Genomic DNA, 57,671 nt, shown 5'->3' with positions numbered 1-57,671 from the left:
ATTTTTAGCAAGATCCACTCAAAAAACATTAAAATCACGCTAGAAAGATGGAATTAGAAAAATATTTTCACTCTATTAGTGAAAATCAATCAAAAACAGAAATATTCGATTGACAGCTTTCACCCGCAAATGTTTTTATATAGCCACTGAAACAAACAAGATGAATTTTTAATGACACAGTTTATTACTTTCCAAAACATTAATTGGTGGTGGCACTTCCCAAATTAGCGGGTAGTGTGGAACTGTGTGCTCAGAAAACTGAGTCAAGATTCAACAAGAAAGCCCGCATACACTGCGGGCTTTCTTGTATCTGAGCGATAATAAAATAAGCAAGAAGAGAGAAAACCCGAAGCGGCAGGCTAGAAAAGTGAGATAAAACAATGAACAATGCAGTACCCTACAAGGCAGGAGCATAAGCATGGAACACACTATCGCTAAGGTTATCACCCAAAAAGAGGCGCTGGCGTATCATGACGATCCACTTTGTCTATACCAGCATGTGACTCAAGATGCCCCTCACACCATGCTGCTAGAGTCGGCTGAAATTGATAGCAAAGATCACCTAAAGAGCATCGTGTTGACCCACGCAGCAATGATGATCCGCTGCAGTGGCTACCAACTTGAATTTAGCGCGTTAACAGACAACGGTAAGACACTACTCGCGCCAATCAAGTTCTTCTTCAAACAAGGCTTTCCAGCAACAGAAATTAAGCATCATAGTGGCTCAAGATTAAGCCTAACGCTTCAAAAAGAATCTAACCAGCTAGATGAAGACGCTCGCCTAAAGTCAACCTCGCCTCTCGATGGTCTGCGCGCGCTGGTTAAGTACATTCGCTGCGATGAAAGCCCCGAGTTTGAAGATCTGTTTTTAGGTGGCGTACTCTCCTACGACTTAATCGATACTGTCGAGCCACTGCCAAGCGTGCCAGAAGGTGATAACACCTGCCCTGACTATCTATTTTATCTCGCCGAAACCCTGATTCTTGTGGATCATCAGCAGCAAAGCGCTGAGATTGTGACTCATCAATTTATCGAGCCGACACAAACAGCCTCAAATCAGGTTAAACATCAGCTCACCGAGCGCATGGCCGAATTACAACAAGCCTGCCACTCATTAGCGCCCATTGCAGAGCTGGTCGGTGTTGATGCCGAGACTCAGGTGAATATTTCAGACCATGACTTTAAAGATACGGTCAATAACCTAAAAGAGCACATCATCGCTGGCGATATTTTCCAAGTGGTTCCATCGCGCAGTTTCAGCCTACCTTGCCCCAATACATTAGGAGCCTATCGCGCACTGAGACTGACAAACCCAAGTCCTTACATGTTTTACTTTCGTGGCGATGACTTCACACTGTTTGGCGCGTCACCTGAAAGCGCCCTTAAATATGAGGCAAAGAGCAACCAAGTAGAGATCTACCCGATTGCTGGGACACGTAAACGCGGCAAGAATGCTAGTGGCGAAATCGATTTTGATCTCGATAGCCGTAACGAGCTTGAATTGCGCCTTGATAAAAAAGAGTTGTCAGAGCACATCATGCTTGTGGACTTAGCTCGTAACGATATCGCTCGTATCAGCCAAAGTGGTACTCGTAAAGTGCCAGAGCTATTAAAAGTGGACCGATACTCCCATGTGATGCACCTCGTTAGCCGTGTTACCGGGCAACTTCGATTCGATTTAGATGCACTGCATGCCTATCAGGCTTGTATGAATATGGGCACCTTAACCGGAGCACCTAAAGTCAGTGCGGCTCAACTTATTCGCAGTGCAGAGAAAACACGTCGCGGTAGCTATGGCGGCGCGGTAGGCTACCTCAATGGCCTTGGCGATATGGATACCTGCATTGTTATTCGCTCAGCCTTTGTAAAAGATGGCATAGCCTTTATTCAAGCGGGCGCAGGCGTAGTATTTGATTCAGACCCTCAGGCGGAGGCCGATGAAACTCGGCAAAAGGCCCAAGCGGTTATTTCAGCCATTAAGATGGGAGGTGGGCTATGAAAATCTATCTGTTAGATAACTTTGACTCCTTCACTTACAACTTAGTGGACCAATTTAGAAGCCTAGGTTACGAAGTAGTGATCTACCGCAACGATGTCGATGCAAACTTTATCGCTAACAAATTACTCAATGAAACCGTACCCGCGGCGTTAGTGCTGTCACCAGGTCCCGGCGCGCCCCATGAAGCGGGCTCGTTAATGGCTTTGATTGAATGTGTAGCTGGCAAGGTGCCCATGCTGGGAATTTGCCTTGGACATCAGGCGTTGGTTGAGCATTATGGCGGCAAAGTGGAGCGCGCAAAACAAGTGGTTCATGGTAAAGCAAGCCCGACTTTTCATAATGGTACAGATATCTTTGCAGATCTCCCCACACCACTTCCGGTTGCCCGTTACCACAGCTTAGTCGCGACCCAAGTACCCGATTGCCTAGAGGTCATTGCGACCACTGAAGAGATGCCAATGGCAATCATCCACAGACAAGATAAAGCGGTGGGATTTCAGTTTCATCCGGAGTCAATTTTAACCACTCTAGGTAGCCAGCTTTTAGTCCAAAGCTTAGATTATCTTTCTCGCGCATTAGCGAATAACTGCCACGATAACGAAAAAGGATAAGATGATGAGCCAAACACAAATCAAGCCTACACAAGCCCTTATCGAATCTCTTTATTGCGGAGAGAGCCTATCTCGAGCAGAAGCCAAATCATTATTTAGCCAGATTATTCAAGGTGAAATGAATGAAGTGACTATGGCGGGTATGCTGGTTGCAATGAAGATGCGCGGCGAAACGATCGACGAAATATCTGGTGCAGCCGATGCACTTAGAGCGGCAGCGAAAGAGTTTCCAGCACTAAATAGCGCTACAGCGAACCAAGGCATCGTCGATATCGTTGGTACAGGCGGTGATGGCCACAACACTATTAATATCTCTACCACCGCCGCGTTCGTTGCTGCAGCGGCTGGCGCCAATGTCGCTAAACACGGTAATCGCAGTGTATCGAGCAAATCAGGTTCGTCAGACTTATTGGCTCAATTTGGCATCGATTTAACCATGGCGCCAGAAACCGCCCGCGATTGCTTAGACGAGTTAGGCTTGTGCTTCCTGTTTGCACCTCACTATCACGGCGGTGTTGCCCATGCAGTGCCAGTACGCCAAGCGCTTAAAACCCGTACCCTATTTAATGTGCTTGGTCCACTAATCAACCCATCACACCCTGACTTTATGCTGCTAGGCGTCTATAGTCCTGAGCTAGTCGCACCAATTGCACAAGTGGTGAAAGCCCTTGGTATTAAGCGTGCGATGGTGGTTCATGGTAGCGGCCTAGATGAAGTCGCGCTGCACGGTGATACCTTAGTACACGAGTTAAAAGAGGGTGAGATCAGCGAGTACCGTATCACCCCCGCGATGCTTGGCGTCCCAATGGCAGAGCTTGCTGATTTAGAAGGTGGTGCACCAGAAGAGAACGCAGAGTACACCCGCGCCATACTTAAAGGCACAGGAAAAAACGCCCATATGAATGCTGTCGCCATTAATGCAGGCTGCGCCCTGTATGTTGCTGGCATTTGTGATGACATAAAGTCAGGCACAGCCTTAGCATTAGAGACAATAAAGAGCGGTAAAGCTTACGAATTATTAACCCAACTTGCTAACGCTAGCCAAGCTGGCAAAGGAGCTTAATGTGAGCACAGATCTACGAGAAACTACGGTGGCCAAAGAAAGCAACGTATTAACCAAAATTGTTGATACTAAAGCGGCTCATATCGCCTCTCTGAAGCAACGTTTTCCTGAAGCAAACCTTACCCCTAAAGTGTCTGACAGAAGTTTATTTGATGCCCTTAAAGCCCCCAATGCTGGGTTTATTTTAGAGTGCAAAAAAGCCAGTCCATCTAAAGGCTTAATTCGAGATGTGTTTGATGTCGATGCTATCGCCGATGTCTATAACCGCTATGCAGCGGGCATCTCGGTATTAACCGATGAGCAGTTCTTCCAAGGAGACATGGACTATATTCCACGAGTGCGCGCTCGCGTGACTCAGCCTATCTTGTGCAAAGACTTTTTCGTCGATGAGTATCAGGTCAAGCTTGCCGCTCACCAAGGTGCAGATGCGATTCTATTGATGCTATCGGTACTGGATGATGCAAGATATCAAGCTCTCGCGGCACAAGCGACTAACTATCAGCTGGATATCTTGACCGAAGTGAGTAATGAAGCAGAGCTGAGCCGCGCCATTGCGCTTAATGCCGCCATTATCGGCATCAATAACCGCAACCTTCGCGATCTCTCGACTGATCTTGCTACCACAGAAACGCTTGCCCCCCACATCCCGGCCGACAGAGTGGTGATCAGTGAATCGGGTATTTATAACCAAGCCCAAGTTCGCCGCTTAGCGCCATTAGTCGATGGTTTCTTAGTGGGCAGCTCATTAATGGCCGAAGACGATCTCGACCTTGCGTGCCGAACTCTGACTTTTGGTCACAATAAAGTGTGTGGCCTGACCCGTATCGAAGACATGCTCGCTGTTGCCAAAGCTGGCGCCGTCTATGGCGGACTCATTTTTGCAAAAAAGTCACCACGAGCCGTGACAACCGAGCAAGCACAAGAGTTAGTCAAACAGCTAAAACAGAGTGGCACTAAGCTCAATCTGGTTGGGGTATTTGTCAATGAAGCGGTCGACGTTATTGCAAGGCTCGCCGTTGATTTAGATCTGTTTGCAGTGCAGTTACACGGTAAAGAAACGGCCCTTGAAATTCAGCAGTTAAAGGCCATTTTTGCAGAACTAAACTGCCAGACTCAAATTTGGAAAGCGGTTGCAGTAAGTATCGATGCTGAGGGCAATAGCGGCGATGAGCTTGTTATCCCACAAGGCATTGATCGCATCGTATTTGACAGCAAATCAGACGGTCAATTTGGCGGTACAGGCCAAACCTTTGATTGGCAAAAAGTACTGCCAAACCGAGATGCTGCGCTACTTGCTGGCGGCTTAAGCCCAGCAAATACAGTACAAGCAGCAGCCCAAGGCTTTTACGGCTTAGACTTTAACTCTGGCCTTGAGCAAAGCCCAGGGATAAAAGATGTAAACAAGATTACAGAAGCATTTAAGTTACTACGCCAATACTGATTATGACGCCTTGTTTAACCTAAGACTAGGCAAGTAAAGATAATAGAATATCGCCACAAACTAAGAACAGATGTGGCAACAAATCGAAGATAAAGGATAATACAATGAGCAAGTTAAATCCCTACTTTGGGGAATACGGTGGTATGTACGTACCACAAATTTTAATGCCAGCCCTTAAGCAGTTAGAAACCGCCTTTATCGAAGCGCAAGAAGATGAAAGCTTTCAGACGGAGTTCACCGAGCTATTAAAGAATTACGCAGGTCGCCCAACGGCTTTGACGCTAACCCGTAACTTAAGCCCTAACCCGTTAGCCAAAATCTACCTAAAGCGTGAAGATCTACTTCACGGCGGCGCCCACAAGACCAACCAAGTATTAGGCCAGGCGCTACTGGCTAAACGCATGGGCAAAAAAGAGATCATCGCCGAAACAGGCGCAGGACAACACGGCGTTGCCACGGCACTTGCCTGTGCTCTTCTCGGCCTTAAGTGTAAAGTATATATGGGCGCTAAAGATGTTGAGCGTCAATCGCCAAACGTCTTTAGAATGAAGCTGATGGGCGCGGAAGTGATCCCTGTTACCTCAGGCTCAGCCACCCTAAAAGATTCTTGCAACGAAGCGATGCGCGACTGGTCTGGCAGCTACGATAAGGCTCACTACTTGCTTGGCACTGCAGCGGGGCCGCATCCATTTCCAACGATTGTGCGAGAGTTCCAACGCATGATTGGCGCAGAAACTAAGAGCCAAATTCTAGAACGTGAAGGTCGTCTGCCTGATGCGGTTATCGCCTGTGTGGGCGGAGGCTCAAATGCCATCGGTATGTTCGCCGATTTTATCGATGAGGAAGAGGTTGCCCTCATTGGTGTGGAACCAGCAGGAAAAGGCATCGACACGCCAATGCACGGTGCGCCGCTTAAGCACGGCAAAACCGGTATTTTCTTCGGTATGAAAGCGCCACTGATGCAAGACAGCGAAGGTCAGATAGAGGAGTCATACTCAGTATCTGCAGGTCTTGATTTCCCATCGGTAGGCCCACAGCATGCTCACCTTGCTGCTATTGGCCGTGCTACTTACGAGTCGGCAACCGATGATGAAGCACTCGAAGCCTTCCAGCTGCTCGCACGTTCTGAGGGGATTATTCCAGCGCTTGAGTCTGCTCACGCCTTAGCATACGCAGTCAAGCTTGCCAAAGAAGCAACCAAAGAGACCCTGTTAGTGGTTAACCTATCGGGTCGCGGTGATAAGGATATCTTCACCGTTGCAGACATCCTTGAAAATCAAGAAACTGAAAACCAGAACAGCTAGGAGAGTGGCAATGACTCAACGTTATCAGGCAGCCTTTGCCGCCCTAAATGAGAAAAACCAAGGTGCATTTGTGCCATTCGTGACCTTAGGCGACCCGTCACCTGAGCTATCGCTCAAGATCATCGATACCTTAGTGGAGAACGGCGCCGATGCCCTAGAGCTTGGCTTTCCATTTTCCGATCCTTTAGCCGATGGTCCGGTGATCCAAGGGGCTAACCTACGCGCCCTAGCCGCCGGTACTACGCCATCTCAGTGCTTTGAGATGCTAGGCACTATTCGCGCTAAGTACCCAGAGCTGCCTATCGGCCTGCTTTTATATGCAAACCTCGTGTTTGCCAACGGCATCGATACGTTTTACGCCAAATGCCAAGCCGCTGGCGTCGACTCGGTATTGATTGCCGATGTGCCAGTCGAGGAAGCCGCGCCCTTTATCGAGTCAGCCAAAGCTCACGGCGTATGCCCAATCTTTATCGCGCCGCCAAATGCCGACAGCGAGACCTTAAAGCAAGTGAGTGAAAAAGGCGAAGGCTACACTTACCTGTTATCACGGGCAGGAGTTACCGGTACTGAATCTAAGGCGGGTATGCCAATTGGTGACATTCTCAATCGACTAAAAGAGTTTAATGGCGCGCCGCCATTACTCGGTTTTGGTATTGCTGAACCGTCTCAGGTCAAAGCCGCTATCGCTGCTGGCGCTGCTGGTGCGATCTCAGGTTCTGCCGTGGTTAAAATTATCGAAGCCAATAAAGACAATGAACAGGCCTTATTAAGCGCTCTCGGTGAATTTACCCGTAATATGAAAGCGTCGACGGCTCGCTAAGTAGTTCGAACTACAGATAAAAAAATAGCGCCTTAGGGCGCTATTTTTATTTTTAAGCTTGATTCATTAACCGATTACTTCAGCATCTCATTAGCGCGAATAACCTGAGCGCGATAACCAGTAGCAAACATATCGTGGCTATCGATATTGATGCGAACCGCAGGCTCTGTTTCGCCATATCGATGCTCAACCAGAATCGACTGCACCTTACCTGTGGTGTCATCCATCTTCAGGTTGCCGTAACCACCGCCTAAACCAAACAGACCTGCAGAGGCAAAGTAACTCATCATGCTGTCTTTATCGGCTTGGTATTTAACGATAGAGGTCACGGGTGAGTAGCCTTCATAACCAAGCTCATCTTTACCGTATTCCCACACTTGCTGCACCGTCATATTTTGCTCATCGATTTTATACTCGACTGAACGAGAGTACTTCTCAGTAGCAAACATCGGCTGGCCTAAATCGCGGCCATCACCGTTATCGAACACAGTTAGAGTGCCCTTCTCTGGCACTAAGTAGGCGGTGTGTGATGTCCAGCTAAAGTCAAAGTCTTTATCCTGACATGCGCCCTTCTCATTACACCAAATTGGGTCACCTTCTGGGGTAATAGGTTTGAGCAATTTATCTTGGAACTTCTCGCTCCAGCCCTTTCTGGCACTTAAGATCCACTTAACTTGCTTATCACGGCCAATCTTAATTACCGCCGACTGATGACGTGAACTGATGATAATGCTGTCGTCACTTGGATCGTACTCAATCGAATTAACATGGGCCCAGTTACGACCAGTTGCTACACCGTGAATATCACCGTATGGCGCGTTGGCCAAGTCTGCCTCTGTGGTTTGATGACCCGCATCGTCAAGGTTGATATTTAAGCAGACCGCGCCAGCATCGAGAGATAAAAGCGCCGCGTCACGCATAGGATCTAAGATAGTGTTCAGATCCCAATAGTCCACCAGCTTACCCGTGTTATCTACCTCGATAATTTGATCACGAATAGTGTTCACCAAGCGGCCATCAGCGGTGCGGTAATCTTTAGCGGCGGCGCGAATAAACACGTTTCCGTTGGCCCCCTCAATGCCCTCGTGTGACGCATCGATAAAGTTACCCGGTAAGTTATGTTCAGAGATCATGCGTCCCATGATCGACATCTTCTTCCAGCCTTGGCCCTGTACCCACACCATGTTGCCATCTTTTGTGACATTCATGCCCATGGCATAGCCTGCATTGTCATAGCTTTTCGCGTCATGGGTGGTGTAAGGGTTCATATACCAGCGAATATCACCCGCTGTATCAATAATGAAGAACCCTGGTTTACCATCCCAAGAAAATGCTCCCGGCGCATCGACATTGTTATGCATCAGCGGCGCGGCTTTACCGTCGGCATTAGTCCAGTTTACAAAGTACAACCTGTCTTTAAAATCTGCATCGACATGCTCAACTTCAACCAGTGGCGCTTTAGCCCACTGACTTTCAGAAAAGCCCATATCAATATCGGGGGTTAGCATTTTATAGTCGTGGGATTTACGCTCACCATTCTCCGTCCACTTAACGGTAAAGTGGTTCATAAACGCTGGATAAAGACCAAAGATGGGTACCCCACCCTCATCCATCACCCGCATATCATCGACTTGGTAAGTCAGACTCACGCCATCTTCATCATTGGCATGTACGGTGACTTCAACGGCCGAAATAGTATGACCTGCGAGAGTCACTAAGGCGGTAAGCGGCGCATTTTCATATGGGTTATGAATGAGATAACCTAACGGCGCGCCTTCAACAGGCTTTGGCTTCATGCCATCAATAGAAGCAAAAGCTTGGGTGCCACACAGACTAAGGGATAAAGCTAATGCAGGTAGCAGTAAAGAGGGTTTAGACATTTAATTGATATTCTCAGCGAGTCAAAAACTGAGGCCGATTATAATCGGCAAATTCAATTAAAATAGTAATCTGATTAACACTATAACGAGTATATTTTGAGTTTGATGTAAGGATCACGCTTTCGTCATCAGCCCCGTGCATAAAGAAACTTTTACAATGGCAGATTGTCCTTCACCCATAAAAAATGACAGTTTACTTATCATCGCTATCCATGGTGATATTATGCTTTTTGGCGTACCACATCGCCATTGGTACTTCGATAATCAGATACACAATCAAGGTGAACCAGAACCAATTAACATCCAGTAGCAACAAGCTAAACTCTTGGCCTGAGCCCCAATATTTAATCCCAACCAGAGTTAACACAAATGCAGAGATGGCGATATCACACCAAAGCAAGCGATTAATATTGCTACCCGCAACTTTGGGGTAGATAGACAGATAGCTAACCACCACAACCACGGCAATAAGTGCAACAATCGATAATTCCGCCGCTCCCATATTGACAACTCCTGTATATTCAAAGCAATAACCCTTTGGCCTAAAAGGGTTTCCAAGCTTTATTAAACCATGTTCGCGCTTGAAACACAGTAACGGCTTAAGTAAGTTGGCTAATATTAAAACAAAGAAACGCAGCTATTAGGCTGCGTTTCTTTGTTTTGCTCTATTCAGTGAACACTTGAGTTAGAACTAGTCACTAAAGTCATCGAGTAGAATGTTCTCATGCTCCACGCCTAGGATTTCTAGCATGGCGATTACCGATGAGTTCATGCATTGATGTAGGGCCACACATTGCTTTAACCCTACTTCAATTTCACCTTTCAGACCTGTTCAAAGAACACTAGCCTTAGAACTAGTCACCGAAGTCATCGAGTAAGATATTTTCAGGCTCAACACCTAGGCTTTCTAGCATAGCGATAACTGATGAATTCATGATCGGAGGTCCACACATGTAAAACTCACAATCTTCTGGTGCCTTGTGATTTTTAAGATAGTTTTCAAACAGCACGTTATGAATAAATCCTGTGTAACCCGTCCAGTTATCTTCAGGTAGTGGATCTGACAGCGCTACATGCCAAACGAAGTTATCGTTCTCAGCCGCTAGCGTATCAAAATCATCTTGATAGAAGACTTCACGGGTTGAGCGCGCACCGTACCAGAAGCTCATCTTACGCTTAGTCTTAACACTCTTAAGCTGGTTGAAGATATGTGAGCGCATCGGCGCCATACCAGCACCACCGCCGACAAAAACCATTTCGGCGTCAGTTTCTTTAACGAAGAACTCACCGAAGGGGCCAGAGATAGTCACCTTATCACCCGCTTTTAGGTTAAAGATATACGATGACATCTTACCCGGCGGTACATTGTCACTTGGCGGCGTTGCGATACGCACGTTAAGCATGATGCGCCCCTTTTCATCAGGGTAGTTCGCCATCGAGTATGCACGTAGCACGTCTTCATCGACTTTTGAGACCAACTTGAAGAGGTCGTACTTTTCCCAATCATCACGATATTCGGCAGGAATATCGAAATCAGCGTATTTTACTTCATGGGCTGGGGCTTCAATCTGAATATAGCCACCCGCTTTAAAGAGCACATCTTCTCCCTCAGGCAGTTTAAGCAGTAACTCTTTAATAAAGGTCGCTTGGTTATTATTTGAGATCACCTCACACTGCCACTTCTTAACGCCGAAGATCTCCTCGTCCACCTCAAGCTCCATATCGGTTTTCACCGACACCTGACAGGCTAGACGACAACCCTCTTTCGCCTCTTTCTTAGTGATATGGTCACGCTCGGTAGGCAAAATTTCACCACCACCTGATTTGACCTTCACTCGGCATTGCCCACAGGTACCACCGCCACCACAGGCCGATGGGATAAAGATATTTTTTCCTGCAAGTGCGCCCAGTAACTTGTCTCCGGCTTGTGTCGAGATACTTTTCTCTACGTCATCATTAATGCGAATGTTGACGTCACCAGTCGAAACCAATTTGCTCTTGGCGAATAAAATCACCATTACCAATATACTCACCACGAAGGTGAACATACCGATACCAATTGCCATTTCCATCGAATCTACCTTTTGTTTAATTCGTTTTCATTAAGGGTTTTAACACTCAAAACACCGTTAAATAGAAATTCCGGAGAAAGCCATAAAGCCTAATGCCATCAAGCCCGTCGTAATAAACACAATGCCTATGCCTTGCAAACCTTCAGGGATAGCATGAAACTTCATGCGCTCACGCAGACCGGCTAGCATCACGATCGCCATTGCCCAACCAAAACCTGAACCTAAGGCGAATACGGTTGACTCAGCTAAGGTGTAATCACGGTTCGCCATAAAGATAACGCCGGCGAAAATCGCGCAGTTCACGGTCAATAGTGGCAAGAATATACCCAGCGAGTCATACAGAGCTGGAATGTACTTATCTAAGAACATCTCCAAGATCTGCACTAAGGCTGCAATCACACCGATAAAGGTAATAAGTTGCAAATAGCTCAAATCCAGCGCAGGGTAACCCGCCCATGCAAGCGCGCCTGGGGCTAATACATTAGCGTAGATCAGCTGGTTAATCGGTACAGCAATGGTCATCACCACGATAACTGCGATACCAAGACCGAAAGAGGTTGACACCTTTTTCGATACCGCCAAGAAGGTACACATTCCCATAAAGAACGTCAGCGCCATGTTGTCGATAAACGCGGCTTGAATAAACAGATTAATATAATGTTCCATATTGACCCTTAGCCTCGCTTACGTTGAATGACGTTGATTGACCAGATCATTAGGCCAATAAGGAAGAATGCGCTCGGTGGCAACTTAAACATCTCGTTAGCAAGATACCAGCCACCATTCTCAACGGTTTGTAATATCTCATGGCCAAACAAGGTGCCACTGCCTAACAGTTCACGAACAAATGCCACCCCCAATAAAATCACGCCATAACCCATAGCATTACCTACAGCATCCACAACCGCTAAGTGAGGCGGGTTCTTCATGGCAAATGCTTCGGCGCGGCCCATGATGATACAGTTGGTGATGATCAAGCCAACGAATACCGATAGCTGACGCGATAGTTCATAGGCAACATCTTGCAGCACCATATCGACCACGATGACCAGTGATGCAATCACTGTCATCTGGGCAATAATACGCACGCTGTTTGGAATGAGTGAGCGAATGCTTGAGATAATGAGGTTTGAGAACACCAATACAAAGGTTACTGCCAGCGTCATCACTAACGCGGTCTGCATCGAGTTACTCACGGCTAGCGCCGAACAGACACCGAGCACCTGCATAGCAACAGGGTTGTTGCTAAAAATTGGCCCAGTTAATATGTCTTTAGTCGAAATAGTTTGAGCACTCATCCTTTATACCTCCGACGCTTTTAGTTTTTGGAAGAAGGTTTCAAAACCTTCATTACCGAACCAGAACTGTACAGCTCGCTGTAAGCCGCGTCCGGTCATCGTGGCGCCACTCACAGCATCAACACCGTGAACATCACCCTCTTTAGCGCCGCCTTTAACCACTTTAAAGGCCACTTTACCTTTCTCATCGAAGATCTGTTTATTATGCCACTTAGATGTCCACTCAGGATCGTTTAGGAAGTCACCAATCCCCGGCGTTTCACCATGCTCATAAACCACAATATTTTCGATGGTATTGAGGTCAGGCTTAAGTGCAACAAAACCGTAGATCATCGACCATAAACCTTTGCCATAAATTGGCACCACAATGCTGCGAAGCTTGCCGTTATCGTCAAACACCTTAAATACGCGTACTTGATCGGCGCGAGATTTAATTTTTGCGGTGTCTTTCTTCGGCTTGCTAGAAGTATCTGGGTTGATCGCTGCCATGCGAGGATCAAAGTCCATCACATTAGCATTGCTATCGACATCACCAGTATCTAATGACACCAGCAGCGGCTTAACGTCTTTTTCAAATATCACTCTGAAATCTTTATCACCGCTAAGATCAACATCTGCAGCCAGTAATACATTTCGCATCAGCTCATCGCGCTTCTTGACTAGCTTGCGCTCTTTAAGTACTTCTGCGGTGCCCGTGATCATAAATGAGCACAGTAAACATAGGGTCACGGTAAAAATCATGGTGCCCATAAAAGAATCTTTCTTTAATGCCATTACGCTTTATTCTCCGTATTGACCTGACGATTCGCACTCTTTGGCGTCCGATAAATGACATATTCAAATATCGCTTCCCAAATATTGGCAATTAACATCATTGGCATTGCCAATAATGACGCACAATCGCTTTGCATCGAATTAGCTCTATAGTCCATGACGCTTAAGTCTCCGCTTGATGTTGGCCTTAGCGACCAAATAATCGAAGATCGGTGCCCATAGGTTGGCAAACAAGATGGCCAACATGATGCCTTCAGGCATTTTGGGATTCACTACACGAATAAGCACAGTCATAAAACCAATCAATAGGCCGTAAGCAAGCTTGCCTTTAGTGGTATAAGACGTGGTCACAGGATCGGTCGCCATAAACATCATACCGATAGCAAAACCACCCGTGACAAGATGCCAAGTCCAAGGCATTGCAAACATTTCATTCTTGCTTGAGCCGATAAGGTTAAAGATGATCGCAGTGACGATCATACCCAGCATCACACCCACTACGATTCGCCAGTCAGCTAAACGCGTCAGCACAAGGAAACCGCCACCAACCAAAAGGGCTAAGGTGCTAGTCTCACCAATCGCACCCGGTGTAAAGCCAAAGAAGGCATTCCACCAGTTAGGGTCGCTAAAGGCATTAAACCAAGCGTAATCGGCAAAGCTCACCTTACCTGCCGCAGTTTGCATCAAGGTCGTTGCGCCAGAGAAACCATCGACAGCAACTAACTGACTCACAGCTGTCACTTGTGATGGGTAAGCGAAATAGATAAAGGCTAAACCCGCAAGTGCAGGATTTAAGAAGTTGTAGCCCATGCCACCGAAGACTTCTTTTGCCATGATCACGCCAAAGGTAATGCCCATTGCGACCAACCAAAGTGGCGTCGATACAGGTAAAATCAAGGTAAACAGCAATGCGGTGACAAAGAAACCTTCATGTAGCTCTTGGCCACGCACCTTAGCAAAAACCATCTCCCAAAACAGACTGACAACCAATGCTGTTAGATAGATAGGCGCATAGAAACTCAGGCCATAGAAGAATAAACCGATAAAACCGGTTTGCTCACTCATGCCACCAAAAATCAGGTTAAACGCAAAAAGCTGCCACACATCGGCTGTAGCCAAACCCGATGCAACGGCAATCTGAGCTTGAAGACCTATGTTGTACATACCAAACAAAATCGCGGGTAATAGACATAGACCCACAATAGTCATGGTACGTTTAACATCGATGGCGTCACGAATGTGTACCCGACCTTGAGTACTGCGACCATGGGCGATCAGCAGCGAGCTTAAATAGCCCTTTACCGAGTTACCCGGCGCATAATAATCCTCTTGGATATCAGGCTTTTTATCTTGCTGACTCATTACCCTTCCCTCTCAATAATCTCTAAACAAGCACGCAGCTCTTTACCAAAGTCATACTTGCCAGGGCAGACAAATGTACACAGTGCTAAATCTTCTTCATCCAACTCTAGTGCCCCAAGCGCTTGCGCCTCATCGGTATCACGTACCACAAGGTCTCTCACTAACAAGGTCGGTAAGATATCCAATGGCATGACGCGATCTAGCTGACCAAAGGCCATCATGGCGCGCGCCGAACCGCCAGTGTGAGTGGTAAAGTCGAACAGCTGCTTAGCCCCCTTAAGGCGTGATGTTACCGCGCGGGTAATGGAGAACTTAGTCGAGCCGCCACGTACCCAAGGTAATAGCTGATGCTTAGCATCTTCTTGCAGCACGCTGATTTGATTATGGAAACGGCCTAGGAAATCATGAGGTCCTTTTGCGGTATGACCCGACAATAGTGAACCAGACACCACCCGAGAGAAGCCCTCTTTAAGCTCACCACGAATGACTTCAGATAGCTGTGCGCCCGCTTGAATTCGAATAAGGCGCGGATTGATCACGTCGGGACCGGCCAATGCAACAACGCGATCGGTATAAAGCTCACCCGTTAAAAATAGCTTGCCGTAGGCGATAACGTCTTGATAGCCAAGGTGCCACACTGGACGATCAAGGCTGGCAGGCAAAACAAAATGAATATGAGTGCCGACGATGCCGGCGGGATGGACTCCGGCAAAATAGTGATTGCTGACTTTGGGTAAGTCATGACCTGGCAAAGGTTCGCCTTGCTCTTGGCATAGGTGTACCTTTCCATCCGTCAGCTGGCTCAATACCTGTAAGCCCGCAGCAAATGCTTGCTCTTGTTCACGAATAATCAGTCTAGGTTCGGCGGCCAATGGATTGCTGTCCATTGCGCTAACAAAAATACCAGCAGGAAGGCTATCTAGTTGAGGGGCTTTCGAGAAAGGTCGTGTACGTAGTGCAGTCCATAAACCACTTTCAACAAGTTTGTCTTGTACGGCTTGACGACTTAGCGAGTCTATATCTTTACTTGCTGTAAAGTTTTTTGCCTCAGTGTCATCACATTCAATAACGATTGATTGGAAAAGTCTGCGTTCACCACGATTAATGGCGATGACCTTACCACTTGCGGGTGCAGTATAGATGACACCGATATTTTTTTTATCTTCAAAAAGAGCCTGGCCCTTTTGAACGCTATCCCCAACCTCTACAAGCATAGTGGGTTTTAAGCCGACATATTCTTCACCGAGCAAGGCTACATGAGATGCCTTAGGGCCATCATGGATCACTTGCGAAGGTTCACCGGCTATGGGCACATCTAAGCCCTTTTTTATCGTTATAACTTGGTTTGAGTAACCTGCCATCACTAAAATCAACCGTTAAAAAATTGGATGCACAATAATAAATGTTTGTTAACTAATATTCCGAGCTAGACTTCACACTTTGCGTCCAAAATTGTAAGTTACCAACAAAAAATAGCACTCACCGAGAGCGTTTCGTGACAGACATTCCAAAGCGTCAGTTAAAATTACTTTTTATGTAGTTTTAATACGTAAATAACATAATAAACAACCAATTGAATTCACAACAGCGGCATTACAAACAAAAATCGATAAAAACCGTACTTTAACAACAAGATAGCTTCACATATCTTTTAAAAGACCAGTAGTGAACAATCTTCAATCTAAGGCTAGCCCTTTGGATTGACAGTAAAATTACACAATAAAAATAACACTCACGTGACTCGCTTTCAGTTACAGCTATCATCACGAATTTTTCTCATCTTTGCCCTAACCACGACACCACAACCAAGATGGCATTAAGCCTCAATTTTTTATTGCCTTGGTCTATCTCGACCTTGGTTTAGAAAAAAGTCATTTTGTCATTCATTAGCCATCAACTGCGCCAAACTTGTCAGGCTGCACTAGACTTATCCATAAGGCTGAATATTGGTTACTTATTTTGCTATCACACAGATTGTCCACCTTTATGTCACTGCTACTGGTTGCAATTTTTCTGCAACTCTCATTTTGTTGTGCCAACAGCTATGCCGACACGACACAAGAGTCGAGCATGACCCCAAGGCCACAAGTCTTGGTTCTTGAATTTGAAGGCGCCATCGGTCCGGCAACCAGTGAGTACCTCACTCAGGGTATTGAGCAAGCAAATGCGAGCGCTGCACTCGGAAATGGCGAAGTCGCGCTCGTCGTTATCGTAATGGACACACCAGGAGGCCTCGTTTCCAGCCTAAGAGATATCAACCAAACGATTCTAAACTCCTCAGTCCCTATCGCCTGCTTAGTCGCCCCTCCAGGCGCAAGAGCGGCCAGTGCTGGCACCTATATTCTTTATGCCTGCCATATTGCCGCCATGGCCGATGCCACCACCTTAGGCGCTGCAACACCTGTCAGTATTGGTCCAGGTAGCACACCAACGCCGGCACCAAAAAACGATCCACAGGATGAGGAGAAAACAGCCCCCGCGTCCCAGAGTGCAATGGAAAAGAAAGTCCTCAATGATGCCATTGCTTATATACGTGCGTTAGCGCAGCTTCGGGGCAGGAATGAGCAATGGGCCGAGCTAGCCGTAAAAGAAGCGGCGACTCTAACGGCAAAAGAAGCGCTCGAAATGAATGTTATCAACATCATCAGTCCCGATGCGCCGCGGTTAGTCGCCGAGCTTACAGGATGGCAAGTTGAGATAGATCATCGACAACTAACATTGGCTTTAGATAATGCCGAACTACATTATTTAAAACCCGACTGGCGTAACCGTATCATCTCCACAATTACCAATCCCAACGTAGCTTATATTCTGATGTTAATCGGGATCTACGGTATCTTGCTTGAATTCTATAGTCCGGGGATAGGCGTCGCTGGTGTGACAGGAGCCATTAGCCTGCTGATAGCCTTATATGCATTCCAGATGTTACCCATTAGTTATGCGGGCTTAGGCTTGTTGCTACTCGGGATCGCACTTATCACCATTGAATCTTTCGCCCCAAGCTTTGGCATATTTGGCTTGGGAGGTATTGCCGCCTTTGCCATCGGCTCCTTGTTCTTACTCGATACCGAAACCGATCACTTTGCCCTTTCACTGCCTCTCATCGCAGCGGTGTCGGTGGCGGTGACGTTAATGTCGCTTTTAGTACTGGGCACACTATGGCGTAGCCGAAAATCGCCAGCGGTCAGTGGTGATGGTCTGATTGTGGGTCAGACAGCACTGGTCGTTGATGATTTTACGCTGTCAGAGCTCGAAAGGAATATGCTCGAAAGAGAAAAGCTAGAAACAGATGTGCTTGAAGCCCGCAATGTAAGCGACACTCGACCTACATACAAAGGCTTTGTACTGCTTCAAGGTGAGGTCTGGGCGGCCAACTCTCACTCAGCACTTCTAAAAGGCCAACAAGTTACCGTTGTAGTACGTCACGATCTTTCGCTGGAGGTCGAACTGCCTCCAATTTCTAATCAAGCAGTGCTCAATAGCTAAGGAACCTAATATGGAACCTATTGTCAGTAATGGCAGCGTCTTTATCGGCGTATTAACCTTCCTGGTTGTCGCCTTGCTCGTCAGCATGTTTAAGATTTTAAGAGAGTATGAGCGCGGTGTGATCTTCCTACTGGGTCGTTTTTATCGAGTAAAGGGCCCAGGGTTGATCATAGTGATCCCCATAGTGCAGCAGATGGTACGAGTCGATCTGCGTACCGTGGTGATGGATGTACCGACTCAGGATGTGATCAGCCGCGATAACGTCTCTGTAAGGGTTAATGCGGTGATCTACTTTAGGGTGATCGATGCTCAAAAAGCGATTATCAACGTCGAAGACTATCTGCAAGCCACATCACAACTGGCACAAACCACCTTACGCTCGGTGCTCGGTCAACATGAACTCGATGAGATGTTGGCCAATCGAGAGATGCTCAATACCGATATTCAAGCCATTCTCGATACTCGTACCGATGGCTGGGGAATTAAGGTATCTAACGTCGAGATCAAACATGTCGATCTCAATGAAACCATGATTAGGGCAATTGCAAGACAGGCCGAAGCCGAACGTACTCGTCGAGCCAAGGTGATCCACGCCTCTGGTGAGATGGAAGCCTCCGCAAAATTGGTTGAAGCCGCCGAGAAACTCTCTTCAGAGCCCAACGCCATATTACTGCGTTATTTGCAAACCCTCACTGAAATAGCCGGAGAGAAGAACTCAACCATTCTGTTCCCCCTCCCCATGGATCTACTCAAGGGTGTATTTAGAGAGCAGGATAAAAAACCATAGCAGGAAAATATAGTTTCAAGGCAAGCGTTCCATCTCTCGTCTTTAAACACGAAAAAGCCCTCTTTTTAGAGGGCTTTCTGTTGTTAACTTAGCAGTTAACGGCTAAGCATTAACGACGGACGTTAGCTAAATAGGGTTAGCTATTGGCGTTAGCCTGTTCAACTGGCACAGGGATTTCAGTTTCTGGGTTAAACTTATCGATAACCACAGCACAAACTGCATCGCCAGTAATGTTTAGCGTGGTTCTGATCATGTCAAACACACGGTCAAGAGCGAACAGTAGTGGTAGGCCTTCAATTGGAATACCTGCAGCAACTAATACCGCAATCACTAGGAATGATGGACCCGGTACACCCGCTTGGCCAATTGCGCCCAATGTCGAAGTGAAGATGATAGCAACGTAAGCAGCAAGGCCTAACTCTACATTGAACATCTGAGCGAAGAATACCGCAACTAGACCGTAGTAAATCGCGTTACCACTCATGTTGATAGTTGCGCCTAAAGGCAATACAAACGCAGCAGTCGACTTAGATACGCCTAGCTCTTTCTCACACACTTCGATGTTCACAGGCAGCGCAGCCATAGATGAAGCGGTAGACATAGCCAATGCTTGCGGCTTCTTCATTGCCGATAGGAACTTACCAACCGGAACGTTAGAGAAGAACTTCACCATCAATGGGAAGAAGATAAAACCGTAGATTAAGATAGCTGCGACATAAACCACAAACAGGTTCAATACCACTGTCAATGATTGGAAGCCAAAGGTACCAACAGAGTCAGCCATCAAACCAAACACACCAATAGGAGCAATCAACATCACGATGTTAATCATCCAAATAAAGGCTTCAACGATAGTATTAAGTGCAGAAGTAATCGGCTTAGCGGCTTCTTGATTAACTTTAGTCAATGCGATACCAAAGAAGATACAGAATACTAAGATCTGTAGAATGTTACCGCCAGTTAGCGCCTCGAATACGTTAGTTGGGATCATACCGATAATCGTATCGGCCACACCAGGTAGTGCGCCCTGCTCAGCGGTGACTGCAGCCAGACCTGCTGTATGCTGTGAGAAGTCCATGCCAACACCAGGCTGGAAGAACTCTCCCATCACCAGTGCCAAGGTCACAGCTAATGCTGATGTCACCATGAAGAAACCTATGGTGCCAATACCTACTTTACCCGCCGATGGGCCAGCACCTAAGCTCGCAGCACCCGCAATAATTGAAACAGCAACTAACGGGATCACCAACATTTTAATTAAGTGAATAAAAAACGTACCCAGCGGAGCGAAGATTGAAGCATCTTCTCCCATCATCATACCCACGATCGCGCCTAGGACCATGGCTACAACCACTTGGAATCCAATGTTTTTATAAAACTTTTTCTTTTTGTTCAACACCCTAGCTCCATCACAGACATACTTTATTAAGAGGCATTGATACCCCTTTGATTATTTAATCCAAAAATAACACGCAGCATTGTCAATTAATGTGATTCACTAACGAGTTATGACCAAATAAGACAAATAACAAAATTTACCCTTACTAGACTGAATAATCCTCAAAAAACACACCAATAAAAAATCGAAAATGCATTTTTCAAAAACAAGTGTTACACACTATAGTGTCGACATAACCAATAGCTAACCCACCTCAACAACTGAACAACATAACAGCTTAAAATACCGACTACACCTGCTTTTTCTAGGCTCGGTAACATAAACCTAACACTTAGTCGACACATGCTTGTGCTTTTCCTAGATCTGAGAAGAGGAGCGTCCTCGTAGTGAGCCTGCGAACGCCCTAGGAACAATAGAGCTATTTCCAGCCACTTTCATAAGCTAGCAAGCTAAATTCTGTCTATTATTAAATAAGCACTTAAGTCGATTACAGTCCCCACGGTATTGGTGAGGATATAGTGCGTTATCAATAATGTTTCACGTTATATTTTTACAGAGGGTATTATTATGCGTACTCGCCAGATTTTGTGCCCAACTGACTTTTCAGAAACGGCATCCCACGCTTTAGGCTATGCCATTGAGATGGCAAACTTGTATCAAGTGAATATCCGTTTATTACATGTCATGAGTAAACCCTACGGAGAACACAATTACGGCATTGTGGTTGAGAGTATTGAAGAGTTAGAAACTCAACTTAAAGCCTATTCCAACGAAAAGCTCGATGCGCTGGTAAAGGAAATTGAGCCACAGCTGAATAAGACACTTCAAGTTAAACCCGCCATAAGAAGCGGTGATACCTTTGCTCAGATCCTCGAGGATAGCATTGAGAATGATGTTGGCATGATAGTTATCGCCAGCCATGGTCATACAGGCCTATCTCATATGCTCAACCCTAATGTATCTGAACAGTTAGCAAATAAAGCAAAATGTCCCGTTTTAGTGGTTAAGTGAAAAAAGAAGGTTCTAGGTTCTAGGTTCTAGGTTCTAGGTCAGGCAAGATAAATCTGAACTGATACTAGGTTTGTCTTTTCCTAGGCTCTCGAAGCGCAGCGCCCTCGTTCCTAGCGCCTTATAAGCCCATGAACTGTAAAATCCTGTAATCTCGCTGCTAACTTACTTAAATATACGTTATGCTGCACTGTATAAACCAAAAACTAGAACAAAAAACACCTATGTGCTTAACATCACGGCTTACAACTTTATCCTCTATTGCCCTAATCTGTACCCTACTCAGCGCTTGTAGCAGTAAGCCTGATATTGAAGCCGAAGAGTTTGTTGGGCAAGTTTCCGACTCCTTCAGAACTGATATAAAGAGTAATGGCTTAAAGCTTTTTACCTATCGCGCCATTCTCACCATTGAGACACCACAAAGTGAACCTTTGCCCCACGAGGTGCGCTCAAATCAGAAGAAACGCTCACGCACAAAGCAACGTTATCAAGGGCCAGACCTAAGCGGCTGGACGGCGCAAGTAGAGCATGGTTTACAGCAAACCATCAAGATGACGGGCTATTGTAAAGAGGGATATATCGAGCTCAACCGTACAATTCAGTATGATCGCGGCACTATACGAGGTGAGTGTAACGATGGCGCCGATGAAGCGGATCTCGTCAAGTTTGACTCTTAAGACTCCAATTGAGCAGGTGTTCGAACACACAGCGTTTTAAAGCACCTTTTTAAAGCTGCCTTTCAACCAGCCCTTTAAAACTGTGCTTTTAAATCAGTAAGCTGCTTGGCTATGAATATCAGCATTGCAGTAAATATGGTTATATCTATAGTTTAGCTAGAACTATGACTCTGCCGGATAACCACAATCAGTCAGGAACTGTAAAAAGCCATACTCAGTTAACCAACAAAGCTGCTCCTCTGAGCTAACCAAAAATCGACCGCTGTAACACAAGCCGTGGCCAGATACTTGGCCCACCACATTAGTGGAGCGTGGCACAATCAACATCCATCGCTGAGTCAGTAAAATATTATAAGGTAAACACTCCGCGGCGCCGTCAGTCTTGGTCGTTTTGTAGCGGCTAAACTTAAGCATTGCGGCGTGATAATGCTGCATCAATAATTCGGCATCTAAGTGTTCAAATTGAAATAGATAATGCTTAAAGGGTAATTGGCCTGAGAGTATTGAAGCTTCTAATAAGATAGGCGTCTTGACTAACTGCATATGACGATGCATTTGGCTAGCGCCAGCATCGTGCCCTGCATTAAAAAACCCCAGCGTATCGACCGAAGATACGCCCTTAACCCATGCCTGAAAATCGACTAATCTTAAAGCCGATGTTTGCGAAAGATAATCTTTAGCACAGATCAATATATGCGGAGTGATAATCGGAAATTTATTCAGTAAACAGACATGCTCTGAACCTACCTCTCCAATATAAAGAGAAGGATCATAGGGAGCAATAAAGGGATCATGTAGCGACACCTGCGGCTGATGCTTTTTCGCCATATTCTCTGTGACTATGTTGCCTAAATAGTTAATTCCATCTAGTTCAATTAATGTATCTGCGTCTGTTAACGGCAGTAATATACCGGTTTGCACACCGCTCTCTGTTAGCTTCTCCGCTATTGTCCAAAGCATTTGACTCGATCCAATTCAAAAAGTTGCCGACTGAGAATAATCTATTCATTGTGATAAAAACAGCCGTTTTCGCTACTTTACCAAAGCCTAACCGCCCTAAATCACTTTGGGATAAAAGCAGCTCACTTCGAAGGACACTGAGGCCACGAAGAAAGGCTACTGTCGGTAGTAAGCTCACATATCGCAACCTCTGTGAAACGCTGTAAAGCCCTGCTAAACGGCCAGTTCGGCATCAATGCCTCTCGTTCGAACAGTATCTCTTTGAGATACCTCACCTTGAAACCCAAGACCACACCGTTATGGTATATGACTATTTTTCTCTGAGAATTAGCCCACTCAGATGTTGGTGATCATTAAAGACCTAACACGGAATTGGACATAAACGCGTTAGAGTCAAAACTCTTAAAGTTAAGGCTCATATTAGTGAAAGTATGGCAAGTGGATATACGGTAACGCCCTGCTAAGATGTGAAGTGCTCAATACTGAAGCCACAGCATGCCGAATCACTCTTGAACAATTTGTTAAATGCCAAACTTTTCGGAATTACTTTTGCTTTTGAATTTATATTTTATACGAATTGGTATTAGTGTTAATTTGTACCAAAAGTCAGAAACGCGATCATGAAATGTTCTATTCAACTGCCTGTATTCATGCCTGATACTAAGCATAATTTGTAAATAAGGATCATCGATAGGCTCGTCAATTGGTTCACAAGCCTGTTCATTTACCCTTTTTAGAGCAAGATAGCTTCTCTTAACGGAGTCAGGTGTAATCAAACGCGCTTTCTCCCAGTTTTTGTTTATGATTGGACTGAAGTAAGAAAGGTTTTCAGTTATGTGATTCATTAAACGTTGAAAACGCTCCTTAAACTCACTGTCATCTAGATAAAAAACTGGAGACTGATAGTTTATAAACTCACCAAATGGACACTCATGCTTTTGGCGCTCGTGAGCATAATATGCTTCTGATACTCTCGAGTTAAATTCTGCTTTCTCTCTATCGGTATTAACTGTCGGAGGATATGTAATATTCATTCCGTATGTTTTTTCTAACCAATGAGCGTTGGTGAAATCATTTACTGCATTTTCTAAATACTTGTCTTCACTTTTAAATGTTTGTTCCAATTGATTTCGATAGTGATATAACAGTAAGTCACACGCATCGTGATAAACCTTGTCATATGCACGAACTTTTTCTAGCTTACGATTTAGTCTTGCTTGACGAACAGCATATACAAAACTTACTGCTGACACAGCCAAGCTACCAATTGAAACAATAATAGCAATCTGCGATTTATCCAAAAAACCTCTCCTTGACATTTAACGCCCCGCACACAGGCCAGTGAAACGAGTCCTAGTGGCACAGCCACAAATGTGATGTGGTTTGTTAGGCATATTCAACTTCAACCGCCTCAATGGCAAATAAATCCCTACATGTTTTCATTTGGTATAGTTTGGGTTTATTTTGATATCTAAGCAAAACCTCCGTTATTTTATGCTTAAGTGAATCATTAATACGAACACCCATATAGACACCAATCAAGCTATCCAAAGGAAAAGAGTTTAATAATATTGGTTGCCCCCACTCATCCTTTCCAATGCTTTCTGTGTTCTGTGGCGTATCCTGTATAAACAGCCTCTCTTCTTCCTCGTAAGCCCAATCCAATGCCTTTTCTAAGACTACGTGTTTGATGACCTCTTCGGAATTTAATCTACTGATTCTAGCGCCATTCAGATTTGCTCTATTCTTTCTATACCGAACCGCCTCCGCTTGATAAAAGTAAGGATGGTTTCTATCAAATGCCAGAAGGAAACCTTTGTGGGAATCACAGTAGTGAGACCACATTAAAAGGTTCAAATGGTTTCGTGAAAGAGAAAGAAACTTAAATCCATTGTCACCAAGCTTTGAGTCTACAAAAATCTCAGAGTCCCCCAGTTTCATTAAGTACTCATAAGGGTCATTCAATGAAACTACTGAGGTAAACCTTATCTTTCCTCCCTCTAAAACATCTAGCCTTTCCGGTGGCAAATATTTAAACAGATAATCCTTCATGACTTTTCAAATACTCCGAGATGACTAACATTTTATAGTGCACATGAACGTATATTTTGCAAAACGCGCATGGAGATTTAACAAACCTATTATTTAATCTTTGCTAAATCAAAGCTATTGATTTTTAAGAACTCTACCAGAGTGTCGTTGGATAAACGAGTACAAAAACTTGCCAAATGAGCATTGATATTGAGGTTGAATCGAAAGTAATCAATAACTGCCATTTATTGATTAGTAAAAGTAGGCCAACAGGCTCTTCACAGTTCTTTCCTGCCTATTGCCTGTAACTAATAAAGGGGCATTTCCAAGTTAGACCCAAAACCACGAGCCCTAATAAGTACGCAAATTACCCAGTGTAGATGCGGCCGTGACCGTCCATGACATGGACGTCATGGCCGAGCTTCCAAGGATGGACTTGCTGCGTGTCACGGCAGTGTCTGCACATCCCCCGCTGGAGGCGATTGATCGCCATGAAGTAACAAGTTCAAACTGGCCACTTGGTAGCACCAATTCAAAAAATAATGTAATCAAGACTTCATTCGAAGCCGAACTCATTTTGGGGCATTTCCAAGTTAGAGCTGAAACAACTCCCCCTAAATGAACGCACCAATGACCCCGTGTAGATACGGCTGAAGCCGTCGAAAACAGGGTGAGAGATAACGAAATTATCAAGCTCTCGAACGAGAGGCATGGATGCCGAACTGGCCTTTAAACACGGATGTTGTTTGTTTTCGTTGAGCCTACACGGCCAATTCAGTTCCATACTGAATTTGGCATTCCCTCCATCCATGGAGGTCAGACGTACTAGCGGCGAGCTTCAGAAGTGTCTGCACATACCCCGCTGGAGGCGATTGATAGCTATGAAGCTAAAACATAGAACACACTTCCCCGTAGCTACTGCTTAGAGAAAAATGTAATCAAGCCTTCATTCGAAGGCTAACTCACTTTTGGGCATTTCCGCGTTATACATCAAACAACGCCAACCTAAATGTGTACACCAATTATTCGGTGTAGATACGGCTGCGGGCTTCGGTTTCAGGGTGAGGTATCTCAAAGAGATACTCTTCGAACGAGAGGCAGGATGCCGAACTGGCCTTTAAACATGGATGTTGTTTGTCATCGCAGAGCGTATAGGGATATATTTACAGCGTCTCGCAGCAGTGTCTACACATACGCCCGCTGCAGGCGATTGATAACTCTAAAGTGTCAATTGAGAATTAGCAGGTGAGCTGTCACAGCTCAGAAAATGTAACCCGCCGTCATTCGAAGGCTAACCAACATTGGGGCAACCAAATAAGTTTACATAGACCCCACATATCTAACTCCACATAACCATATTATTTAGCCTGTATTACCATTTTTAGGTTCTCTCTTTAAATAAAAAGGACTAAAATATCTGCGTTTTGGGGAGTAGTCACTCTGTCGCGTCGTCGTCATTCCGTTGCTTTTGCTTCCGGCCCGCGAGAACACATTAAATAATCTGTTTTGACAAGACCAACAACACGTATTTGCTTTTTATTTTAGCTATGCGGTTGGTCAGGTGTACCCAACTTTCCCTGTACCATCCGCCTGCCGGAGGTATATATGTTCTTGCATGAACTCTTTTCAGGTTATCAAGGTCTAGTCACGCTCACTTTGTTGATGCTTGGCATCGATTTATTACTAACGAGAGGCACCATCAGTTTTCGTTCTGCCGCAGTTTGGAGCGTGTTCTGGTTTTCACTGGCATTTTTATTTGCAGGCGCTATTTACCTTTTTTGGCCAGAAATGTCACCAACAAGTCAGCTTTCTTCAAGCGAAGCCACCACGGCGTTTATTACTGGTTATCTTCTTGAAAAATCACTGAGTGTCGATAACCTGTTCGTTTTTGCTTTAATCTTTAGTCAGTTTAACGTACCAGATAAAAATATACCGCGGATCCTGATGCTAGGCATCGTGGGCGCATTATTACTGCGCGGCATCATGATATCCGTAGGCGCACCACTGATTGCAGAATTCCACGTGATACTTTATCTGTTCGGCTTCTTCTTGATTTGGACTGGTGTACAAATGTGGCGTCAGCATGATGATCAAGATGCCTCATCGTTTTCAGACAGTTTCGCCGTACGCTTGGTGAAAAGGTTTCTACGTGTCAGCCCTGATTATCATGGGAATAAACTCTTTATCCGCGATGGCTTTGGGATATTAGCTACACCAATGCTAGTGGTTGTCATTGTCATAGCGATGACAGACGTGATGTTCGCCTTGGACTCGATCCCTGCGATCTTTGCAGTAACACAAGAGGCTTACTTAGTTCTTGCGGCAAACGTATTTGCCTTATTGGGTCTACGTTCGCTGTACTTTGTACTCGGCGGAATGCTGACAAAATTTGCTTATTTGCATCATACGTTAGCATTTATGTTGTGCTTTATTGGTACCAAGATGTTGCTTATTGATACACCGTTTGCTATTGCAACACCCGTATCTCTTGGGGTTATTTTAGCTTCGCTGGTAGCAGGTATTGGTGCATCAGTTTGGAAGCAACACCAATTGGAAAAAACGATGTTATAAACCCGTATATGCCAACCTCGCATAGGTTTTGGTACGTGCGGCTAAAAAGATACAGTAATAGAGTCCATTTCAGGCTTCATGACATGGCCTATCCATGACTTCTATGTCACTGCATCATTCGTGAATCCATTCACATTCAATATCATCGCAAAGCCTACACGACCAATTCAGTTCCATACTGAATTGGTCGTTCTATCACATTTTCCCCGTAGGGTTCAGCAAAATGCCATCGCCTTCATTTAAAGGCTAATACACCTAAATGCCAATTCGAAACACCACAAAGCGAACCTTCGCCCCACGAGGTGCGCTCAAATCAGAAGAAACGCTCACGCACAAAGCAACGTTATCAAGGGCCAGACCTAAGCGGCTGGACGGCGCAAGTAGAGCATGGTTTACAGCAAACCATCAAAATGACGGGCTATTGTAAAGAGGGACATATCGAGCTCAACTGTACGGTTCTGTATGATCGCGGCACCATACGAGGAGAGTGTAACGATGGCGCCGATGAAGCAGAACTCGCCAACTTTAAATCTTACTATAGCTAAATCATTACCTTAGCTAAACATAGCTTTTGCTTACTATCGATATAGAACTCGGCCTTAGTGGCCGAGATAAATTAAAGTTGTCATAGAAACATCACCAAACTCTCCTTTAAAAAGAACAGGTTTTATATTAATCAGTATAAACAACTTATTCCGTTTCAGTTCTACGTTTAGGTTTCACGGCTAATTTCAACACGCTACAACTTACAGGTTCAGCTCTACACAAATTCCTTAACAGCAGCAAACTAAAACTCAAACCTCAGAAAAATTCCAACAAAGCGTATAACTAAAAGTTAAAATATACAATACAACACCAAACCAGCACATAAAATATAAAAATAACAATGGAAATTGCATATTAAATATAAAACAAACGATGAATTTGCATTTATAACTACCAATGTAAATAAAATAAAAATTTAAACATGAGACCTTTATTCCTTAACCATATGGTTCTACATTTTAATACGCGTATAAGAAAGTCAAATTAACACTCACAACCAATAAAGGAATATGGTCATGAAAACACTCACTTATATATCAACATCTGTTTTATTGTTCGCATCTGCATCTGCATCCGCATCTGCAAGCCCCCTTACAGAGGTTAATAAATACTCTGAATTCAAAACATTTAGCAGTGTTGTTGTTCAGTGTCCTATAGACAAAACATGGAAAACCATCGGCAATGTAAAAAACTGGTTTAAAGCTGTATTAGGTGACTCTCTAGTAAGTATTACTGTCACTGGGGAAGACAGAGAACTACAGAGTGTTTTCAGTTATGACATCAATACAGGAACACAACAGGATAGTGCAACTGGGCACAATGAAGAACGACTGATTGAACTCTCTGACTTTAACTATCAACTGGTTACTACATTTAATAGTTCGACCTTGCCTCTGATGCCTTGGACAACTAAAGTCACATTGGAAAAAGTCACTTATATAGATGTGCCTGTTGATTATACTCTTGTCAAATTCGCTCAATCTGGAGTCATAAATGTTCCTTCGAAAATGCAAGCAGCAACTATAGCGAAAATAGAACAACTTTTCGATTCTGTTTTTGCTCCTTCATTAAAAGAAAAATTTGACGACTGTCTCTAAACTAAATGTTTTTCTATAAAGTATTACTATAAATATCATTCTCAAGGGCGATAAACTAAGTTGTTTATCGCTTTTAAACAAGTTTTTTTATAAAAGGACTCGTTATCAACAAATAAACTTACCTCTCACGCCTTACTTCAAACGATTATAAGCGAATAACAGTAAATCATTTAAAATATCAGACACTTTAAGTCGAAAACCAAAAAAGCAACATTTAAAATTCGATGGCATTAAAGCAAAATATAAAACTGTTATATTTTCCCTATAAACAAAGAGCCTAAAAGCAGTAAACAGCAATAGACCTTGGTACTCCTTGCATCTGCACCAAGGTTAAAACTTAGTCGAATCCAGCCTGCCCATATTCATTAACTTATCGAGACAGCGAATATTCAAACTAAAAGCGCAGTAAATCGATTGGTTACAGCTATCCTTCCTCCTTTATCCACCTGATGGGCACGAGCAAACAACTTCCAACCCCGCGCGCACATCTGAGCGGCATACATTGCAACTACTTAGCTTCATCGCTAACTTAAAAATTAATAAAGTCTATCTATAAGGAGTTAGATATGAAGGAGTTAGATATGAGTCAATTATTAATTGATATGTTATTGGCAACCGCTGGGAGCATGTATACCTTTTCCAGTACTGTTACGCCCAAGAACAGGAGCAAATGGATGAATACCATTTTCGTCTTTGTATAATGCTAACAAGACGCCTAACTGATAATAACAATGACAAAATAAGAAATTTCAATAATGAAAGAAAGTATGCAATGAAGTTAAATGAAATTGTTCTAATCAAACTAAGAGAAAAGGAAAAATCGAACCTACTCGACTAAAAAAATTAGATGAAGAGTATGAATAAGCTAACAGCATGCATGAGCACCATCTGAGGAAGATGGATTATTATGAAGATATTATTCCTTATTTTGAACAAGACTATAAAGAAACCTGTACATATAAACAGGTACCTCCCGCTTTGCTCAAAAAGCATTATTCCAGTATATCTTTCCTACTTGGAGATTTTTGTAAGCCGCAGGTGAAATCGCCCCAACAAGATTAGGTGCATTTACAACACTAAACTCGTATGAATGACTCGTACAAGTATGGTTTGAGTGACAGAGTCTAATGCTGCATTTTACGTGCTTAAATGCCAATTCAATCCCACCAAGTTTTGACAGAAACTTGCTAAGTTCACGTTAGGTAAATATCCATACTAAGCGCGTTTACTCTTCCCTCCGATCTCACTATGATGCGCGCATCTATACTATTGGAATGCCACTAAGATGCGCACCACCCTTTTTGCTCTACTCTACTCACTCCTCTCTATCAATGCTGTTGCTGAAACGGCTGCTAGCCCTGTTACTAAAACGTGTGCAAATAGCAAAACCCAACCTATCGCTATTTTAGGTGCTATGGATGCAGAAATCGAAAAGCTGCTTCCTGAAATTAAACAGCGCCAAACTCACACTATTGCCAAGAACACCTACTACACAGGTTTTATTGAGGATAAGCCGGTAGTGGTTGCTCGCTCTGGCGTAGGTAAAGTCAATGCCGCTATCACCACCTATGTGTTGATTAACCACTTCGAAGTAAGCAGTATTATTTTTACTGGCATCGCAGGCGCGGCTGACCCTAAACTGAATGTTGCCGATGTGGTGATCTCAACCGCGCTAGTGCAGCACGATGTTGACTTAACCGCCTTTGGCGCACCAAAAGGCCAGCTCGATGGCTATGATGATCGCCTCTTCTACGCCGATGAAAAATTACAAACTCTCGCTTTAGAAGCGGCGAAAAGAGCCGTTGGCGAAGCACGCGTACACTCTGGCATTATCGCAACGGGCGATCAGTTTATTGCAGATAAAGGCGTTGTTAGCATGCTGCTTCAAGAGTTCAATGCCGTCGCTGTAGAGATGGAAGGCGCAGCAGTAGCGCAGGTCACCGATATGTTTGATATTCCACTCGTTGTCATTCGCACCATCTCTGACAAAGCCGATGGCTCGGCGCATCTGGTCTATGAAGAAGCCAAGCAGGTAACCGCCGATAACTCTGTGGCCATCACATTAAATATGATCCACAAGATGTAATGAATAACGTTTGAATTCGCATCTAGATTAAAAAGGCGCTAAACCATCAGGTTTTGCGCCTTTTTAATATGGCATCGGCTAGACTTGAAAAAACCACTATTATTTTCTGTCGCAACTTCTATACTTCTGAGTATCTACCTAACTATCAGAATCTATTATGTTTGTATATGAGCGTACTCGAGGTGTGCTTTTTTCTTTAGGTATGGCTTTACCTATCCTTTACGGAGCTTTAACGCAACATTTTTTCCAAGCCGCTTTTATGAGTTTAGGTGCATTACTCGCATTGCTACTTGACCCTCGTAGCCAAGCATTAAAGCAAATCTTAGCTATCGTTATTGGTGTATTGGCGGTGATCTGCGCCGCGGCGCTTGGGTTAACATTAATCGGTCATCCACACATGGCCATTGCGGCATTAATCGTATTTGGCTTTCTTGCTGGTCTTCCCAAGCCGGAACACGCCTACTGGGGGCTATTGGGCAAATATATTGCTACAGCACTATTATTGGCCCAGCTAGGATTTCCTGCATCAACCGCTATTGGTATAGCCTATTTCTATGGCGCACTTTTTGCCTTATTTCTTATCTTACTGCAAGGCTGGCTATATAAAATTGACGAGGTTGGCCACTCGCCTAGCGATGAGTTTTTTCAGCTTATTAAAGGTGACACCAATGGTCCTTTTTATGGCCTGACGTTGCCGCTAACCATACTTGCTGCAACGCTCAGTGCAAATTGGTTGCACGTCAACCAACCCGGCTGGGTTGGCTTAACGATATTATTCGTTATGCACATCAATGATAGGCTTTCTTGGTACCACTTATGGGACCGAATAGTTGGCACCTTACTGGGGATCATTATTGCTTACTTATCAGTTCGCTATCTTGATCAGATTGGCTTAGCACTGGTCATTGCCGCTTTTGCCTTTTGGATCCCATATAGCCTCAGAAAGAGTTATTTACTGTTTAGTCTCTCGATAACGGTTACTGTAATGGTGGCGATCAATTTTGCGCTACTACCTAATGGTGATTTAAACCTCATGAGTTGGCGTTTCTATGACACCTTAATTGGCTGTTTTTGGGTTGCAATCGCACTTATTGTCACCCACGGGGTCCATAGCTTCAAAACCAAGCAATAAGCTGACTATCGACTTAACAGATAGAGGCTTAGCCGCTTCGTTAAATTCCGACAAAAGTACTTTTAAAACATGGCGATGATTATCGAGGTACAAATCAATAATCATCGCTAGACCAAGTTTTTATGCTATCGCACATTAATTACTGAGTTTTTTAAGCGTCTGCTTTTAAATATTCCTTTAATTGACTGCACTTTTTAGCCTTATTTTCCCTATCACTTCCGCCCCAGTCGGCCTCGACTTGGTGGATAAGCATCTTAATCACTCGAGTGACGCGATCATTTTGCGACTCAACTCTAGCGGTAAACTCTTCGCTGCCTTGGGTAATTTCTGATTGGTTCACACTTTGCCACTGCTTAAATGCCTCTTGGTAAAAAAGCTCTTCATCTTGACGCTGACAAAACTTAGCTAATGGTTGATACATTACCGACTGGACAAACACCAACTCGTTAGGCGAATAGCCTTGAGCCTCTTTGCCCATAGAAAAGACGTGAAAACTGGTTAGCAAACTGCCGAGCAGAAGAAATACCGACACTAGTCTCATAACAACTCCTTGTCATTACTAAAAAAATATTGCCACAAGTATCCATACCATCGAGTCAGACAGCCATGACTAAGATCAACGAACTCGTAAAAGCACATATTGAATACATGAAAATAAATCACGATTTCACGCCATCAACTGCTCAAGCATCGTTGGTACCATAGTGGCTGACAGCCACAACAACTCAGGCCACACAAATACAAAAAAGGCGCTAAACCATCGGGTTTAGCGCCTTTCACTATGGTGAGAAAAACTCGATTAGGCCTTACTCGCCTCAGCTTTGTTACTCAAACTGGCCTTACTGAAGCTCACCTTGCCAAAATCTTCTAAAATCGCGTAACAGGCTGGCACCATAAACAGCACCAGCGCCGTCGATGCAAAGATGCCAAATACCATAGAGACCACAAGTGGCTGCAACACCTGTGCCTGAATACTGGTCTCCAGTAGTAGTGGCAACATGCCTGCGGCTGTGGTGAGTGAAGTAATAAATACCGCTCTAAAACGCTCTTTGCTAGCACTCACTACCGCTTCATGTACCGATTGTCCCTCTTCTACGTGGTAGCGAATATATTGCACCAGCAAAATAGAGTCGTTGACCACCACACCGGCAAGCGCCACAAAGCCCATAATTGACGGCATACTCAAGGAGTAACCCAATAACAGGTGGCCCCATAACACACCGATTAATCCTAGCGGAATAACCGCCATCACCACCAAAGGCTCGATGTAGCTCTTAAACTGCAGACTTAAGATGGCAAATACCGCTAAAAGCCCGACAATAAAGCCGCTAGCCATGGAGTTTTGCGTGGTCTTGCTCTCTTTGACTTCTCCCTCGTAACTAACGCGAACGCCTGGATAACGCTTCTTAAGCTCTGGCAGTAACTCAGCTTTAAAGGCATCGTTGATTTCACTGGCATTGGCTAAGTGAGTATCCACTTCACCGGTAATGGTGACAAAGCGCATGCCATCGAGGCGAGAGATCTTCACATAACCTCGTTGCCACTGAAAATCTGCCACCGCCGATAAGGGCACCTGCTCACCCGAACTGCCAATAGTGATAGGAAAGTTGGCAAGGTTTTCAAGTTTGGCGGCATCGGCTTTATCTAACTGCACATCGATTTGAATACTCTCAGGTCCTACCTGAATGTTGTCGGCAGTTTGATGAAAGTAAGCACCGCGCAGCTGACTAGCGAGCATCATGCCATTAACCCCATACGCCTCGGCGCCGGGTTTCAAGGTCATCAATATCTCGGCTTTACCAGGTCTCATGCTGTCCATCACGCCCGACACGCCGTTAAAGCCTTGCAGGTATTGCTGCACATCGATTGCCGCAGACTTAAGCTCGTCTAAATCATCACCACGAACACGGATTTCAATCGCGCGGCCAGCAGGCCCCATCTTGGGTTGCTTAAAGACAATCGCTATCGGGTCGACCATCTCACCCACGCCCTGCTGCCACTCACGAATAAAAGTGCTCATCAAAGTTTGACGAACTTCTGCACTCAAGAGATCGATTTTCACCGTGGCCACATGGGGGCCACTTTCACCCGCGTCGGCGTTAAAGTTAAAGCGCTCGGTGATGTGCTGAATGAGCCGTTGACCGTCCTCTTTTTCACTGTATTTATCATCTAGTGCCTTAGCGACACTGACTACGCGGTTAACCACATGCTCAGTCTGCTGCAGCGTTGACCCCGGCGGTAAAATAATACGCGCTTCGGCCACATCGCCATCAAGCTCAGGGAAACCGACAAACTTAATCGCGCCCCCTGCAACTAGAGAGATTGAGATAAATAGCAGGCTTATCACCGAGCCCATAAACACGTAGCGCCAGTTAATCACCCACTCTACCGCTGCCACTAACTGCACGGTTCTAAAGTGTTCAAACTTTTGATTAAACTTTTGCTTAAAGCGGCTGGTTTTACGCTGTTTCCCTTTCGCTGAGTGAGCCAAATGGTTGGGTAAAATTAAAAATGCTTCCACAAGGCTGATGGTTAAGATCAGCAGCAAGGTTTGCGGCACGACTCGCAGTACCTTGCCCATATCGCCTTCCATAAAGGCGATACTTGAGAAGATAAATACCGTGGTTAAAAATGATGACACTACCCCAGGTAGCACCCGCTTTACGCCTTGAACCACCGCATCGGCCTTACTCATGCCGCGCTCAATGTGAGCCGCAATCGACTCAGCTATCACGATGGCATCGTCCATCATGATGCCAATCGCCATCAAGAAAGCCACCAGCGTCATGATGTTAATGGTTAGTCCAACCTGCGCCATAAAGAACAGGCTGCCCATAAAGGCGATTGGTAGGCCCATCGCCACCCAGAATGAGTAGCGCAGGCTAAAGAACAGCCACATACACAAGAACACCAGTACCACACCCTGCCAACCGTTCTTAACCAACATGGTTAAGCGGTCCCACAGCAAGGAGCTTAAGTCGTTTGAGGTGCTGATGGTGATCCCATTGGGCGTGCGCAGCTTCTCGGCGTCTAAAAAGCCGATCACTTCCTCTTTTAGGCGCAGTGAATCTTGAGCCTTGTTCTTATAAACAGTCAGAATCGCGGCTTGCTCACCATCGAAGCGAATGCTCTCTTCATCGAGCTCGAACCTGTCGGTGATGGTGGCGATATCACGTAGACGTACCACGCCGCCCTGTGCATCGGAGCGAATGACAATATTAGCAAGACGCTCTGGCTCAACCTCGCGCTGATCGAAGCGAATAAGAATATTCTTACTTGGAGTCTCCACCGTACCGCTAGGCAATTGAACGTTTTGCTGTTCAATTTGCTTAGCCACATCTGACACACTCATGCCTAAGCGCTTGATGGCACCGAGCGATACTTCAACCAATAATTGGTGTGACGAGAAGCCTGAGATCTCAACCTGACTAATACTGGTATCTAGCTTCAAACGGCGCTTTAAGTCTTCCGCATAGGCTTTCAGCTCCGGCTTGCTGGTCGGGGCCGACACAGCAATATCGATGATACGTTCATTAAAATCGAGCTCTTCAACGATCGGCGGCTCAATTTCCGCAGGGAAGTCTTTAATAGCCGAGATCTTAGTTTGCACATCCACTAAGCTGCGGCTCAAGTCGGCCTTATCGTCAAGCTTGAGCGTCATACGTGCCACGCCCTCTAAGGCGTCACACTTGGTCTCAATAATACTGCCAAGACTGTCGACAGCATCTTCCATCCTAAGACAGAGGTTTTCCTCCACATCTTGGGGTGATGCCCCTGGCAACACCACCTGCGCGGTAATATAGCTTTTGGAAAACTCAGGAAACGTCTCGCGCTTAAGCTCAGGTAGCGCCTTAATACCCAGCACGATAAATGCCAACATCAGCATAGTTGTCGCTGTGGGGTGACGCACGAAAAAACCGATCACGGTAGCATCTCCAGTGGTGTAGGTTCTGCTCCCTTCCCGTCATGGCCTTGACTGCGCAGTGCCATGCCGTTAACCGCTGGAATGAGATCCGTTAACACTAGCTGCATACCAGCAACTAACTCACCTTGTACCGCCGCTTGGCCTTCTTGACGGAATAGCACTTGAACATCAATTAACTGCAGTCGATTTTCTTGATCCATGATATAGAGTTTATCGCCATGCAATGCACGCTCAGGCACCATCCAGTAGTCACGTTCACCGCCTTTAATACGAGCGCTGACAAACATACCATTCACCAGTGGTGGCGACTGACCAATTTTTAGCTCGCGGTACTGCTGTTCCACCTGCAGCACTAGGCTAACAGTGGCTAATGTTGGGTCCACCGTTTCACCTATTCGGGTGATCTCGGCAGGCCAGCTAAAGGAGTAGCTCGCGCCCTTTAAGGTGATCTCAGCAGTTAAGCCCAAGGCCTCAGCGCGAGGTAACTGTTTGCCTTGCCCTTGTGGCCGATTAACCGTCTTCATCAAGGTCATCATATCGCCAAGCGATAGCTGAGCCTCAACCTCCATCACCTCAATACCATTGATGCGTGCAAGTACCTGCTGTGGCGACACCACTTGGCTAGCTTCAACATTTACCTCGGCCACACGGCCTTCAAAGGGGAGACGGATTTCCGTCTTAGTTAGCTGGCTCTGGGCTTCTTGCTCACGGGCAACGGCTTGTAGCAGTTGTGCCTCAAGAATTTGTGTCTCGTTGGGCATTAAATTCAGGCTGTTATCTAGCTCTTGCAGTTTCTGCTGCTGGGCGAGCAGATTTTGCCGCTCACCATCGAGCTCTGATTGCGAGATAAGGTTTTGCTTTCGCAGCGTCTCTTTACGCTTTAAATCAGACTTGACCAAATCGTAGCGATTATTTTCAATCTCAAGCGATAACTGCAAGTTTTTCAGTTGTAGTTTCTTACCTTCTAGCTGGCCTTCAAGTGCCTTACGGTCGGCCTGTGCCTGAGCTAAGCGGATTTGATAATCTAGTGGGTCGATTGCCAATAATAGGGTGTCTTTGGCCAGAATTTTACCCACGGCAAGATCCGGATGTTTATACGCTACACGGCCACCGACCTCTGGTAGCAATTGCCACTGAATTTTGGGACTAACGCGGCCGAAGGCATCCACTTGTGCCACCACCGGACTTTTCTCAAGCGAGATAACCTCGACCAACTTACTTGGCTCGGCTTGCAGCTCTAACGGCGGATGGCTGCGCATTTTTACCACTAATACCAGCACCACAAAACCCACGGCGACCGCAGGAAAGAAATACCACCGCTTTCCCTTAAACGCCGACATAATTGCTTACCTCCAAAAGGTCCCTGCTGAAGAAGTGCAACATTGTGTTTGGCCAATTGAGTATAAAATTCATCATTGAGTTGATAACCGTGCAGTTTTGCCATTGGTAACGGCATGACAAAGGGAAACATCAGAGTTCATTAGCGAAATAGCAAACGGGGAAAATCAGAACTAAGGATTATTTGGCATGACACCAAACCGCACTATTCACTTAAATAGTGCAGTCTACTGTTTACCTTGTTTTTTTGCATGAAGAATCGTTACTCAAAAACCAGAGTTTTGAATAACTGCACACTACGTTAAATTAACGAGTGAGTTTGTAAAATAATATTGAACTAAAGCTAACGCGCTAGCTCCACTAGCGCTGAGCTCGCATTAGACTAATGAGAAGCGGATCATATACATGGAGGTGATCCCTGGGTAAATTTGCCTAATTAAAACCTTAAGCTCAGCAAGGCTCATATTCTCTTGCTCAGCGTGGCTGTCATTAAGGTCGTCATACGCCACTTGTTCAACCGATAGAATATCAAGTTCACCGTAACAGCGACCATCTTCCAAGTTTGACACGCTCACCCGTTGACCCGCCTGATAGTAAGACTCTGATTCATCTCGCAGAGTAATCGTTTTCTTACCCGCTAAAATGTCGGCTTCAAAACGGCTGAAAAAGGTGATCTTGTTAGGTGGGTTCATAATACTTTGACTACTCATTTGATACATAGTGATTGATGCTTTTGAGCCATTTTAGTTGTATGTGAGGCATTGATACATATTTTTTCGGCGTTAAACAGTAAAATAGCTAATTTGAGACGGATAAACACTACGGTAGCGATAGCCGCGCGTTTAGGGTAAAATTCGCCTCCGATTTCTAGCTTGGCGCAGAATGTGCCACAATTGTCATCATATAGACGTCATTAATAGGCATATCGTAGAGAACTCATGAACAGAAAACAGAAGATGATCAAAAAGACTGCAAAACGTGCTAAGGCTCGCCTTAATAAGCACACTGCACCTACGATCAAAAAATACGTGTCTAAAGCAGAGCGTGCTGAGCAGCAAGCAAAACTTGAAGCTGAAGCAGCAGAGCAAGCAACTGCAGCAGAGACAACAGATGCGGCGACTGACGCGCCAGTAGAAGCAAGCGAAGAAAAAGTGGCATCAGCTAACTAAATAGCCCCCGCACAACTTTCTCGTTTAATTGAGCTTATTTGCTAGGAGCACTGTCCTCTTTAACGCCTATAAGCTCAGCTACTTCGTTACTGCCCTCGCAGTCTTGCTCCTCATTGACTATTGCCATATTGGCACAAGAGGAGGAAAGCGGGCTTTGACCACTCAAACTTAGCTCCTCATCAAACTCGGTTTTATCCTCAGCAACAAGATGAACCACAGGCTCAACAACCGCAGCCCTGACCTTGTCAACCAACCTATAAGCGACTAAGACACCCAATACACCAAAAAGTATCGAGCCTACTGCCTGCCCCATCAGCACACCATAAACCCCACCCCACTGCGCACCAAAGTACACAAACGGAATGGTGCCCACTGTAGCCTTACCCACATTAAACAGGGTCGAATATTTGGCCTTACCTAAGTTATTAAATGAGGCGTTGGCGACAAACAAAATACCGGAGAAAATAAAGAACACCGCGATATAGGAGCAGAAAAATAAGATCAGCGCAGCTGCATCGCCTTTCATATCGAATACGCTAACAATTTGGTTTCGAGTTAAAAACAGCAGCAGTGACACAGCCACCACATAGACAATACAAAATTGAATAGCCCGAGTCAGCGACTCTTTTACTCGCTCAAACTCCATCGCACCATAGTTTTGCCCAACGATGGGCCCAACGGCACCAGATAGCGCGAAGATCATACCAAACGACACAGGAATAAGACGCCCTAGTACCGCCCAACCAGCCACATAGCTATCACCAAAATCGGCAATTGCTCGGGTCACGACCGCATTACCGATAGGTGTTGCTACATTGGTAAGCATAGCGGGCCCAGCAATAGCAAAAATGGGTTTAAGATCTTTAATAAAGTGGTCGATGTTAAAACGGCCAAATAAGTTGTGCTTTACTACCACCCCTCGGGCCGCAACCGCAAATACAGCAAAACGGGCCATGACCGAGGCTACTGCTGCGCCCTCAATTCCCATGGCAAACATGAAGATAAATATCGGGTCGAAGATGGCGTTGACGCCACCACCAATCAAGGTCGATACCATAGATAACTTAGCATCGCCCACCGCTCTTAGCGCGCTACCTAGCGCCATGGCTAGGCAGATAAGCGGTAAGGAGGGTACCAAAATATTAAGATACCCCTCAGCAAGCTCGGCCGTTTTGCCCGTTGCGCCAACCAGACTTAATAGCTCAGGAATAAACATATACACGCTAAAAGCGACAAACAAACTCATCAATAGCGTCACAACTAAGCTGTTTAGCAGTAATCGCTTGGCCTTCTCGGTCTGTTTAGCGCCAATAGAGCGCGACACTAAGGCACCGAGTGCTATCGATAAGCCAATACCAATTGAGGTGGTAAAAAAAGAGATGGTACCAGCGTAGCCAACGGCGGCAGCAAGCTCTTGCTCCCCGAGTAAACTCAAGAAGAAGATATCCAGTAGATCGACCACAAACAGCGCTGAGATCCCGACTGCAGCGGTGGAGCTCATTACTAAGATGTGACGAAGAATTGAACCCTGGACGAACTTGGCTACTGCCATAACACCTCTATTAGCCTCAGGCTAACCTTTTAACTATGTTTATATTTACAACTCACTCTCTAATTCACTACCGCAGTGATCGCAGTAAAGCGCATTAGGATCATGGCCAACCTTAAGACAGTTGCTGCAACGTCTTAAATCGCGGCTACGGCCTATTTCTTGAGATATTTCGGCGGTTAAAATACCTGTTGGGATAGCAATGATCGAATAACCCAATAACATGGTAAATGCCGCTATTGCTTGACCTAATGGAGTCTGCGGAGTGATATCACCGTAACCAACTGTTGTAATGGTCACAATGGTCCAGTAAATCGACTTGGGGATAGAACTAAAGCCATTATTGGGCCCTTCAACCACATACATAATGGCGCTCAAAACGACCACTATAAGGCTGACAGAGAAAAAGAAGATAAAGACCTTACGACCCGACTGCATCATGGCGCGCAGCAGCAGATTACCTTCGCTTAAATAACGCAGTAACTTTAATACTCGGAAAATCCTAAACAGACGTAGGATCCTAATCACCAAAGTAAAGTTTGCACCTGGGAAAAACAGCGCTAAGTATGAAGGTAGTACTGACAACAGATCGACCACACCATAGAAGCTTCTGGCATAACTGAGCGGCTTTGCCGAGCAATAGAGTCTTAATATGTACTCGATGGTGAAGATAACGGTAAAGCACCACTCCAATACGACAATGATGTCGCCATAACGCTCATGCACTTTAGCCACGGTATCGAGGAACACTATTAGCACGCTCATCACGATACATATCATCAAACTGATATCAAAATACCGTCCCGCAGGGGTATCGGTTCCGAAAATCACTCGGCGTAACTTAAGTTTTAATAAACTCTCAGGATCTTTCTCTGTTGCCATTATTACAGCAACTCCTTACAAAAGTGACGAAGAAGTCGCCGAGTTAAAACCGACGAATCAACGTTTTAAAATAGATAGTTTGAATAGTGTGACACGCATAGGGGAATAGCTCAAAAATAATCTTAATCTTTAGCGTCAACACCGACGAGATTTTAGGGTAAGATAAACCCTGTCATTCACCGATATTTAGTTCTTTCGCTCAAGGTTATTCATGCGCTTTATTGTTTTATCACTCAGTTTGCTGACACTAATTACAAGCAGCCTCTTTTCAACGACCAGTTTCGCGAGCGCGATGACTAGCGGCAAGGCCGACTTAGTGGTCGTCACCAAATCAGAGGCGAGCATGACGCTACTGCGACAAGGCAAAGTGCTTAAGAAATACCGTATTGCCATGGGCGATAACCCCGTTGGCCATAAGCTCACCGAAGGCGATCAGCGTACTCCTGAAGGCCGTTACCTATTGGACTTTAAAAAGTCTGATAGTGCTTACTATCGCGCTATTCGCATCTCTTACCCTAATGATGAAGACCGTCTGCGCGCCGATGCGCTTGGCATCAGCCCGGGTGGACAGATCATGATCCACGGTGAGAACCCCAACTCTAGTCTAAGCCCAGAAGAAGCCCAGATGTATAACTGGACCGACGGTTGTATTGCGGTCACCAATGCGGAAATGGACGAGCTTTGGCGAGCAATTGATGAAGGCACTCCGATAGAGATCTGGCCTTAAGCACTTTTCTCCGCTCCATTTCAACAACCTCATTTAGCACTCATTTTTATTAGATGCTCATTTTGCTTTAAGGCACCCTATGACATACCAAGAATTAATCAGTAGCTGGCCAACATTTAGCCAGCGCATACAAGCGTTTACTCAAGAATTAGGTCTAGACTCACTCGGACTGATATGTGACCACAGCGCACTGCGCGTCAATAGCGTACAAGCGGCGGATGAACTTCGTCACGCTTTTGCAAACGTAGGCAAGATTATTTCAGACAACATGATTAATGGCCGTCCAATTCTGATAATTGAACTAGATAAGCCTTTGATGATGGGAACAAGCGCTATCGAGTGCATCGAGCTACCCTACCCAAGCGACAAGGTTTACCCAGTCGAAGGTTGGGAACATATTGAGCTGGTACTCGACTGTAATGCTCAAGATTGCGACACACTCAGCCAAGCATTACTTGAGCATGCGCCTCAACTTGCACCTGTTTTGGCCGGCGAAACAGACATTAAAGTGAAGCTAAGTTCACCTAAAGGCGATAAAGAGCGCCTAGCGAACCCGACTATCGCGTTTAAGAAAGATGGCATTTGCGTCAAGGTACACGCACACGGCATTAAAGCGGTGATCGCTTCGGAAGCGGAATAAGGTGTTCTAGGTTCTAGGTTCTAGGTTCTAGGTTCTAGGTTCTATCAAGTCTACAGCCAGAATAAGCGCTTTTCTTATTCAAAAGATAAGAATAATAAGGTATCGGGAAACATACTTAATCAAGATTCGAGGTTCGCTTAATCGCAAACCTCACCTTAAGTTGATAAAAAGAGCGCATAAATTCTGAAAAGGCACAAATCCCAAGACTTATGGTGATCAGCAACTCAATTCCGTCATTACTACCACTTAGGGCTTGAGAGAGGCCCTGAGTATAAGCCTGCTCGCTAAACATTAGGTAACCAAATAAACGCCCGGTATTAAAGACACTAGCGATAAAAATCACTGGACAGGCGACTAAGCCAAACCAAAACCAGAACGCTTTAAATACTCTCATCATGCTTTCCTTGCTTATTTGTGCTTATTTTTAAACAACTATCAGCTTAACCACCTGTTATCAGCTACTTCCATTTTCAGCTCTAGTCTTGGGTGTCTTTTTTAAATGCTAACGCAGCGACATAGATCATTCCTAGCGGTGGAATGATTGCCAACAGAGCGCCAATTATCGAAACAAGAATGGGGTTCGTAGTTTTACGTTTGCCTAGATAGAAGCTTATCCCGCCAATCACTAACATTGCCATTAACAATATCAGCAAGATAAATTGACCAAAAAGTGTCGCATTGATGCTCATTTGCAAATTTCCTTTTGCTTGGTCATTTTATTTTTTGTAGCAAAGATGTTAACTGTAAACATCCTTTCATTTCAATCATAATGCTTCAAGCTAACTAGAGATAATCATAAAAAATAGTAATAAAAAAGCCTCATCTAAATGACGAGGCCTTTGTAGCAAAGCTGTTCACTTCGCTGAATTGAACAAAGAGTCGTGATTACAGCGTTAGCAAGTAATCCAGTCCGCCTGTGACCGCTGCGACTTGGGCGAGTATGCAGTTCTCATCATCGACCAATGGGCTATCTGGGTAGACTTCGGTGGTGGTGACATATTTTGCATCGCTCACACCCGCACATAAACCTAACGCTTTAGTCGCGTAGTTAATCACCCCAAACTGAGCTAGCTCGACGCCAATTAACTTACCGGAGTCATCGGCGGGCGCAATATGAGTTACCTGCTCTACGGATTTTATCATTGCTGTTTGAAATGCATCTTGTGGATTGACGGTATCACCGACTAAATAAAACCCATCAGGGATGTTCCAGTTGGTGTGCTCCACCGCGTCACGTGCCGCCAATGCAGGTCTAAATTCGCTGTTATCGGTATCCGTGGTTTCATGTAGATCGATATGAGCAAAAATCTCGACTCCTAAACCCGCAAGCAGCTTCATCAAGGCTGCGGACTCCTCGGCAGGACTATCTTGATAGAAAGAGCGGTTAGGGTCGACGGCTTTTGGGTTCCAGCGATTGATAGTTTCATAGCCCCAAGGGCTGATACAAGGCGCCACTAGAATATTAAAATGCTTTGCATAATCAGCAGCTTTAGTCTCGATAAAACGAATCGCGCCTTGCACACCACTGGTTTCGTAGCCGTGAACGCCACCTGTCACCAAAATGGTAGGCTTGCTCATATCCCAGTTTAACGACTTCACAGCAAACAGTGGATAGCGCTCAACATCGTAGGAAAGCGCGCCATATTGCTCAACCTCAAAACGGTCCTTTAACGCGAGGATCTTGGTCACGACTTGCTCTTGATAGGAGCGTTTGAACTCTTGGGCGTTAAACCACTGTGCCTTTTCAGCCTCGCCCCATTTTTGGCCTTTGACACCGATTGAATATGCTTGCTGATCCATTATTATTCCTTCTGACTTGGTTTTCGCTCCAAGCTCTTCTATACCTAATAACTAATTACCCAATGCCATCTAACCATATAGCTAAACAGGCGAAATTAAATTCGCCCGAAAGCATAAACGTGATATTCATCGATATCAATGCCGTTATCTAGATTAGTTATCTGGATTCATTTTCATGGCGCTAGTGTTATCAAATCAATAAATACCATATGACGCGCATTACCTATCAAGGAGAATTAAAATGACAGCCTTAAGACACGGTTTTTCCATCGGTATAGAGAGAATGAATGATGAATTCTTTCTCTCCCTCAAAGCCAAAGGCAAACTCACCCATAGCGATTACCTTGCCATGACTCCAGTCATCGATTCTGCACTAGCTGAAGTTAAGCACCCAAAAATCAAGGTGCTTTTCGATGCGACTGAGCTTGAGGGCTGGGAGCTCAGCGCCGCATGGGATGATTTTAAGCTGGGATTAAAACACGGTAATCAGTTCGTCAAGATTGCACTTTATGGCAATAAGGGTTGGCAAGAGCTAGCCTCAAAAATGGGGAATTGGTTTATCGCCGGAGAGACTCGTTACTTTGACAATGAGTCCGAAGCGCTAGTTTGGCTTCACCAATAATACGGAATCAATAGCACTTTAATTAGGAGTCATTCCTGTAACTAATGATAAAAAGCCAGCGGATGCTGGCTTTTTTATCAATAACAGTAAGCTCTTTACCGACCCGCTAATGCTCTCGCTGGCGGAGTCTGGCTGGCCTTCCATGCGGGATACAGGGTCGCAATAACGCTCATGACAAAGGCTAGCGCGATGACGGTCACCACATCGCCGCCCTTAAGCTGCGAGGGTAAAAAGTCAATAAAATAGACATCGGCCGATAACAGCTGAATACCAAATAAAGACTCGATGCCACGAGCTATCGCACTTAAGTTCAGCGCAATAATTGTGCCTAATACTCCGCCGATAGCACAGCCTAAAACGCCATTAAACGCCCCCTGGACGATAAAGATCAGCATAACTGAGGCTTTTTTCATGCCCATAGTAAGCAAGATTGCAATTTCTGACTGCTTGTCCCTAACCGCCATCACTAGAGTCGATACGATATTAAAGCAAGCCACCGCAATCACTAACGCCAGCACTAAGTACATTACCATGCGCACTAGCTGAATATCTTGATAAAGGTGCCCCTGAGTGCGAGTCCAGTCAGAGATATACACATATTGCTGCTGGCTATAGCCCAGATCACGAATAAGCCTTGGGGCAGCAAACACATCGTCCACTTTGATCCGCACGCCTGTCACGCTGTCACCTAACTTCAAGATCTTTGCCGCATATTGCATCGGAATATAGGCGGTGCTCATGTCTAGTTCGCCGCCGAGCTCAAAGATCCCCGATACCACGAAACGATAGCTCTTTGCCGCACCAATTTTACTTTGTGACCGACTATTAATATTAGGCATATATAGGCTAAGAGACTGGCCCACTTTTAAATCGAGACTCTTTGCTAAGCCTTTACCCAAGACGATATTATTACTGCCCTGCTGAGCTAGGCTCTGCCAACTCTCTGCCGACATAAACTGCTTAATATTGGAGACTTTGTCCTCACTATCAACATCGATACCAAGTACCGTAATACCTTGAAATCCACCGACTTTTTGCACAAGTCCCTGCATGCGCACAAACGGTGCCGCAGCGACAATCCCGGGCACCTTATTAGCATCGGCCACAATAGATTGCCATTGGTGAATAGGCTCATTAACGCCAATAAGCTCACCGTGGGATACGACTCCTAGCAAACGCTGCTCTAACTCTTTTTCAAAGCCGTTCATGGCCGACAACACCACGATTAGCACTGCCACACCAAGGGCAATCCCCGCCGTTGAAGCGAAGGAGATAAAGCTAATAAATCGATTCGATTGGCGGGCGAAGTAAAAGCGCCAGCCGACCCACATCGCTAACAACGCTCTCATGCGTTAAGCTCCTCAGCTTGCACTAGACGGCCATCTTTCATATGCAGCTGCCGATCCATTCTCGCGGCTAAGCTTTGATCATGAGTCACTACTACAAATGCAGTGCCTAGCTGGGCGGCAAGCTCGGTGATCAGCTCATATACGGCTTCACCGCTATTAGCATCGAGGTTACCTGTAGGTTCATCGGCTAACACCAGCTTAGGATCGTTAATCAGTGCTCTGGCAATCGCCACACGTTGGCGTTCACCGCCAGACATCTCTGAGGGAGTATGGCTTAATCTATGTCCGAGTCCGACACGCTCAAGCAGTGATTTTGCCTTCGCCTCTACCTGCTTGCGACTCTGGCCTTGAATAAGTGCTGGCATAGAGACGTTTTCAAGGGCGGTAAATTCAGGTAGCAGGTGATGAAACTGATAGATAAAGCCCAAGTACTCATTACGCACCTGCGCTTGGCGCTGGCTCGATAGCTTATAAAGATCTTCACCAAGCATAGTCACACAGCCACTGGTCGGGCTATCTAGCGTCCCCATAATATGTAGCAAGGTACTCTTGCCGGAGCCTGAACTGCCGACAATCGCCAGTTGCTCACCTTTAAAGACCTGCAGCTCTACGTCATGTAGAACCTCTGTATCGACCGAGCCTTCTTGATAACGTTTACTAACATGACTGACTTGCAGCAGTAATTCTTGATTCATTTTTAACTCGCTATTCATATCTTATTCTTCGCTTACTCATACCTAAGCGCGGTCGCAGGCTGCACACTGGCAGCTCTTATCGCAGGGTAAATAGTGGCAAGCAATGTCATCGCTAGTGTGCCGACAACAATCCACGTCAACTGGCTCAATTCAAGCTGTACAGGTAAATTTTGACCCGCTCCTAAGATGGAAATCCCAAGTGCCTGAGTAATGGTGTTTAAATTTAGGGTAAGTAAAGTCCCCACCACCACACCGAAGATAAGACCAATAACGGCATTGAGCGAGCCTTGGATCATAAAAATGCCCATCACATTCGCCGTTGTTAATCCTTGAGTCTTAAGTACCGCCACATCAGTGGTTTTATCGACGACCATCATCACCAAGGCCGATACAATATTAAAGGCTGCAACGGCGATAATCAGACTGAGCATCAAGGACATCATGTTCTTTTCCATCTTCACCGCCCCAAACAGGTGACCATAGGTATCACGCCAGTCTGTGGTGGTCACGGGCGTTGCAAATTGCGCCACCACTTCAGGGGCTATCTTGGCGGCATTAAAGGGATCATCAAGATATAGACGAAGCTCTTTAACCTCTCCAGCCTTTTGGCGCATCAGCCTTTGTGCATCATCATGGTGAACGTAAGCCAGAGTCGCATCCACTTGAGAGCCCATCTCAAAGACGCCAGCCACAGTGAACTTACGCTGACTCGGCACCGGCCCTAAAGGCGAATAGACCACGCCATCGCCGCTGAGAACGCGAATTTTGTCGCCAGGGGCAACATCGAGCTTGCGCGCAAGCTCAGCGCCTAAAATGATCCGGTATTTACCCGACTCTAGTGCATCAAAATTGCCAGAGTAGACGCGCTTAGTGGTATTAAGCAGGGCTTTTTCTTGGTCAGGATAGATACCATAGACTTGGGCGGCACCAATATTACTCGGCGACTGCACCATTGCCTGAGTCGATATACTCGGTGTTGCACCTTGAACGCCGGGCAGTTGACTTAGCTTGTCAACTTGCTTTGGCCAATTCTCGATTGGCGTTTGAGAATGCACGGTTAATTGTGGTACAGCGCCTAAGATCCGCAGTTTAAGTTGATTTTCTAAGCCGTTCATCACCGAACTAACAAGGATCAATGCCGCCACACCGAGTAAAATACCAGACACAGAAAAGAGAGTGATGAACGACGCAAATGCGTTGGCTTTACGAGAACGCCAGTAGCGGTAACCAATATAAAACGATAATGAGAAATTCATTAAGAAACCCAAATAAAATCCACTTAAGCTAAGTGCAATATCGATTAACAAAAAACCATCGAAATCATTGCCCTCGTCCCGCAAAACAGGATAAGAATACACTCAGCAGTTCACAAAAAAGCCTCAATTTCCTCTCGGTACTAAGACATTTGTGTGTCTAACCTTGCTAAATCATAAAGATGCGCACGATAATAGGGGTATTAGCCCCCTAAAAACAAGAGGCAATACCCTTGTTAACTGACTCTACCGCCTATTTTAGTATTAATCACCCATTTGATGTCTATTTGAGTCCTTGGGACAGTGCTAAACCGCTTCCGTTAGTTGAGCAGCTCGGCTTGATGCTGCCGACAAGTTTACAACTGATTAGTGACGTAAAAGCCCTCGAATCAGATTGTCTGTTGCAATTACGCCACCTCGATGACGATGCCAAAACCGTGGTGGAGTTTTTAAAACTGCAGTCGCGCAAAATCGATATGGTATTACAACACATTATGGCGAAAGAGGAGTATGAAGGTACTCACTACATCGGCAAACAGTTTGGCGGCAGTGGCATTACTCTTGTGAGCCCTACTCCCCTAGAGCTAGGACAGGTGTTTCAGGTGACACTGCATATTAAAGAGGAGCTTGTCGCCCTGCTCTGCTTTGCAAAAGTCACAAGCTGCTCACTACTCGAAGCTACTGACGCACAATCCACTACGCAATACGCCGTGGAGCTAAGCTTTTGCGTTATCCAAGATAACGACGTTGAGCAGTTAGTCAAAGCAAGCCTGACTTTGCAGCAAAAACAACTCAAGCTACGACAGTTATCCCGCTAAGCCAAAAAGAATTTTCACTGGCATGAGCTGAAACAAGCCTCTACAATACTTAGCAAGTTTACTGCTATTGGACTTGTTTCCTCGCCTTAATGAATGCTTTCTCTGTATTGACTCCACCAGCGGTCAAGAGTGCCAAATTGGCACGAACGCTGTGTACACTAGGCGGCGCAGCACAAGCGCTGACCATCGCAAATATTGCCAAGCAGCATTTAGGTGTCACCCTAGTGGTGACAGCTGATACACCGACGGCAATCACTCTTGATGCTGAGCTAAGCTACCTGCTTAGCGAGCAATCAATACCGATTTGGCTTTTTCCCGATAGAGAAACACTTCCTTACGACAGCTTCTCACCGCACCAAGATCTGGTATCTCAGCGTCTAGAAGCATTATCGCGTATTCCCCAAGCGCAACACGCGGTAGTGATAGTCCCTATCACCACCTTGATGGTACGCCTGCCGCCACAATCATTCCTAACTGGTAACGTCTTGATGCTGGAAAAAGGCGATAAGTATCGTCTGTTAGATGTGCGCGAACAGTTAATAAATACCGGCTATCACGTGGTTGAGCAGGTCTATGAACACGGTGAGTTTGCTGTGCGTGGCTCGATTATCGATATTTTCCCTATGGGTTCGAGCCAGCCTTATCGCATCGAGTTATTCGACGATGAAGTAGAAACTATCCGTCATTTTGATCCTGAGACTCAGCGTTCTAGCAAAGAGATCGATGCCATTCGTCTGCTTCCGGCGAAAGAGTTCCCTACCGATGACGCGGCGATTGAAGGCTTTAGACAAAGATACCGCCGCCGCTTTGAGGTGTTGGTTAAAGAGCCGGGCTCGATTTATCAGATGGTCAGCAAGAAGACCATGCCTGCGGGTATTGAAAACTACCTGCCGCTGTTTTTTGATGAAACTGCCACCCTTTTTGATTACCTCCCGGGTAATACTCAGCTTATCACCTTAGGCGATATTGAAGCGGCAACCCACTCACACCTTAACGAGGTAGAGACGCGTTACCAAGACAGACGAGTCGACCCATTAAGGCCGCTACTCACGCCGCAAGAGTTATACCTGCTGACTGAGCAAATCTTCTCGGCTTTTAAAGGTTTTCCTCGCTTTGGTCTTAAAGATGAAGCCTACACAGGGACAGCATCTCATGCCAAGGCCAGTAAACTGCCAGACCTCTGCGCCAACCATAAGCTCAAACAACCCTTGGTTGAGCTTGAAAAGTACGCATCCCTTGGGGAACGTATGCTGTTTAGTGCCGAGTCTGAAGGGCGCAGAGAAGCCCTGTTAGAGCTGCTTGGCAAGATAAGTATCAAGCCAAAGATGTTTAATCATTTCGATGAATTTGTTGCCAGCAAGGCAAAAGTGGGGCTTATCGTTTCTCCTCTTGCTCAAGGCTGTTTCATTGAGAAGAAAACCGGTGGTAAGTTTGCGCTTATTTGTGAGACAGAGCTCTTTGGTCAACGCATCTCTCAGCGTCGTCGCCGAGATAAACAGCGCCAGATAAGCTCCGATGCCTTAGTTAAAAACCTTGCCGAGCTAAAGGTAGGCCAACCCATAGTCCATTTAGACCATGGTGTGGCGCGCTATCAGGGTCTAGAAACCTTAGACACTGGCGGCCTAGTGGCCGAATATTTGGTCCTTGAATACTCTGGTGGCGATAAACTCTATGTGCCTGTTGGTTCACTGCATTTAATTAGTCGCTACAGCGTAGGCCCCGATGAGGAGGCAACCCTTAACAAGCTCGGTAATGAAAGCTGGGCCAAAGCAAAGAAAAAAGCGGTTGAGAAAATTCGTGATGTGGCCGCAGAACTGCTCGATGTGTATGCACGCAGACAGGCTCGCCCGGGCGAGGCTTGTCGAATCGATCAGGAAGAGTACGCACAGTTCGCCAACAGTTTTCCCTATGAAGAGACCGTTGACCAAGAAACAGCCATCGAAGCGGTCCTTGAAGATATGCGCTCGCCAACGGCGATGGATAGACTCGTTTGTGGTGATGTGGGCTTCGGTAAGACTGAAGTGGCGATGCGCGCCGCCTTTGTCGCAGTTAATGACGGCAAACAAGTCGCCATCTTAGTGCCGACCACCCTGCTCGCTCAGCAGCATTACGAGAACTTTAAAGACCGTTTTGCCGACTGGCCATTTAAGATTGAAGTGATGTCACGCTTTAAGACGGCAAAAGAGCAGACTCAAGTGATGAAAGACCTGCTCGATGGCAAGGTCGATATCGTGATAGGAACTCACAAGCTGCTGCAATCGGAAGCCAAGTTCGAGAATCTGGGCTTGCTCATCATCGATGAAGAACACCGTTTCGGTGTAAGGCAGAAAGAGAAGATCAAGGCCCTCAGAGCCAATGTCGATATCTTAACCTTAACGGCCACGCCTATTCCTCGTACATTGAATATGGCGATGTCGGGTATGCGTGATCTGTCGATTATCGCTACTCCCCCGGCAAAACGACTCGCGGTAAAGACCTTTGTTAGAGAGTACGATGAAGCCACCATTCGCGAGGCTCTACTGCGTGAAATATTAAGAGGCGGCCAAGTCTACTTCCTGCACAATAGTGTCGAAACCATCGAAAAGCGTGCGGCAGAGATAAGTGAGTTACTGCCAGAGGCGCGAGTCGTGACCGCCCATGGTCAGATGCGTGAACGTGAGCTTGAGCGGGTGATGTCCGATTTTTATCATCAGCGCTTTAACGTGCTGGTCTGTACCACCATCATAGAAACAGGTATCGACGTACCGTCGGCTAACACTATCGTCATTGAGCGTGCCGATAACTTTGGTCTGGCACAACTACATCAGTTACGTGGCCGCGTGGGGCGCTCTCATCATCAAGCTTACGCTTATTTGATGACTCCTCACCCCAAACGTATGACTAAAGATGCCCGTAAGCGTCTAGAAGCCATCGGTGCGTTAGAAGATCTCGGTGCAGGCTTTATGCTTGCCACCCAAGATTTAGAAATTCGTGGCGCCGGTGAACTGCTTGGCGATGAGCAGAGCGGTCATATCTCCAAGATTGGTTTTACCCTCTATATGGAGATGTTAGAAGATGCGGTGAAATCACTTAAACAAGGTAAAGAGCCGTCATTAAACCAGATGCTGCGTCACCAGTGTGAGATTGAGCTACGCATCCCAGCACTGCTGCCTGAAGATTACGTTGGCGACGTGAATATTCGTCTCTCGCTATATAAGCGAATAGCTAACTGCGAGACTGCAAAAGCACTCGACGAAATGAAGGTTGAGTTGATTGACCGCTTCGGTATGTTGCCCGATGCCACCAAAAACTTGATGGAAATGACACTTTATAAGCACTTGGCCACACAGTTAGGCTTAAGAAAAATCGAAATGCACGCGAAAGGTGGTAGTATAGAGTTCGGTGAAAACAATCAGGTTGATCCAACCTTTATCATCGGTTTACTACAAAGCCAGCCCCAAGTATATCGAATGGACGGGCCCAATAAGCTAAAATTTGCTATGCCTTCTGAAACAGCGAAAGATAGGCTCGCATTACTAAAACTGTTAATTGAGCAGTTGTTTCAACATCGTCTTGGAGAATAATCGTGTTAAGACTATCTAAAAACAAGCTAAGCGCAGCTTTAGCTGTTGGCCTTTTATCCAGCTTATCTGTAAGCGTCAATGCTGCAGAAGAACGTTGGTTTGAGGTTGAGGTCTATATCTTCGAGCGGGACGTTCCAACCGTTGAGCAGTGGCCAACGACACCTGCTGAGACTCGTACACGCAAGACGGTCGACTTTATTACTCCCATGGTTAGTACCGATTTAACGGCGGTGAGTATGGGGCTCAACGGCTGCACCTCAAGCGATTGGGCAACCGACAGCGTTAACTGTAATGAGCAGCTAAGCAACGCGAAACATAAAGCCTTGGCCGATGTACCGATGCAAATTGCCGCTCCGGCCCCCGCCGTTGCGCACCTTGGCGATGGCGCCGTACTGCTAGCCGAGAGTCAGAGTCAATTTAACGATATTATCGCGACCATCTCTCGTGAAAAAGGCACCACCAGCCTCTTGCATATGACATGGCAACAATCGATGCTGCCTCGAAACAGAGCGATTCCGGTAAGGCTGTATTCTGGCCATGACTACTCAGAAGAGTATGAGTTTGGTGGTCTACCGATAAAAGCGCAGGAGAGTGACGCAGAATTTGGCAACTTTGACTTTATGACAAGTCAATTTGCAAGCGACACCAATAAGCCTGTGTGGAAGTTTGATGGTACGATTAATATCTATCTACAACACTACCTATTTATTGAAACTAACTTCACCTTGCGTGAAGAAGGCAACAAGACTGTGACTCTTACACAAAATGAGTTGCTAACAAGCCCTGATGCGACGCAGACAAGCCCCCAAGATGTAACGACACCATACCTCTACGCTATTCCTATGCAGCAAAATCGCAGGGTGCGTAGTGATGAAGTCCACTATTTCGATCACCCAAAAATGGGCATGGTCATTCAGATCAGAAAAATGGAGCACCCAAGCGCAAAGGTGTCGACGAGAAATAGCGTCGCTATGGAGCCAGGAACAACTTATTAAGGCTACATAATTGAGAAATCGAGGTAGATCTCATCTGCCTCATCTTCTTCAACAATCACTTCGTCAACCCGAGATGCGGGCGCGCCGATGTAACACCAACCGATAAGCTTATCGACTGCGATTTCGCTCCCTTGTGCTAAGATCTGCACCGTACCATCGCTTAGATTACTCACATAGCCCGTGACCCCAAAAGTGTTCGCTTGAACAAGTGTATTCTGACGATAAGAAACACCTTGTACCTTTCCTTTCACTTGTATCATGACACGCTTCATAATCTATTCCTTGTACGAAAGACTCAACTCGTTAAGCACCGAGTCTAGGCAAATCGTGATTATTTCAGATTAAAAACAACCTCATTGGTATTAGAAATAACATAGCCTAAAGCACTGTTATGAGCAAAGAGTAAGCTCATATTTGCAATGACATTAAGCTGCAATAGCTCAATCTCCACGAGTAAGCGCTATGAATAAACAAACCATGGCTCTTCCTTTCTGTTGTGTCATTGAGATAAAAAAACCACCAATAACCTAATTGCTATTGGTGGTTCTTAAAAACGTAAACAGTGAGACTAACTAGCTTTAAACGCCTTAATAAGCTGAAGCTGTGTCGCTAACGAAGAAAATTTATGCAGCTGTTCATCGTCCCACTCTATCGCATAATAATCCTTTAAAGTGGACTCCACAGCTCTATTGTCATTGACTTCATCCTGACGTGCCAAGATGCACAATGCCTTACCTTTATTTAAGGCTCGAAAATCTTTTACGCACTTATTGGCAATATCCCCATACTCTTCAGGTCGGTCAATTTTACCGGTCATGTTATCTTGAGGAAGCAAATTAGGGTTAATCAGTACCGATTTAATGCCATTTAAGAAGCCGATACGCTCAGCCCAATAACCCCCTAAGCCCACGCCCAAAATCAGTGGTGACTTATCGTCTGAAGAGGCGATCTGTTTACTGACTTCATTCAATAGGTACTGCATATCATTTTTAGGATGCAAGGTACTGTAACTTACCAAGCGTACGTCATCATCAATAAACTGTAACTGACGCATTTTGTCGTGATTACCTGGGCTTGTTGCGTCAAACCCATGAAGATAAAGGATCATTCTCGTCCTCCAAAAAATTATTTATATAATCAACTGCTAACTTAGCAAGCTGAACTTGTATCAGTTTTGCGCTAAATCAAAATTTGGGCAATGGCTTTGGCGCGTTCCCAACGCTCATTATCATCAAGGGCTTTAACGACTCTCTTCTGATCGGGTTTCAATAAATTAGCATTCAGGCGGTTATTATCTGTCGGCCAATCCACACCGTTTAGCACCTCGGTAGCGCCTTCGCTGTCGTTACAAACTAAAATCATATTACATCCCGCATCAAGTGCAGCTTGCGCTCTAGCCGTATAACCGCCAGCAACGGCGGCGCCCTTCATACCCAGATCATCGGAGAAAATCACCCCATTGAAGGCTAGCTGTTTGCGTAGTACTTCTTGCAGCCAAAAAGGAGAAAAGCCTGCAGGCTGACTGTCAACCTTTGGATAAATCACGTGCGCCGGCATAATGCCCTGTAAACGCTCTTTAGCAATTAAGGTCTTGAAGGGCTGCATATCATTAGCAAAAATCTCATCTTGTGTACGCTCATCAATGGGCTTAGCAATATGAGAGTCCGCTTCTACGCTGCCGTGCCCTGGGAAGTGCTTACCCACTGCGCACATACCCGCTTGCTCCATACCATCAATAAAAGCGCTGGCCAGCTCAGACACTTCCCACTTGTCGGGACTAAAGCTTCTGGTACCGATCACTTGGCTAACACCATTTAAATCCAATACAGGTGCGAAACTTAAGTCAATATCAACCGCAAGCAGCTCGATTGCCATTAAGTAACCGAGCTCAGTAGCCCAAAGCTTTGCCTGTGCCATATCCCCTTTTGCTGCAGGAAGAATATCTCCCATGGCAGGCAAGACAGTAAAACCATCCCGAAAACGTTGCACTCGGCCACCCTCATGATCGACAGCAATCAAGATATCGGGACGAATTGCACGAATCGATTTAATGAGGGTAATTAGTTGAGTACGGCTGACATAATTGCGACTAAATAGAATCAAGCCGCCTATCATAGGGTGAGTTAACTGCGATGATTCCGTAGCACTCAGCTCCGTTGACTCAATATCTAACATCAAATAACTCATATAACCCTCTAAATTTTTAATACCTTAAAGATCTAACCTAGCAAAGCTTAAAGAAAGCCCGCTATGATTTGAACAGTCAAACCTTAAATAAACTCATGTTAAACAATAACTAGTGCAACTTTAAACACAAAAATACAGCATTACAGCAACCAAATTACAGTTAGATTATCTAATGTGTAGAAATTGCATACAAAAAACTAATGATCGAGAAAAAGCTAAAGTATGGGATACTTTTTAACACCAATTAATTCAAACGACTAAGATTAACATCAAGCATAGTATTTTCACGCTCAATAAGTGAAATATACCAAGATTATGGGCATAGCTCCATTGCTGGCTCTCTTAGTGGGATTGGTCATAACTATAACGACTAGAGTAATTAAGGTTTAGCATGATTAGTGTATTCGACATGTTCAAAATCGGCATCGGCCCGTCAAGTTCTCATACTGTGGGGCCAATGAAAGCGGGAAACGTTTTTATTGAGCAACTACAAGAATTAAATCTCATCGACAAGATTGATGAATTACGTTCTGAACTGTTTGGCTCTTTAGGACAAACTGGAGTTGGCCACGGCACTGGCAAAGCGGTGATCCTTGGCCTGATGGGAGAAGCACCAGAAACGGTTGACACCGACAGCATCGATGCCATTTTAGAGCAAGTTAAGGGTACCGAAAAACTCACGCTTGCAACTGGACGTGAAGTGCTCTTTACCCGCGCAAACGGCATTACCTATCACAGACGTAAAAGCCTACCCGCTCACGCTAATGCGATGACTCTATATGCCTATAAAGACGGTGCATGCATCTATGACCGTACCTATTACTCGGTCGGTGGTGGCTTTATTCTTGATGAGGATGAAATTCAAGCTCAAGATGCATCACCCGCAGCACCGATTAAGTCAGCCCCTTTTGATTTTAATTCCGCTCAACAACTGCTTGAGCTGTGCACCGAAAACGGCTATAGCATCTCATCCCTCATGATGGCTAATGAGCTTAGCATTGCCGAGGCCGATGACATCAATGACCGTTTATGGGAGATTTGGCAAACCATGAAGACCTGTGTCGAGCGTGGTTATCAAAAAGAAGGCATTCTTCCCGGTGGGCTAAAGCTTCGACGCCGCGCACCTTCACTCTACCGCCGCCTTAAAGCCGAAGGCAAAAACTGCGTCGACCCACTGACCGCAATGGATTGGGTCGATCTATTTGCCCTGTCAGTTAATGAGCAAAATGCAGCTGGCGATCGCGTGGTTACCGCACCGACAAACGGCGCAGCAGGCATCATTCCAGCGGTATTATGTTATTACGACATGTTCGTTCAAGAAGTTGACCAAGACGTTTGTAGCCGCTATCTACTAACAGCCGCAGCCATTGGTATTCTTTATAAGAAGAATGCTTCAATCTCTGGTGCCGAGGTTGGTTGCCAAGGAGAAGTCGGCGTAGCCTGTTCAATGGCTGCAGCTGGACTCACTGAAATCATGGGCGGCACGGTAGAACATGTAGAAAATGCCGCAGAAATAGGTATGGAGCATAACCTCGGTCTCACTTGTGATCCGGTTGGCGGTCTTGTGCAGGTGCCATGTATCGAACGCAATGCCATGGGTGCAGTCAAAGCCATCAATGCCTCACGTATGGCGATGCGCGGTGACGGTAATCACAAGGTATCACTCGATAAGGTGATTAAGACCATGATGGATACTGGCAAAGATATGCGCAGTAAATATAAAGAGACAGCTAAAGGTGGCTTAGCCGTTAATAT

Annotated in this window: 51 protein-coding genes (1 of these 51 running past the window's edge); 23 read left to right on the top strand and 28 right to left on the bottom strand. The window is 45.5% G+C overall.

Annotation, left to right across the window (positions count from 1 at the left end; translation table 11 throughout):
* The first annotated feature begins 418 nt into the window (after positions 1 to 418).
* From JMA39_RS01320 to trpA, 6 genes are all read left to right on the top strand, one after another.
* Positions 419 to 1,999: an anthranilate synthase component 1 gene (locus JMA39_RS01320; RefSeq protein WP_202720039.1), complete on the top strand. Its 1,581-nt coding sequence runs from the start codon at positions 419 to 421 to the stop codon at positions 1,997 to 1,999.
* The gene (locus tag JMA39_RS01315) at positions 1,996 to 2,610 is read left to right on the top strand and encodes an aminodeoxychorismate/anthranilate synthase component II (protein ID WP_202720038.1); all 615 of its coding nucleotides are present in this window, start codon (positions 1,996 to 1,998) and stop codon (positions 2,608 to 2,610) included. The genes JMA39_RS01320 and JMA39_RS01315 overlap by 4 nt, the downstream gene beginning before the upstream one ends.
* A 4-nt stretch (positions 2,611 to 2,614) precedes the next feature.
* Positions 2,615 to 3,673, top strand: a complete 1,059-nt coding sequence (trpD, locus tag JMA39_RS01310) for an anthranilate phosphoribosyltransferase (RefSeq protein WP_202720037.1) — start codon at positions 2,615 to 2,617, stop codon at positions 3,671 to 3,673.
* A 1-nt stretch (position 3,674) separates the two neighbouring features.
* On the top strand, positions 3,675 to 5,114 hold the full coding sequence (gene trpCF, locus JMA39_RS01305) for a bifunctional indole-3-glycerol-phosphate synthase TrpC/phosphoribosylanthranilate isomerase TrpF (protein WP_202720036.1): 1,440 nt from the start codon (positions 3,675 to 3,677) through the stop codon (positions 5,112 to 5,114).
* A gap of 104 nt (positions 5,115 to 5,218) precedes the next feature.
* Complete coding sequence (trpB, locus tag JMA39_RS01300) at positions 5,219 to 6,418, top strand: tryptophan synthase subunit beta (protein ID WP_202720035.1); 1,200 nt, start codon at positions 5,219 to 5,221, stop codon at positions 6,416 to 6,418.
* Positions 6,419 to 6,428: 10 nt separating this feature from the next.
* Positions 6,429 to 7,238 carry a tryptophan synthase subunit alpha gene (trpA, locus tag JMA39_RS01295; RefSeq protein WP_202720034.1) on the top strand — a complete coding sequence of 270 codons (810 nt, stop codon included), beginning with the start codon at positions 6,429 to 6,431 and terminating at the stop codon, positions 7,236 to 7,238.
* 74 nt (positions 7,239 to 7,312) lie between these two features.
* Here the strand turns inward: trpA and JMA39_RS01290 are convergent, their stop codons facing one another.
* From JMA39_RS01290 to JMA39_RS01250, 9 genes are all read right to left on the bottom strand, one after another.
* On the bottom strand, positions 7,313 to 9,118 hold the full coding sequence (locus tag JMA39_RS01290; RefSeq protein WP_202720033.1) for an aryl-sulfate sulfotransferase: 1,806 nt from the start codon (positions 9,116 to 9,118) through the stop codon (positions 7,313 to 7,315).
* A 193-nt stretch (positions 9,119 to 9,311) separates the two neighbouring features.
* Complete coding sequence (locus JMA39_RS01285; RefSeq protein ID WP_202720032.1) at positions 9,312 to 9,620, bottom strand: hypothetical protein; 309 nt, start codon at positions 9,618 to 9,620, stop codon at positions 9,312 to 9,314.
* Between the two features lie 352 nt (positions 9,621 to 9,972).
* Positions 9,973 to 11,190 carry an NADH:ubiquinone reductase (Na(+)-transporting) subunit F gene (gene nqrF, locus JMA39_RS01280; RefSeq protein WP_202720031.1) on the bottom strand — a complete coding sequence of 406 codons (1,218 nt, stop codon included), beginning with the start codon at positions 11,188 to 11,190 and terminating at the stop codon, positions 9,973 to 9,975.
* 57 nt (positions 11,191 to 11,247) lie between these two features.
* Positions 11,248 to 11,856, bottom strand: a complete 609-nt coding sequence (gene nqrE, locus JMA39_RS01275) for an NADH:ubiquinone reductase (Na(+)-transporting) subunit E (protein WP_202720030.1) — start codon at positions 11,854 to 11,856, stop codon at positions 11,248 to 11,250.
* An 8-nt stretch (positions 11,857 to 11,864) separates the two neighbouring features.
* Positions 11,865 to 12,488, bottom strand: coding sequence for an NADH:ubiquinone reductase (Na(+)-transporting) subunit D (locus tag JMA39_RS01270; RefSeq protein WP_202720029.1), 624 nt, complete (start codon positions 12,486 to 12,488; stop codon positions 11,865 to 11,867).
* Positions 12,489 to 12,491: 3 nt separating this feature from the next.
* Positions 12,492 to 13,262, bottom strand: a complete 771-nt coding sequence (locus tag JMA39_RS01265) for a Na(+)-translocating NADH-quinone reductase subunit C (protein ID WP_202720028.1) — start codon at positions 13,260 to 13,262, stop codon at positions 12,492 to 12,494.
* On the bottom strand, positions 13,262 to 13,399 hold the full coding sequence (locus tag JMA39_RS01260) for a hypothetical protein (protein ID WP_202720027.1): 138 nt from the start codon (positions 13,397 to 13,399) through the stop codon (positions 13,262 to 13,264). Before JMA39_RS01260 ends, JMA39_RS01265 begins: the two co-directional genes overlap by 1 nt.
* Positions 13,400 to 13,409: 10 nt before the next feature.
* Positions 13,410 to 14,624, bottom strand: a complete 1,215-nt coding sequence (locus JMA39_RS01255) for an NADH:ubiquinone reductase (Na(+)-transporting) subunit B (RefSeq protein WP_202720026.1) — start codon at positions 14,622 to 14,624, stop codon at positions 13,410 to 13,412.
* A complete protein-coding gene (locus JMA39_RS01250; RefSeq protein ID WP_202720025.1) occupies positions 14,624 to 15,985 on the bottom strand; it encodes a Na(+)-translocating NADH-quinone reductase subunit A in 1,362 nt (453 codons plus the stop codon). The genes JMA39_RS01255 and JMA39_RS01250 overlap by 1 nt, the downstream gene beginning before the upstream one ends.
* A gap of 625 nt (positions 15,986 to 16,610) precedes the next feature.
* On the opposite strand from JMA39_RS01250, the gene JMA39_RS01245 reads away from it, so the two are divergent.
* Both JMA39_RS01245 and JMA39_RS01240 read left to right on the top strand, forming a co-directional pair.
* Positions 16,611 to 18,110 carry an NfeD family protein gene (locus JMA39_RS01245; RefSeq protein WP_248986329.1) on the top strand — a complete coding sequence of 500 codons (1,500 nt, stop codon included), beginning with the start codon at positions 16,611 to 16,613 and terminating at the stop codon, positions 18,108 to 18,110.
* Positions 18,111 to 18,120: 10 nt separating this feature from the next.
* Complete coding sequence (locus tag JMA39_RS01240) at positions 18,121 to 18,897, top strand: slipin family protein (RefSeq protein WP_202720023.1); 777 nt, start codon at positions 18,121 to 18,123, stop codon at positions 18,895 to 18,897.
* A gap of 136 nt (positions 18,898 to 19,033) precedes the next feature.
* Here the strand turns inward: JMA39_RS01240 and JMA39_RS01235 are convergent, their stop codons facing one another.
* Positions 19,034 to 20,296 carry a dicarboxylate/amino acid:cation symporter gene (locus JMA39_RS01235; RefSeq protein WP_202720022.1) on the bottom strand — a complete coding sequence of 421 codons (1,263 nt, stop codon included), beginning with the start codon at positions 20,294 to 20,296 and terminating at the stop codon, positions 19,034 to 19,036.
* 567 nt (positions 20,297 to 20,863) lie between these two features.
* Between JMA39_RS01235 and JMA39_RS01230 the strand changes: the two genes are divergently transcribed.
* Together JMA39_RS01230 and JMA39_RS01225 are read left to right on the top strand one after the other, a co-directional pair.
* The gene (locus JMA39_RS01230; protein ID WP_202720021.1) at positions 20,864 to 21,307 is read left to right on the top strand and encodes a universal stress protein; all 444 of its coding nucleotides are present in this window, start codon (positions 20,864 to 20,866) and stop codon (positions 21,305 to 21,307) included.
* Positions 21,308 to 21,528: 221 nt separating this feature from the next.
* Positions 21,529 to 21,981, top strand: coding sequence for a hypothetical protein (locus JMA39_RS01225; protein WP_202720020.1), 453 nt, complete (start codon positions 21,529 to 21,531; stop codon positions 21,979 to 21,981).
* Between the two features lie 162 nt (positions 21,982 to 22,143).
* Here the strand turns inward: JMA39_RS01225 and JMA39_RS01220 are convergent, their stop codons facing one another.
* The 3 genes from JMA39_RS01220 to JMA39_RS01210 all read right to left on the bottom strand — a co-directional run bounded on the left by JMA39_RS01220 (position 22,144) and on the right by JMA39_RS01210 (position 24,993).
* On the bottom strand, positions 22,144 to 22,941 hold the full coding sequence (locus JMA39_RS01220) for an ATP adenylyltransferase family protein (RefSeq protein ID WP_202720019.1): 798 nt from the start codon (positions 22,939 to 22,941) through the stop codon (positions 22,144 to 22,146).
* A gap of 521 nt (positions 22,942 to 23,462) precedes the next feature.
* Positions 23,463 to 24,242: a hypothetical protein gene (locus JMA39_RS01215; RefSeq protein WP_202720018.1), complete on the bottom strand. Its 780-nt coding sequence runs from the start codon at positions 24,240 to 24,242 to the stop codon at positions 23,463 to 23,465.
* Positions 24,243 to 24,327: 85 nt separating this feature from the next.
* Positions 24,328 to 24,993 (bottom strand): DUF2971 domain-containing protein, encoded by a 666-nt coding sequence (locus JMA39_RS01210; RefSeq protein WP_202720017.1) that lies wholly within the window; start codon positions 24,991 to 24,993, stop codon positions 24,328 to 24,330.
* A gap of 1,584 nt (positions 24,994 to 26,577) precedes the next feature.
* Between JMA39_RS01210 and JMA39_RS01205 the strand changes: the two genes are divergently transcribed.
* The 5 genes from JMA39_RS01205 (at position 26,578) to JMA39_RS01185 (ending at position 32,404) form a co-directional block, all read left to right on the top strand.
* Positions 26,578 to 27,543: a TerC/Alx family metal homeostasis membrane protein gene (locus tag JMA39_RS01205; RefSeq protein ID WP_202720016.1), complete on the top strand. Its 966-nt coding sequence runs from the start codon at positions 26,578 to 26,580 to the stop codon at positions 27,541 to 27,543.
* A gap of 302 nt (positions 27,544 to 27,845) precedes the next feature.
* A complete protein-coding gene (locus tag JMA39_RS01200) occupies positions 27,846 to 28,088 on the top strand; it encodes a hypothetical protein (RefSeq protein ID WP_237732524.1) in 243 nt (80 codons plus the stop codon).
* Positions 28,089 to 28,604: 516 nt separating this feature from the next.
* Entirely contained in the window at positions 28,605 to 29,186 is a 582-nt protein-coding gene (locus tag JMA39_RS01195; RefSeq protein WP_202720015.1) for an SRPBCC family protein, read from the top strand.
* Between the two features lie 1,285 nt (positions 29,187 to 30,471).
* On the top strand, positions 30,472 to 31,272 hold the full coding sequence (locus tag JMA39_RS01190; RefSeq protein WP_202720014.1) for a 5'-methylthioadenosine/adenosylhomocysteine nucleosidase: 801 nt from the start codon (positions 30,472 to 30,474) through the stop codon (positions 31,270 to 31,272).
* Between the two features lie 157 nt (positions 31,273 to 31,429).
* Positions 31,430 to 32,404 (top strand): FUSC family protein, encoded by a 975-nt coding sequence (locus tag JMA39_RS01185; RefSeq protein WP_237732522.1) that lies wholly within the window; start codon positions 31,430 to 31,432, stop codon positions 32,402 to 32,404.
* Between the two features lie 151 nt (positions 32,405 to 32,555).
* On the opposite strand, the gene JMA39_RS01180 is transcribed toward JMA39_RS01185, so the two are convergent.
* The 4 genes from JMA39_RS01180 to yqfB all read right to left on the bottom strand — a co-directional run bounded on the left by JMA39_RS01180 (position 32,556) and on the right by yqfB (position 38,359).
* The gene (locus JMA39_RS01180) at positions 32,556 to 32,945 is read right to left on the bottom strand and encodes a hypothetical protein (protein ID WP_202720013.1); all 390 of its coding nucleotides are present in this window, start codon (positions 32,943 to 32,945) and stop codon (positions 32,556 to 32,558) included.
* A gap of 258 nt (positions 32,946 to 33,203) precedes the next feature.
* On the bottom strand, positions 33,204 to 36,329 hold the full coding sequence (locus JMA39_RS01175) for an efflux RND transporter permease subunit (protein ID WP_202720012.1): 3,126 nt from the start codon (positions 36,327 to 36,329) through the stop codon (positions 33,204 to 33,206).
* Positions 36,326 to 37,669: an efflux RND transporter periplasmic adaptor subunit gene (locus JMA39_RS01170; RefSeq protein WP_202720011.1), complete on the bottom strand. Its 1,344-nt coding sequence runs from the start codon at positions 37,667 to 37,669 to the stop codon at positions 36,326 to 36,328. The genes JMA39_RS01175 and JMA39_RS01170 overlap by 4 nt, the downstream gene beginning before the upstream one ends.
* 375 nt (positions 37,670 to 38,044) lie before the next feature.
* The gene (gene yqfB / locus JMA39_RS01165; protein ID WP_202720348.1) at positions 38,045 to 38,359 is read right to left on the bottom strand and encodes a N(4)-acetylcytidine aminohydrolase; all 315 of its coding nucleotides are present in this window, start codon (positions 38,357 to 38,359) and stop codon (positions 38,045 to 38,047) included.
* 246 nt (positions 38,360 to 38,605) lie between these two features.
* On the opposite strand from yqfB, the gene JMA39_RS01160 reads away from it, so the two are divergent.
* A complete protein-coding gene (locus JMA39_RS01160) occupies positions 38,606 to 38,836 on the top strand; it encodes a DUF2986 domain-containing protein (RefSeq protein WP_202720010.1) in 231 nt (76 codons plus the stop codon).
* A 34-nt stretch (positions 38,837 to 38,870) separates the two neighbouring features.
* Here JMA39_RS01160 and JMA39_RS01155 read toward each other — a convergent pair whose 3' ends face one another.
* Complete coding sequence (locus JMA39_RS01155; protein ID WP_202720009.1) at positions 38,871 to 40,388, bottom strand: MATE family efflux transporter; 1,518 nt, start codon at positions 40,386 to 40,388, stop codon at positions 38,871 to 38,873.
* A 45-nt stretch (positions 40,389 to 40,433) separates the two neighbouring features.
* Complete coding sequence (locus tag JMA39_RS01150; protein WP_202720008.1) at positions 40,434 to 41,267, bottom strand: ion transporter; 834 nt, start codon at positions 41,265 to 41,267, stop codon at positions 40,434 to 40,436.
* Between the two features lie 211 nt (positions 41,268 to 41,478).
* Between JMA39_RS01150 and JMA39_RS01145 the strand changes: the two genes are divergently transcribed.
* Together JMA39_RS01145 and JMA39_RS01140 are read left to right on the top strand one after the other, a co-directional pair.
* Entirely contained in the window at positions 41,479 to 41,994 is a 516-nt protein-coding gene (locus JMA39_RS01145; protein ID WP_202720007.1) for a L,D-transpeptidase family protein, read from the top strand.
* A 79-nt stretch (positions 41,995 to 42,073) separates the two neighbouring features.
* Positions 42,074 to 42,634, top strand: a complete 561-nt coding sequence (locus JMA39_RS01140) for a VOC family protein (RefSeq protein ID WP_202720006.1) — start codon at positions 42,074 to 42,076, stop codon at positions 42,632 to 42,634.
* 115 nt (positions 42,635 to 42,749) lie between these two features.
* Here the strand turns inward: JMA39_RS01140 and JMA39_RS01135 are convergent, their stop codons facing one another.
* The 3 genes from JMA39_RS01135 to JMA39_RS01125 form a co-directional block, all read right to left on the bottom strand.
* On the bottom strand, positions 42,750 to 43,028 hold the full coding sequence (locus JMA39_RS01135) for a hypothetical protein (RefSeq protein WP_202720005.1): 279 nt from the start codon (positions 43,026 to 43,028) through the stop codon (positions 42,750 to 42,752).
* An 82-nt stretch (positions 43,029 to 43,110) separates the two neighbouring features.
* Positions 43,111 to 43,323, bottom strand: a complete 213-nt coding sequence (locus JMA39_RS01130; RefSeq protein WP_202720004.1) for a hypothetical protein — start codon at positions 43,321 to 43,323, stop codon at positions 43,111 to 43,113.
* 196 nt (positions 43,324 to 43,519) lie between these two features.
* The gene (locus JMA39_RS01125) at positions 43,520 to 44,434 is read right to left on the bottom strand and encodes a M14 family metallopeptidase (RefSeq protein WP_202720003.1); all 915 of its coding nucleotides are present in this window, start codon (positions 44,432 to 44,434) and stop codon (positions 43,520 to 43,522) included.
* Positions 44,435 to 44,675: 241 nt separating this feature from the next.
* Here JMA39_RS01125 and JMA39_RS01120 point away from each other — a divergent pair, with 241 nt between their 5' ends.
* Positions 44,676 to 45,056, top strand: coding sequence for a SpoIIAA family protein (locus tag JMA39_RS01120; protein ID WP_202720002.1), 381 nt, complete (start codon positions 44,676 to 44,678; stop codon positions 45,054 to 45,056).
* Positions 45,057 to 45,151: 95 nt separating this feature from the next.
* On the opposite strand, the gene lolE is transcribed toward JMA39_RS01120, so the two are convergent.
* Genes lolE through JMA39_RS01105 form a run of 3 tightly spaced genes read right to left on the bottom strand, consistent with a single transcriptional unit; the run spans position 45,152 to position 48,356 of the window.
* Positions 45,152 to 46,405 (bottom strand): lipoprotein-releasing ABC transporter permease subunit LolE, encoded by a 1,254-nt coding sequence (lolE, locus tag JMA39_RS01115; protein WP_202720001.1) that lies wholly within the window; start codon positions 46,403 to 46,405, stop codon positions 45,152 to 45,154.
* A complete protein-coding gene (lolD, locus tag JMA39_RS01110; RefSeq protein ID WP_237732520.1) occupies positions 46,402 to 47,100 on the bottom strand; it encodes a lipoprotein-releasing ABC transporter ATP-binding protein LolD in 699 nt (232 codons plus the stop codon). Before lolD ends, lolE begins: the two co-directional genes overlap by 4 nt.
* 32 nt (positions 47,101 to 47,132) lie before the next feature.
* A complete protein-coding gene (locus JMA39_RS01105) occupies positions 47,133 to 48,356 on the bottom strand; it encodes a lipoprotein-releasing ABC transporter permease subunit (RefSeq protein ID WP_202719999.1) in 1,224 nt (407 codons plus the stop codon).
* A 230-nt stretch (positions 48,357 to 48,586) separates the two neighbouring features.
* On the opposite strand from JMA39_RS01105, the gene JMA39_RS01100 reads away from it, so the two are divergent.
* The 3 genes from JMA39_RS01100 (at position 48,587) to JMA39_RS01090 (ending at position 53,729) form a co-directional block, all read left to right on the top strand.
* Positions 48,587 to 49,171 carry a hypothetical protein gene (locus JMA39_RS01100; protein ID WP_202719998.1) on the top strand — a complete coding sequence of 195 codons (585 nt, stop codon included), beginning with the start codon at positions 48,587 to 48,589 and terminating at the stop codon, positions 49,169 to 49,171.
* 89 nt (positions 49,172 to 49,260) lie between these two features.
* Positions 49,261 to 52,734 (top strand): transcription-repair coupling factor, encoded by a 3,474-nt coding sequence (gene mfd / locus JMA39_RS01095; protein WP_202719997.1) that lies wholly within the window; start codon positions 49,261 to 49,263, stop codon positions 52,732 to 52,734.
* Between the two features lie 2 nt (positions 52,735 to 52,736).
* Positions 52,737 to 53,729, top strand: coding sequence for a peptidoglycan binding protein CsiV (locus JMA39_RS01090; protein ID WP_202719996.1), 993 nt, complete (start codon positions 52,737 to 52,739; stop codon positions 53,727 to 53,729).
* Between the two features lie 2 nt (positions 53,730 to 53,731).
* On the opposite strand, the gene JMA39_RS01085 is transcribed toward JMA39_RS01090, so the two are convergent.
* The 3 genes from JMA39_RS01085 to nagZ all read right to left on the bottom strand — a co-directional run bounded on the left by JMA39_RS01085 (position 53,732) and on the right by nagZ (position 55,916).
* Positions 53,732 to 54,001 (bottom strand): acylphosphatase, encoded by a 270-nt coding sequence (locus tag JMA39_RS01085; RefSeq protein WP_202719995.1) that lies wholly within the window; start codon positions 53,999 to 54,001, stop codon positions 53,732 to 53,734.
* 296 nt (positions 54,002 to 54,297) lie between these two features.
* Positions 54,298 to 54,837 carry an alpha/beta hydrolase YcfP gene (gene ycfP / locus JMA39_RS01080; RefSeq protein ID WP_202719994.1) on the bottom strand — a complete coding sequence of 180 codons (540 nt, stop codon included), beginning with the start codon at positions 54,835 to 54,837 and terminating at the stop codon, positions 54,298 to 54,300.
* A gap of 71 nt (positions 54,838 to 54,908) precedes the next feature.
* On the bottom strand, positions 54,909 to 55,916 hold the full coding sequence (gene nagZ, locus JMA39_RS01075) for a beta-N-acetylhexosaminidase (RefSeq protein WP_202719993.1): 1,008 nt from the start codon (positions 55,914 to 55,916) through the stop codon (positions 54,909 to 54,911).
* A gap of 391 nt (positions 55,917 to 56,307) precedes the next feature.
* Between nagZ and JMA39_RS01070 the strand changes: the two genes are divergently transcribed.
* Positions 56,308 to 57,671, top strand: partial view of an L-serine ammonia-lyase gene (locus JMA39_RS01070; RefSeq protein WP_202719992.1) — the 5' portion only. Its footprint extends 13 nt past the window's final position; the window shows 1,364 of its 1,377 coding nt (coding positions 1-1,364); the start codon lies at positions 56,308 to 56,310; its stop codon lies beyond the right edge, outside the window.

The organism is Shewanella schlegeliana (assembly GCF_016765635.1).
Taxonomy (GTDB): Bacteria; Pseudomonadota; Gammaproteobacteria; order Enterobacterales; family Shewanellaceae; genus Shewanella; species Shewanella schlegeliana.
This window is presented reverse-complemented; position numbering and strand designations above follow the sequence as displayed.

Coding starts and splice junctions, on each gene's coding strand:
- JMA39_RS01245 (WP_248986329.1), top strand. CDS start 16,611: ATGTCACTGCTACTGGTTGCAATTTTTCTGCAACTCTCATTTTGTTGT.
- JMA39_RS01140 (WP_202720006.1), top strand. CDS start 42,074: ATGACATACCAAGAATTAATCAGTAGCTGGCCAACATTTAGCCAGCGC.
- JMA39_RS01240 (WP_202720023.1), top strand. CDS start 18,121: ATGGAACCTATTGTCAGTAATGGCAGCGTCTTTATCGGCGTATTAACC.
- JMA39_RS01125 (WP_202720003.1), bottom strand. CDS start 44,434: ATGGATCAGCAAGCATATTCAATCGGTGTCAAAGGCCAAAAATGGGGC.
- JMA39_RS01265 (WP_202720028.1), bottom strand. CDS start 13,262: ATGGCATTAAAGAAAGATTCTTTTATGGGCACCATGATTTTTACCGTG.
- JMA39_RS01260 (WP_202720027.1), bottom strand. CDS start 13,399: ATGCAAAGCGATTGTGCGTCATTATTGGCAATGCCAATGATGTTAATT.
- nqrE (WP_202720030.1), bottom strand. CDS start 11,856: ATGGAACATTATATTAATCTGTTTATTCAAGCCGCGTTTATCGACAAC.
- JMA39_RS01210 (WP_202720017.1), bottom strand. CDS start 24,993: ATGAAGGATTATCTGTTTAAATATTTGCCACCGGAAAGGCTAGATGTT.
- mfd (WP_202719997.1), top strand. CDS start 49,261: ATGAATGCTTTCTCTGTATTGACTCCACCAGCGGTCAAGAGTGCCAAA.
- JMA39_RS01120 (WP_202720002.1), top strand. CDS start 44,676: ATGACAGCCTTAAGACACGGTTTTTCCATCGGTATAGAGAGAATGAAT.
- trpD (WP_202720037.1), top strand. CDS start 2,615: ATGAGCCAAACACAAATCAAGCCTACACAAGCCCTTATCGAATCTCTT.
- JMA39_RS01085 (WP_202719995.1), bottom strand. CDS start 54,001: ATGAAGCGTGTCATGATACAAGTGAAAGGAAAGGTACAAGGTGTTTCT.
- JMA39_RS01170 (WP_202720011.1), bottom strand. CDS start 37,669: ATGTCGGCGTTTAAGGGAAAGCGGTGGTATTTCTTTCCTGCGGTCGCC.
- trpA (WP_202720034.1), top strand. CDS start 6,429: ATGACTCAACGTTATCAGGCAGCCTTTGCCGCCCTAAATGAGAAAAAC.
- JMA39_RS01220 (WP_202720019.1), bottom strand. CDS start 22,941: ATGCTTTGGACAATAGCGGAGAAGCTAACAGAGAGCGGTGTGCAAACC.
- JMA39_RS01135 (WP_202720005.1), bottom strand. CDS start 43,028: ATGAGAGTATTTAAAGCGTTCTGGTTTTGGTTTGGCTTAGTCGCCTGT.
- JMA39_RS01145 (WP_202720007.1), top strand. CDS start 41,479: ATGCGCTTTATTGTTTTATCACTCAGTTTGCTGACACTAATTACAAGC.
- JMA39_RS01255 (WP_202720026.1), bottom strand. CDS start 14,624: ATGAGTCAGCAAGATAAAAAGCCTGATATCCAAGAGGATTATTATGCG.
- JMA39_RS01105 (WP_202719999.1), bottom strand. CDS start 48,356: ATGAATTTCTCATTATCGTTTTATATTGGTTACCGCTACTGGCGTTCT.
- JMA39_RS01185 (WP_237732522.1), top strand. CDS start 31,430: ATGTTTGTATATGAGCGTACTCGAGGTGTGCTTTTTTCTTTAGGTATG.
- JMA39_RS01205 (WP_202720016.1), top strand. CDS start 26,578: ATGTTCTTGCATGAACTCTTTTCAGGTTATCAAGGTCTAGTCACGCTC.
- JMA39_RS01250 (WP_202720025.1), bottom strand. CDS start 15,985: ATGGCAGGTTACTCAAACCAAGTTATAACGATAAAAAAGGGCTTAGAT.
- JMA39_RS01270 (WP_202720029.1), bottom strand. CDS start 12,488: ATGAGTGCTCAAACTATTTCGACTAAAGACATATTAACTGGGCCAATT.
- yqfB (WP_202720348.1), bottom strand. CDS start 38,359: ATGAACCCACCTAACAAGATCACCTTTTTCAGCCGTTTTGAAGCCGAC.
- JMA39_RS01150 (WP_202720008.1), bottom strand. CDS start 41,267: ATGGCAACAGAGAAAGATCCTGAGAGTTTATTAAAACTTAAGTTACGC.
- JMA39_RS01190 (WP_202720014.1), top strand. CDS start 30,472: ATGCGCACCACCCTTTTTGCTCTACTCTACTCACTCCTCTCTATCAAT.
- JMA39_RS01180 (WP_202720013.1), bottom strand. CDS start 32,945: ATGAGACTAGTGTCGGTATTTCTTCTGCTCGGCAGTTTGCTAACCAGT.
- JMA39_RS01315 (WP_202720038.1), top strand. CDS start 1,996: ATGAAAATCTATCTGTTAGATAACTTTGACTCCTTCACTTACAACTTA.
- ycfP (WP_202719994.1), bottom strand. CDS start 54,837: ATGATCCTTTATCTTCATGGGTTTGACGCAACAAGCCCAGGTAATCAC.
- JMA39_RS01195 (WP_202720015.1), top strand. CDS start 28,605: ATGAAAACACTCACTTATATATCAACATCTGTTTTATTGTTCGCATCT.
- lolE (WP_202720001.1), bottom strand. CDS start 46,405: ATGAGAGCGTTGTTAGCGATGTGGGTCGGCTGGCGCTTTTACTTCGCC.
- JMA39_RS01160 (WP_202720010.1), top strand. CDS start 38,606: ATGAACAGAAAACAGAAGATGATCAAAAAGACTGCAAAACGTGCTAAG.
- JMA39_RS01285 (WP_202720032.1), bottom strand. CDS start 9,620: ATGGGAGCGGCGGAATTATCGATTGTTGCACTTATTGCCGTGGTTGTG.
- JMA39_RS01225 (WP_202720020.1), top strand. CDS start 21,529: ATGTGCTTAACATCACGGCTTACAACTTTATCCTCTATTGCCCTAATC.
- nagZ (WP_202719993.1), bottom strand. CDS start 55,916: ATGAGTTATTTGATGTTAGATATTGAGTCAACGGAGCTGAGTGCTACG.
- JMA39_RS01290 (WP_202720033.1), bottom strand. CDS start 9,118: ATGTCTAAACCCTCTTTACTGCTACCTGCATTAGCTTTATCCCTTAGT.
- nqrF (WP_202720031.1), bottom strand. CDS start 11,190: ATGGAAATGGCAATTGGTATCGGTATGTTCACCTTCGTGGTGAGTATA.
- JMA39_RS01230 (WP_202720021.1), top strand. CDS start 20,864: ATGCGTACTCGCCAGATTTTGTGCCCAACTGACTTTTCAGAAACGGCA.
- JMA39_RS01130 (WP_202720004.1), bottom strand. CDS start 43,323: ATGAGCATCAATGCGACACTTTTTGGTCAATTTATCTTGCTGATATTG.
- JMA39_RS01320 (WP_202720039.1), top strand. CDS start 419: ATGGAACACACTATCGCTAAGGTTATCACCCAAAAAGAGGCGCTGGCG.
- lolD (WP_237732520.1), bottom strand. CDS start 47,100: ATGAATCAAGAATTACTGCTGCAAGTCAGTCATGTTAGTAAACGTTAT.
- JMA39_RS01155 (WP_202720009.1), bottom strand. CDS start 40,388: ATGGCAGTAGCCAAGTTCGTCCAGGGTTCAATTCTTCGTCACATCTTA.
- trpB (WP_202720035.1), top strand. CDS start 5,219: ATGAGCAAGTTAAATCCCTACTTTGGGGAATACGGTGGTATGTACGTA.